This window comes from Pseudomonas sp. NFACC08-1, assembly GCF_900106735.1.
Classification (GTDB): domain Bacteria; phylum Pseudomonadota; class Gammaproteobacteria; order Pseudomonadales; family Pseudomonadaceae; genus Aquipseudomonas; species Aquipseudomonas fluorescens_Q.
In genome coordinates, this window is the sequence record NZ_FNNL01000004.1 from 227,442 (window position 1) to 283,631 (window position 56,190).

The window sequence follows — 56,190 nt, forward strand, 5'->3', positions numbered from 1 at the left end:
ATAGAGCAGCGCCTGGTTACCGCTGGCGAACGCTTCCCAGAGGATCTCGTCCTTGGAGTAGAAACCGGCGGTGACCAGTGGCAGGGCGGCCAGGGCCGCGCCGCCGACGATGAAGCTGGTGTAGGCCAGCGGCAGTTTTTTCCACAAGCCGCCCATCTTGAAAATGTTCTGCTCGTGGTGGCAGGCAACGATCACCGCACCGGAGGCCAGGAACAGCAGGGCCTTGAAGAACGCGTGGGTCATCAGGTGGAAAATCGCGCCTTCCCAGGCACCGACGCCCAGGGCCAGGAACATGTAGCCGATCTGGCTCATGGTCGAGTAGGCGAGGATGCGCTTGATGTCGGTCTGCACCAGGGCGGCAAAACCGGCCAGTACCAGGGTCACGCCACCAACGATGCCGACCAGGTGCAGGATGTCCGGCGCCAGGGCGAACAGGCCGTGGGTACGGGCGATCAGGTAGACGCCAGCGGTCACCATGGTCGCGGCGTGGATCAGTGCCGAGACCGGGGTAGGGCCGGCCATCGCGTCCGCCAACCAGGTTTGCAGCGGCAGTTGCGCGGATTTACCGACGGCGCCACCGAGCAGCATCAGGGTCGCCAGGACGATCCAGAAGTCGCCGACCTTGAAGTGCTCCGGCGCCTTGACCAGCAGTTCCTGGATGTTCAGCGTGCCCAGTTGCTGGAACAGGATGAACAGGCCGATGGCCATGAACACGTCGCCGATCCGGGTGACGATGAACGCCTTGAGCGCCGCGTTACCGTTGTTGCGGTTGCTGTAGTAGAAACCGATCAACAGGTACGAGCACAGGCCCACGCCTTCCCAGCCGAAGTACAGGAACAACAGGTTATCGCCGAGCACCAGGAACAGCATGCTGGCGATGAACAGGTTGGTGTAGGCGAAGAAGCGCGAGTAACCGGCTTCACCGCGCATGTACCAGGAGGCGAACAGGTGGATCAGGAAGCCCACGCCGACCACCACGCCAAGCATGGTGATGGACAGGCCGTCCAGGTAGAGGGCGAAGTTCGGCGTGAAGCCTTCCACCGCCATCCAGCGCCACAGCACCTGCACATACACACCGCCTTCGGGCGGGGCGACGTTGAACTGCCAGATCACGTAGGCCGTGACGATGGCAGACAGGCCGATGGAACCCACGCCAACCAGCGCCGAAAGGTTTTCCGACCAGCGTCCACGAGAGAACGACAGCAGCAGGAAACCAATGAGGGGGAATACGAAAGTCAGAAAGATTAGGTTCATCCGCGCATCTCGCTGGCAGCGTCGATATCGAGAGTGTGGAAGCGGCGGTACAGCTGCAACAGGATCGCCAGGCCGATACTGGCCTCGGCGGCTGCCAGGCTGATCACCAGGATGAACATGATCTGTCCATCCGGCTGCGCCCAGCGAGCGCCCGCGACGATGAAGGCCAGGGCGGAGGCATTCATCATGACCTCCAGGCTCATCAGCACGAACAGAATGTTGCGGCGGACCATCAGGCCAACCAGACCGAGGCAGAACAGGATGCCGGCAACCGCCAGACCATGCTCGAGAGGGATAGCAGGCATGTGATTACTCCTTCGCCTCGTTACGGCCCAAATGGAACGCCGTGACGGCTGCGGCAAGCAGCAGCATCGAGGCGAGTTCAACCACCAGCAGGTACGGACCGAACAGGCTGATGCCCACGGCCTTGGCACCTACGGTGGTGTGGCCGATGGCCTGGCCGCTCTGGTGAGCGAACAGCACATACAGCAGTTCACCCAGCAGCAGGGCGGACAGGATCACCGGCCCCGCCCAGATGCCGGGCTTGAGCCAGGAGCGTTCCTGCTGGACCGCGGCCGGGCCGAGGTTGAGCATCATCACCACGAACACGAACAGCACCATGATGGCGCCGGCATAGGCGATCACTTCCAGCGCACCGGCGAACGGTGCACCGAGGGCGAAGAAGGTCATGGCCACGGCGATCAGCGAAATGATCAGGTAGAGCAGGGCATGGATGGGATTGGTGTTGGTGACCACACGAAGCGTGGACACCACCGCGATACCCGATGCGAAATAGAAAGCGAATTCCATCTTTCTTCCTTAAGGCAGCAAGCTCTTCACGTTGATCGGTTCGGCTTCGTTCTGCGCGGCGCCTTTTGGCTTACCGGCAATGGCCATACCTGCAACACGATAGAAGTTGTAATCAGGGTTTTTACCGGGACCGGAAATCAGCAGATCTTCTTTCTCGTACACCAGGTCCTGACGTTTGAACTCGGCCATTTCGAAATCCGGCGTGAGCTGGATCGCGGTGGTCGGGCACGCTTCCTCGCAGAGGCCGCAGAAAATGCAGCGCGAGAAGTTGATGCGGAAGAAGTCCGGGTACCAGCGACCGTCTTCGGTTTCAGCTTTCTGTAGCGAGATGCAACCTACCGGGCACGCCACGGCGCACAGGTTGCAGGCCACGCAGCGTTCCTCGCCGTCGGGGTCGCGGGTCAGGACGATACGGCCGCGATAGCGGGGGGCCAGGTAGACCGGCTCTTCCGGGTATTGCAGGGTGTCGCGCTTGCGGAAGCCATGGCCGAAGATCATGACCAGGCTTCGCAGTTGGGTACCAGTACCCTTAACGATGTCGCCAATATATTTGAACATGGGTCAAATCCTCACTGAACCGCGGCCGCAGGCGCGTTCATCAAAACGATCGCAGCGGTCACCAGCATGTTGATCAGGGTCAGCGGCAGGCAGAATTTCCAACTGAAGTCCATCACCTGGTCGTAGCGTGGGCGCGGGATCGAGGCGCGCAGCAGGACGAACAGCATGATGAAGAACGCGGTCTTCAGCGCAAACCAGACGAAGGACAGTTGCGGCAGGATGCCGAACGGGCCGTGCCAGCCACCGAAGAACAGCGTCACCAGCAGCGCCGAGATCAGGATGATGCCGATGTATTCACCAACGAAGAACATGCCCCATTTCATGCCGGCATATTCAATGTGGTAACCGTCGGCGAGTTCCTGCTCCGCTTCCGGCTGGTCGAAGGGGTGACGGTGAGTCACGGCCACGCCAGCGATGAAGAAAGTACAGAAACCGAAGAACTGCGGAATGATGAACCACAGGTTCTGGGCCTGGTACTCGACGATGTCGCGCATGTTGAACGAGCCGGCCTGGATCACGATGCCCATGAGCGACAGGCCCATGAACACTTCGTAGGACACGGTCTGGGCCGAGGCCCGCAGGCTGCCCAGCAGGGCGAACTTGTTGTTGCTCGACCAACCGGCGAACAGCACCGCATACACCGACAGGCCAGCCATGGCGAAGAAGAACAGCAGGCCGATGTTCAGGTCCGCCACGCCCCAGGTCGGGGTGATCGGGATGATCGCGAAGGCGATCAGCAAGGCGCTCATGGCCACGACCGGTGCCAGGGTGAAGATCACCTTGTCGGCGAACGGCGGCGTCCAGTCTTCCTTGAAGAACATCTTGATCATGTCGGCGGCGATCTGGAACATGCCGAACGGGCCGACACGGTTCGGACCGTAACGGTCCTGCCACCAGCCCAGCAGGCGACGCTCGACGAAGCTCAGCAGCGCGCCGCAGACCACCACGGCCAGCAGGATCACGATGGCCTTGAGAACCGTCAGGATCACGGCGATCACTTCGGGGGTGAACCAGCTCATTGCGCTGCCTCCTGCAGACCGTCGACGGTTTTGCCGAAAATCGCTGGCGGGATGCCTGCCAGGCCGGCCGGCAGGGCCACCAGGCCGGCGCCCAGTTCTTCATTGATGCGCAGCGGCAGACGCAGGGTCTGGCCGGCCACGTTCAGGCTCAACAGGGCCCCGTCGTTGACGCCCAGGCGATCGGCTTCGGACTTGGCCAGCGCCACGTAGGCGGCCGGGATGCGCTCCTGCACCGGAGCGGCCTTGGAAGAGTTCTCTTCGCTGCCGAACAGGTGATGGAACGGCACGACCTGCCAGGTGCCCGGCGCCGGGTTGAAGGCGCGCGGCACGCTGGCGAACCAGCTCAGGCCATCGCCCTGACTTTCGATCAGGCGGGTGCCCGGGTCGCCGGCACGCAGGTGACCGCCGACTTCGTCCTGGAACTTGTTCCACGCTTGTGGCGAGTTCCAGCCCGGCGACCAGGCGAACGGCACCTGGGAGCGCGGTTCGGTCGAGCCCGAGTAGCCTTCCATGGAGAACGAGAACGCAGTGTCGTTGTCCTGGGAAGTGCGCGGTTCGTGAACGCTGATGTCGGCGCGCATGGCGGTGCGACCGGAGTAGCGCAGCGGTTCGCGCGCCAGCTTCAGGCCTTTGATGCGGAACGAGGCGGACGGTGCGGCGTCGACAATGGCGGCCAGTTGCGGGCTGCTCGAAGCGACGGCGGCGGTGACGTGGTCCAGTTGCGTCCAGTCGATCGGCTGGTCCAGCAGGGTGGCGCGCAGGGCATGCAGCCAACGCCAGCCTTCGTGAACCAGGATGCTGGCGTCCAGGTATTGCGGGTCGAAAACCTGGAAGAAGCGCTGGGCGCGACCTTCCTGGCTGACCAGTGTACCGTCGCCTTCGGCGAAGCTCGCCGCCGGCAGCACCAGGTTGGCGCGGTCGATGGTGGCGGTTTTCTGATGGTCGGCGACGATCAGCACTTTCGCGGCGTTCAGGGCGGCGTCTACGCGGGCCTTGTCGGTGCGGGTGTAGAGGTCGTTTTCCAGCACTACGATGGCGTCGGCGCTGCCGTCGATCACCGCTTGCAGGGCGGCGTCCACCGATTCGCCACCGAGCATGGCCAGGCCGAGGCTGTTGGCCTCCGGCACGATCAGGCTGATGGAACCGTTCTTCTCGCGCAGCTTCAGGGCCTTGGCGATGTTGGCGGCGGCTTCGATCAGCGCCTTGGAGCCCAACGAGGTGCCGGCGATGATCAGTGGGCGCTTGGCGGCCAGCAGGGCGTCGGCGATGCGCTGGGCCAGGGCGGCCGCTTCGCTGTCCAGGCCTTCGACGGCCGGGGCGCTGGCGTCCAGGGCGTGGGCCACGGCAAAGCCGATACGGGCCAGGTCGTCAGGGGCGGCGTGGACGCATTCTTCGGCGACGTCGTCGAGCTTGGTTTCAGCGAGGCTGGCGATGAACAGCGGGTTCAGCGCGTGCTGGCCGATGTTCTTCACGGCGGCGTCGAGCCATGGCTGGACGCGCATGGCGTCGGCCATGTCTTCGGCCTTGCCCTTGACCGACTGGCGCAGGGCCAGGGCCATGCGGGCGGCGGTCTGGGTCAGGTCTTCGCCAAGCACGAACACCGCGTCGTGGTCTTCGATGTCACGCATCGTCGGCACGGGCAGCGGGCTGTCCTTGAGCACTTGCAGCACCAGGCGGATGCGTTCCAGCTCACCGGCTTCGATGCCGCTGTAGAAGTGCTCGGCACCGACCAGTTCACGCAGGGCGTAGTTGCTTTCCAGGCTGGCCCGTGGCGAACCGATGCCGACGATGTTGCGACCGCGCAGCAGCTCGGCGGCCTTGTCCAGCGCTTCGTCCAGGCTCAGCTTGGCACCGCCCGCCAGCTGCGGTTGGCGTGGGCGATCCTTGCGGTTGACGTAGCCATAGCCGAAACGGCCACGGTCACACAGGAAGTATTGGTTAACCGAACCGTTGAAGCGGTTTTCGATGCGCCGCAGTTCACCGTAGCGCTCGCCCGGAGAGATGTTGCAACCGCTGGAGCAGCCATGGCAGATGCTCGGCGAGAACTGCATGTCCCACTTGCGGTTGTAGCGTTCGGAGTGAGTCTTGTCGGTGAACACGCCGGTCGGGCAGACCTCGGTGAGGTTGCCGGAAAACTCGCTTTCCAGGGTGCCGTCTTCAACGCGACCGAAATACACGTTGTCGTGGGCGCCGAATACGCCCAGGTCGGTGCCGCCGGCGTAGTCCTTGTAGAAACGCACGCAACGGTAGCAGGCGATGCAGCGGTTCATCTCGTGGGAGATGAACGGACCGAGGTCCTGGTTCTGGTGGGTGCGCTTGGTGAAGCGATAACGGCGCTCGTTGTGGCCGGTCATCACGGTCATGTCTTGCAGATGGCAGTGGCCGCCTTCCTCACAGACCGGGCAGTCGTGAGGGTGGTTGGTCATCAGCCATTCGACGACGCTGGCGCGAAACACTTTCGCTTCTTCGTCGTCGATGGAGATCCAGCTGCCGTCGGTGGCGGGGGTCATGCAGGACATGACGATCCGACCACGCTTGTCGTTCTCGTCGGTGTACTGCTTGACCGCGCACTGGCGACAAGCGCCAACGCTGCCAAGGGCGGGGTGCCAGCAGAAATAAGGAATGTCGAGGCCCAGGGACAGACATGCCTGTAACAGGTTGTCTGCGCCATCGACTTCGAGCTCTTTGCCGTCTACGTGGATAGTGGCCATGGTTCAAAGTTCTTCGTTGGCCCGGTGTCAGCGGGCGTGGCTAATGGAATCTTGTTATTCGCGTGAATCAACACAGCCGTTTACGGCGTCATCACGCGAGAAGGCGAAGGGTACGGACCCTTCGCCTTTTTAAGCGTTTACGCGCCGACTACGATCGGCTTTGCCAGAGGCGGGACGACGGCGCTGGTGGGCGCGATGCCGGCTTCGAACTCTGGACGGAAGTATTTGATCGCGCTGCCCAACGGCTCCACGGCACCCGGTGCGTGAGCACAGAAGGTCTTGCCTGGGCCGAGGAAACCCACCAGACCCAGCAGGGTCTCGATGTCGCCGGCCTGGCCCTCGCCGTTTTCAAGGGCCCGCAGCAGCTTGACGCTCCAAGGCAGGCCATCGCGGCAAGGGGTGCAGAAACCGCACGACTCGCGGGAGAAGAACTCTTCCATGTTGCGCAGCAGCGACACCATGTTGACGCTGTCGTCCACCGCCATCGCCAGGCCGGTACCCATGCGGGTGCCGACCTTGGCGATGCCGCCGGCGTACATTTGGGCGTCCAGGTGTTCGGGCAACAGGAACCCGGTACCGGCGCCGCCAGGCTGCCAGCACTTGAGCGTGTAGCCGTCGCGCATGCCGCCGGCGTAGTCTTCGAACAGTTCGCGGCCGGTGACGCCGAACGGCAGTTCCCACAGGCCAGGGTTCTTGACCTTGCCGGAGAAGCCCATGAGCTTGGTGCCCATGTCTTCGCTGCCGTCACGGGCCAGGGATTTGTACCAGTCCACGCCGTCGGCGATGATCGCCGGCACGTTGCACAGGGTCTCGACGTTGTTCACGCAGGTCGGCTTGCCCCACACGCCTACAGCGGCGGGGAAGGGCGGCTTGGAACGTGGGTTGGCGCGACGGCCTTCGAGGGAGTTGATCAGTGCGGTTTCTTCACCGCAGATATAGCGCCCGGCACCGGTGTGGACGAACAGCTCGAAATCGAAGCCGCTGCCCAGGATGTTCTTGCCCAGCAGGCCGGCGGCCTTGGCTTCCTCCACGGCACGGTTCAGGTGCTTGGCGGCGGTGGTGTATTCGCCCCGCAGGAAGATATAGCCACGGTAGGTTTTCAGCGCGCGGGCGCTGATCAGCATGCCTTCGATCAGCAGATGGGGCAGTTGCTCCATCAGCATGCGGTCTTTCCAGGTGTTGGGCTCCATTTCATCCGCGTTGCACAGCAGGTAGCGGATGTTGATGGATTCGTCCTTGGGCATCAGGCCCCACTTCACGCCGGTGGGGAAGCCCGCACCGCCACGGCCCTTGAGGCCGGAATCCTTCACGGTCTGGACGATGTCGTCGCCGGCCATGTCGGCGAACGCCTTGCGCGCGGCAGCGTAGCCGTTCTTGGCCTGGTATTCGTCCAGCCATACCGCTTCGCCGTCGTCACGCAGACGCCAGGTCAGGGGATGGGTTTCGGCCGAACGCTGGATGCGGTTGGCGGGCCCGAAGGAAGTCAGGGTCATACGTAGCCCTCCAGCAGTTTGGCGACGCCATCTGGCTTGACGTCACCGAAGGTGTCGTCATCGATCATCAGCGCCGGGGCCTTGTCGCAGTTACCCAGGCAGCACACTGGCAGCAGGGTGAAGCGACCGTCGGCGGTGGTCTGGCCGAGGCCAATGCCCAGCTTGCTCTGGATCTCGCTGACCACCGATTCGTGGCCGCCGATGTAGCAGACCATGCTGTCGCAGACGCGAATGATGTGACGACCGACTGGTTGGCGGAAAATCTGGCTGTAGAAGGTGGCGACGCCTTCGACGTCGCTGGCCGGGATACCGAGGATCTCGCCGATGGCGTAGAGCGCGCCATCGGGCACCCAGCCACGTTCCTTCTGGACGATCTTCAGGGCTTCGATCGACGCCGCGCGCGGGTCTTCGTAGTGATGCAGCTCGTGCTCGATGGCCGAGCGCTCGGTTTCGCTCAGGGCGAAACGGTCTGTCTGGATAAGCGTGCTGTTCATGCTTAGCGGTCCACGTCGGCCATAACGAAATCGATACTACCCAGGTACGCGATCAAGTCCGCGACCATGCTGCCTTTGATCACGGAAGGGATCTGCTGCAGGTGCGGGTAGCTTGGGGTGCGAATCCGGGTGCGGTAGCTCATGGTGCCGCCGTCGCTCGTCAGGTAATAACTGTTGATGCCCTTGGTCGCTTCGATCATCTGGAAGGACTCGTTGGCCGGCATGACCGGGCCCCACGAAACCTGCAGGAAGTGCGTGATCAGGGTCTCGATGTGTTGCAGCGTGCGCTCTTTTGGCGGCGGCGTGGTCAGCGGGTGATCCGCCTTGTACGGGCCTTCCGGCATGTTGCGCAGGCATTGGTCGATGATCTTGATGCTCTGGCGCATTTCCTCGACGCGAACCATGCAGCGGTCGTAGGCATCGCCGTTGGCGGCCAGCGGTACTTCGAATTCGAAGTTTTCGTAGCCGGAGTAAGGGCGCGCCTTGCGCAGGTCGAAGTCGCAACCGGTGGAGCGCAGGCCGGCACCAGTGACGCCCCATTCCAGGGCCTCTTTGGTGTTGTAGGCAGCGACCCCGATGGTACGACCCTTGAGGATGCTGTTCTGCAGGGCGGCCTTGGTGTATTCGTCCAGGCGCTTGGGCATCCACTCGACGAAGTCCTTGACCAGCTTTTCCCAGCCGCGTGGCAGGTCGTGGGCCACGCCACCGATGCGGTACCAGGCCGGGTGCAGGCGGAAACCGGTGATGGCTTCGATCACCGTGTAGGCCTTCTGGCGGTCGGTGAAGGTGAAGAACACCGGGGTCATCGCCCCCACGTCCTGGATATAGGTCCCCAGGAACAGCAGGTGGCTGGTGATACGGAAGAACTCGGCCATCATGATGCGGATGACGTCGACCTTTTCCGGTACCTTGATCCCGGCCAGTTTTTCGACCGACAGCACGTACGGCAGGTTGTTCATCACGCCGCCGAGGTAGTCGATGCGGTCGGTGTACGGGATGAAGCTGTGCCAGGACTGGCGCTCGGCCATTTTCTCGGCGCCACGGTGGTGGTAGCCGATGTCAGGGACGCAGTCGACGATCTCTTCGCCGTCCAGCTGCAGGATGATGCGGAACGCACCGTGGGCCGAAGGGTGGTTCGGGCCGAGGTTGAGGAACATGTAGTCCTCGTTGGCGCCCGAACGCTTCATGCCCCAGTCTTCAGGCTTGAAGCGCGCGGCTTCTTCCTCGAGCTGTTGCTTGGCCAGGGACAGGCTGAACGGGTCGAACTCGGTGGCACGGGCCGGGAAGTCCTTGCGCAGCGGGTGACCTTCCCAGGTCGGTGGCATCATGATGCGCGACAGGTGCGGGTGGCCGGGGAAGTCGATCCCGAACATGTCCCACACTTCACGTTCGTACCAGTTGGCGTTCGGCCAGATACCGGTCACGGTCGGCACGCTGAGGTCGCTCTCGGACAAGGCGACCTTGATCATTACGTCACTATTACGCTCGATCGACAGCAAGTGATAGAACACGGTGAAGTCGACGCCGTCGGGCAGCCCTTGACGCTTGGTGCGCAGACGCTCGTCCACGCCGTGCAGGTCATAGAGCATGACGTACGGCTTGGGCAGGTTGCGCAGGAAAGTCAGGACTTCGACGAGTTTGGCGCGGGCAACCCAAAGTACCGGCATGCCGGTGCGGGTCGGCTGGGCGGTGAACGCCTCGGGGCCAAAACGGTTGTTCAGTTCGACGACCACATCCTGGTCGTCTGCCTTGTAAGGCGGGATGTACAGAGCACTGCCTGTAGTCATGGTTATTTATCGCTTTCGGTCAACGTAAAGAATGAAGCCAGGTTCTCGTTTCTTGTAGGGAACAGAGCTGGATCAGACTTCGTCGGGGCTGCGCAAGTTGGTGACTGCGATACGCTGTTCGCGGCGCTGTTCCTTTTGCGATGGCATGTCGGCGCGATAGACGCCTTGATCGCCAACGACCCAGGACAGCGGGCGACGCTCCTGGCCAATCGACTCCTGCAACAGCATCAGGCCTTGCAGGAAAGCTTCAGGGCGAGGCGGGCAGCCGGGCACGTAGACGTCCACGGGCAGGAACTTGTCCACCCCTTGAACGACGGAATAGATGTCGTACATGCCACCGGAGTTGGCGCACGAACCCATGGAGATAACCCACTTCGGCTCGAGCATTTGCTCGTAGAGACGCTGGATGATCGGCGCCATCTTGATGAAGCAGGTACCGGCGATAACCATGAAATCCGCCTGGCGTGGCGATGCCCGGATCACTTCGGCGCCAAAGCGCGCGATGTCGTGGGGCGCCGTGAAGGCGGTGGTCATTTCCACGTAGCAGCACGAAAGACCGAAGTTGTACGGCCACAGGGAGTTCTTGCGACCCCAGTTGACCGTGCTGTTCAGCACGTCTTCGAGCTTGCCCATGAAGATGTTTTTGTGGACTTGATCTTCTAACGGATCGGCGACGGTTTCCCGTTCGCCAATCGGATACTGCTCGTTAGGAGCATCGGGGTCGATCCTGGTGAGATTGTATTGCATTGCCAAAGCCTCATTGTTTCAGCTTCGCTTGCCGCTTGCGCCGAGCTTCCGGAGCCCAATCAAGCGCCCCCACTCGGTAAAGGTAGACAAGACCTGCCAACAGAATTGCTATGAAAACGAGAGCTTCGACGAATCCGGTCCAGCCGCTTTCGCGGACGGACACAGACCAGGCAAAGAGAAAGAGGGCTTCGATATCGAAGATCACGAAGAGCATCGCGACCAGATAGAATTTGGCTGAGAGCCGCAAGCGGGCGCCACCGGTAGGTAGCATGCCGGACTCGAACGGTTCATTTTTGCTGCGGCCCCAGGCTTTTGACCCGAGCAGGCTCGACACGCCGAGCATGAAGGCGCACAGGCCGACGACACCCAGAAGGAAAATGGCAAAGCCCCAGTTGTGGGCCATGAGTCCTGTCGCTTCGGGCATGCTGGAAATCCTTAACAGAGAGCAAAGGTCTCTGAGCTTGAATAGAAATAACGCAGTGACGATATGTCGCAGCAATCAATCGCGGTGATTTTATGGCTAAACACCGGGCAAGTAAAATTCCTATGGCGAAATTATTTATTGGAATAAGGACATAGCGCACCTCCAGAGCCCTGCGGCCCCGGCCCCGTGGGCGTTGGCCGGCTGTTCAGCAATAATATTTCGTGCGGAATGTAACAATGATAACGACTTCCAAATGATAATTATTATTATCTAGCCAGCGTTTTCTACAGTGCACTTAGTGTCGTGTCCGAGAGGCTGTCTTACATCGTCGCTACTGCAATTGTCAGCGTCGGACGTTTTACTCCTTTTCCGACTGCCCAATACTGCGTTCGATCAATTTTCCTAGCACTGCGTAGGAGTTTTTTGTGGGGGCGGTGTCCGGCGAAGGTTGGGTCTGCATGAGGGACTGCTCCGTGGAAGCCAAGCTTGCTTGCAATGTCGGCAACGCGGTCCCGAGGCAGACAGCCTTATCGTGCATCGCAGCCAAGCCTGGCTTCCACAGTGCAGGCTTGCTCTTACAGCGTAGGTGGCTTCAAGGAAAACGGGTGAAAAAACCTCCGTCATCAGATCGAGGCCGCCCAGCCGAGCCAACCAAGAACCCTACGCCCCAGGCATTGGCGCGTTAGGCGAACCCGCTTTGCCTGCAAATATCGGCATGAGGCCGGCCCTAGAGCCTTGAAGAGTTGATGGCAAATGGCTATCTTTGCCGCTCACTCATCTAATCATCTATATCAATGTTGATTAGACAATTGCCCCTTCATAGATAGCTGCGTCAGTTTTCATCGTTCGCGGCGGATTACCAAAGGACTGTCATGAACTCTTGGATCGCGAACATGAGCGTTATGCTCAAGCTGGCTCTGGGTTTTGCTGTTGTGCTGTTTCTGACCGCGATCCTCGCCGCGACCGGCTGGACCAGTCTGGGCAAAATGATCCAGCGTGCGGATCGAATGACCAGCATTACCGAGCTCGGCAACCGTCTTGATCACCTGCGCAGGGCTCGCTTGCAATACCAGGTGGACAAGGGCGATGAAGAAAAGGGTGAATTGATCCAGGCGTCGCTGGAACAATTTGTCGCCAAGCAAAAAAGCCTTGCAAATGAGTTGAAAAAACCCGAAAACCTGAAAAAACTTGCGCTGATCGAGCAGGCCAGCACCGAGTATCAAGTGGCGCTGAATACAATGCGCGAGGCTTATCGCACTGACGCAGCCATGCGCAAGGAGATGGGCGTCAATGCGGTCAAGGGCGCCGCGCTGATTGCCAAGGTCATCGATGACGTGGAAGCAATGCCTGCCACGGACGAGCGCCGTTTTGAGTTGTACAGGATTATCCTCAAAGCCAAAGAGGACGTCGCGCTGGTGCGTTATGAAGTGCGTGGCTACACGGGCAACCCCAACAGCGCCACCGAACAGGCCGCCACCCGCCAGCTCGAAAATGCGCTCAAGAGCATCGAAACCCTTAACGGTGCTTTCGGCCCGAGCTATGCCGACACCATCAAGCAGCTGGAAACCGCGCTGATTGCTTACCGCCGTTCGGTGCAGAACTTCACCGCCAGTAATCAGGCCATTGGCAAGGCCGTGCAGGACACCATCGATCTGGGTGAAACCATTACCCGTCTGACTGACGAAATGTATGCCAGCCAGTTGGTCTCCCTGGGTGACGAAAGCGCCCAGTCCCGTATCCTGCAGTTGAGCTGCACTGCCTTGGCGATGCTGTTGGGGATTCTTGCGGCCATGATCATCACCCGCCAGATTACCCGGCCGTTGCAGGACACATTGGCGGTGGTCGATCGCATTGCGGCAGGCGACCTCACGCAAGGCACGGTCGTGACCCGTGGTGATGAACTGGGTGTTTTGCAGCAAGGTATCCAGCGCATGGGCACCACGTTGCGCGACTTGATCGGTGGTATCCGCGATGGCGTCACCCAAATCGCCAGTGCCGCCGAAGAGTTGTCGGCCGTCACCGAGCAGACCAGTGCCGGGGTCAATAGCCAGAAGACCGAGACCGACCAGGTGGCTACCGCCATGCAGGAAATGTCGGCCACCGTGCACGAAGTCGCGCGTAATGCCGAACAGGCTTGCACGGTCGCGTCAGAGGCTGATGCACAGGCCCGTATCGGCGACCAGGTGGTTGCGCAAGCCATCGTTCAGATCGAACGCTTGGCCAGCGAAGTCGGGCGTTCCGTCGACGCCATGGATGAGCTGGAACAAGAAAGCGCGCGCATCGGCAAGATCATGGACGTGATCAGGGCGGTGGCGGAGCAGACCAACTTGCTGGCCCTTAACGCCGCCATCGAGGCCGCCCGCGCGGGTGACGCCGGGCGCGGTTTTGCCGTGGTCGCCGACGAAGTGCGTGGGCTGGCCCAGCGTACCCAGCATTCCACCGAAGAGATCGAAAGCCTGGTGGCGGGCTTGCAGAACGGCACGCGCCAGGTGTCGAGTATCATGCGCAATAGCCGCGAACTGACCGACAGCAGCGTGGAATTGGCCGGCAAGGCCGGCATTTCCCTGGGCAACATCACCCAGGCGGTTTCGGGCATCCAGGCCATGAACCAGCAGATTGCCGCTGCTGCGGTGCAACAAAGCTCGGTGGCCGAAGAAATCAGCCGCAGTATCCTGAGTGTGCGCGATGTATCCGAACAGACCGCCTCGGCCAGCGAAGAAACCGCAGCCTCCAGCATCGAGCTGGCGCGCCTGGGTAACCAGTTGCAGCAACTGGTCAGTCACTTCAAAGTGTAAAAAACCGGTAAAAAAAAGCCCCGAACCAGTCGGGGCTTCAGATCGTCGGCTTTGCGGTTAGTTTTTATCCGGTCCGCAAGGGCCGCTTACTCGAGGCAAGCGTGTGAATCAGTGGAACTGTTCTTCTTCGGTGGAGCCGGTCAGTGCGGTCACCGACGAAGTGCCGCCCTGGATCACGGTGGTCATGTCGTCGAAGTAGCCGGTGCCCACTTCCTGCTGGTGAGCCACGAAGGTGTAACCCTTGGCTGCGTCAGCGAACTCTTGCTCTTGCAGCTTCACGTAGGCGGTCATGTCGTTGCGGGCGTAGTCGTGCGCCAGGTTGAACATGCTGTGCCACATGTTGTGGATGCCTGCCAGGGTAATGAACTGGTGCTTGTAGCCCATGGCGGACAGTTCGCGCTGGAACTTGGCGATGGTCGCGTCGTCCAGGTTCTTCTTCCAGTTGAAGGAAGGCGAGCAGTTGTACGACAGGATCTGGTCCGGGTATTCCTTCTTGATCGCTTCGGCGAAGCGACGGGCTTCGTCCAGGTCCGGCTTGGCGGTTTCGCACCAGATCAGGTCGGCGTACGGCGCATAGGCCAGGCCACGGGCGATGGCCTGGTCGAGGCCGGCGCGCACCTTGTAGAAGCCTTCCTGGGTGCGGGTACCGGTTACGAACGGCTGGTCGTACGGGTCGCAGTCGGAGGTCAGCAGGTCAGCGGCGTTGGCGTCGGTACGGGCCAGGATGATGGTCGGTACCCCGGCAACGTCGGCAGCCAGGCGGGCAGCGGTCAGCTTCTGCACGGCTTCCTGGGTTGGAACCAGCACCTTGCCGCCCATGTGGCCGCATTTCTTCACCGAGGCCAGTTGGTCTTCGAAGTGAACGCCGGCGGCGCCTGCCTCGATCATGCTCTTCATCAGCTCGTAGGCGTTCAGGACGCCACCGAAACCGGCTTCAGCGTCAGCCACGATCGGCGCGAAGTAGTCGATGTAGCCTTCGTCGCCCGGGTTCTTGCCGGCTTTCCACTGGATCTGGTCGGCGCGACGGAACGAGTTGTTGATGCGCTTGACCACGGTTGGAACCGAATCCACCGGGTACAGCGACTGGTCGGGGTACATCGACTCGGCGGAGTTGTTGTCCGCGGCCACTTGCCAGCCCGACAGGTAGATCGCCTGGATGCCGGCCTTGACTTGCTGCACAGCCTGGCCGCCGGTCAGGGCGCCCATGCAGTTGACGAAATCTTTCTCGGGACGGAAGGCTGGCTTGGCGCCCTGGGTCACCAGGTTCCAGAGCTTCTCGGCGCCCATTTTCGCAAGGGTGTGCTCAGGTTGAACCGAGCCACGCAGACGGACGACGTCAGCAGCGGAATAATTGCGCTTCACGCCTTTCCAGCGCGGGTTTTCAGCCCAGTCTTTTTCAAGGGCTGCAATTTGCTGTTCGCGTGTCAGTGCCATGGAGATAAACCTCGTCGCATAGGTCTTGGTGGAAAATTCCTGCTCCTGCCGACCAGGGGTTGGCGTACAAGTCGGTTCAGGCGGGGAGGCGACGGGATGAACGATGGGCTCGAGGGGAAAGTGAGCAGGTAGGGGCGAACTGCGGGCGCATTCGGGCGTCGTGGGCCTCCATACGAACTCAGAGTGATGCCGGGTTACCTAGTTACGCTTCCGTCCCTCGGGACAACTTCGTTCCAGTCGCAACCTCGTCAAACACACCTTGTGGGCGGTACAGACACGAATCGGCTCGCAGGGTAGTTGCAAGCGTCGACCCGAAGGCCCTTGCCAGGGCCCCTGATTAGCGGGAGCGAGGCCATCATGCCTTCGGTTTTTTTGCTCGTCAAACGTTTTGTAGTGCTTTTTTTATGGCACTACATCTTTGGTCTAATACGACTCATCAGTCAGTTTTTGGTGCTTCAGTTCAGGGTATCGACCTTGACCCGCAAAATCATGTCGTCGCGGCCCTGGGTCGAGTAGCTGCGGGTCAGGCCCTGTTTGTCGGCTTGAGTCTGGCGATTGACGCCGGCCAGGGTGATCCATTCGCCCAGGCGGCCACTGACGGTTGTGTCGGTACTCTGAACGTTCACTACATCGGGACGCTCCTGGCTCATGCGGTCACGATTGGTGCTGATGCTCAGATGAACGGTCTCGCCGGTGACGCTGGCCGTGACATAAAAACCCTGGGTGACGTTGCGGTATTCAGTCTGGCTCTGCATGCGGCCGTAGTTGTCGGTCTGGTTGCTAGTGAATGGCACGCTCTGGCCTACCTGGATCAGCGCCGGCTGGCCTTCACTGGCCTGCACCTGCTGTACGCCGCCGTCACGGCTGGCGGTGCTGCGGTTGATGATGCGGGTCTGGCTGGGGGCGGCGCCGTTGATCGAGTAACCCTGGTCGCCCTGCAGGTTGTTTTCGTTGGTGTCGACCGTAATCAGCAGGCGCTTGGGGGCGGTGTCCAATTGGGCGAGGAATTGCCGCAGTTCTTCGATCTTGCCGGGCTCGGCGTTGACGATTAGTTGGTTGCCGTAGGCGCTGACCTGGCCGTCCTTGCCGATGAAGTTCTGTGCCACCGGCAGCAGGTCGGCGCTGGTGCGGTAGTTCAGCGGCACGATTTGCGTGTCGGCCATGACCGACAGGCTGCAACCGAGCAGCAGGGTAACCAGGAAGGTGCGTAGAGGCATGTCCATTTCTCCGCGAGACAAAGGCTTGATATTGCCAGTTTGTCGGCCTGGGGTGGGGCAAGTTGAATGGTAGACGGCAAAACGCCCCGGCATCGGGGGATGGCGGGGCGTTTTGGATGTTGTGTGATGCCCTTGTGTGGCGAGGGAGCTTGCTCCCGCTGGGCTGCGCAGCAGCCCTGTTTTTTAGGGCCGCTTCGCGACCCAGCGGGAGCAAGCTCCCTCGCCACAAAGGCCATCATCTTGCTGGTAGGCGGGGGTTCAAGCCGAATGCCGCACCATGTCCACATGGGGAATCCCGGCTTCCAGGAACTCCTCGCTGACCACCGCAAACCCCAGCCGCTCATAGAACGGCGTGGCGTGCACCTGGGCGCTGAGCATCTGTTGCTGGAGCCCACGCTTCTCGGCTTCGGCGATCACGGCGTGCATCAGCGCATCGCCCACCTTCAGGCCGCGCCAGTCCTTGAGGACCGAGACACGACCGATATGGCCATCGGTCAACAGGCGGGCGGTGCCGATGGGAAAGTCACCTTCAAACGCCAGAAAATGCACCGCGCCCTGGTCGTCGGCATCCCATTCCAACTCAGGAGGAACGGACTGCTCGGCAATGAACACGGTCTCACGAATGCGCCGGATCTCGGCGTTATCCTTTTGCCAGTCTGCGACACGAACGTGAATTTTATTCATCGGCGAACCCCAGGCTGCCTTGCTTGACCAGCTCGCAAACCAGGCCGCGACCGTCTTCGTCGGCCAACCACGGACCGAGGTTCTCGATGTGCAGGGCGTCGGCGGCGCAGATCATTTTCAGCAGCTCGCGCAGCTTGCCTGGCAGGTAACGGCTCTGGCCGCTGGCGAACAGCAGCAGGTCGTCATCGACTTCCGACCAGGCCAGGCGCGCGCTCGGGTTGCGAATGATCACAGCGCCTTGTTCCAGGCTGGCCAGCAGGTCGTCTTCTTCCAGTTCCGGGCCTACCACCAGTTCCGGGTAACGCGGCTCGGTCATGAACTGGCCGAACCAGGTCAGCAGCAGGCGTTCGTCGCTCATGTGCTCGGCCAGCAAGCCCTTGAGGCGGTCGAGGGCGTCCTGCTGGATCTGATGCGGGTCGGCCACCGGGCGCGCATCGGCGTCGGTGTAGCGCTCTTCGTCCGGCAGGAACTGGCTGAGGAAGTCGGTGAAGTGGGTCAGCACTTCGGCGGCGCTCGGTGCGCGGAAACCCACCGAGTAGGTCATGCAGTCGTCCACGGCCACGCCACAGTGCGCCAGGCGCGGCGGCAGGTAGAGCATGTCGCCTGGTTCCAGGGTCCACTCATCAGTGGCTTCGAATTCAGCGAGGATGCGCAGGTCGGCATGCTGCAGCAGCGGGCTTTCGGAGTCGCACATCTGGCCGATCTTCCAGTTGCGCTGGCCATGGCCCTGCAGCAGGAACACGTCATAGTTATCGAAATGCGGACCCACGCTGCCACCCGGTGCGGCGAAGCTGATCATCACATCGTCGATGCGCCAGCTCGGCAGGAAGCGGAAGTTCTCCAGCAGCTCGCTGACTTCCGGTACGAACTGATCGACCGCCTGTACCAGCAGGGTCCACTCGCGCTCTGGCAGCTTGCTGAATTCGTCTTCGGCGAACGGGCCGCGACGCAATTCCCAGGGGCGCTCGCCGTGTTCGATCACCAGGCGCGATTCGACTTCTTCTTCCAGGGCCAGGCCGGCCAGTTCATCGGCATCGATCGGGCTTTGGAAGTCAGGAATTGCCTGACGGATCAGCAGGGGTTTTTTCTGCCAGTAGTCGCGCAGGAACTCCCGTGCCGTGATGCCGCCCAGGAGTTGCAGAGGAATATCAGGATTCATGTGTAACCTATTGAAAAAATATACTTTTCAGACGCGAATAAAAACGCCCGGCGCGGCCGGGCGTCTCAAAGGTAAAGCCGTGGATCAGATGCGCTTGGCTTGTGCCGCCGCGTTGCCGATGTAGCTGGCCGGCGTGAGCTTCTTCAGCTCCGCCTTGGCCTCGGCAGGCATGTCCAGGCCATCGATGAAAGTCTGCAACGCTTCAGGGCTGATGCCCTTGCCACGGGTCAGCTCTTTCAGCTTTTCATACGGGTTTTCGATGTTGTAGCGACGCATGACGGTCTGGATCGGCTCGGCGAGAACTTCCCAGCAGGCGTCCAGGTCGGCAGCGATTTTCTGCTCGTTCAGTTCCAGCTTGCTGATGCCCTTGAGGCTGGCTTCGTAGGCAATGACGCTGTGGGCAAAACCCACGCCCAGGTTGCGCAGCACGGTGGAGTCGGTCAGGTCGCGCTGCCAGCGGGAGATCGGCAGTTTGCTCGCCAGGTGCTGGAACAGCGCGTTGGCGATGCCCAGGTTGCCTTCGGAGTTTTCGAAGTCGATCGGGTTGACCTTGTGCGGCATGGTCGAAGAGCCGATTTCGCCGGCGATGGTGCGCTGCTTGAAGTAACCCAGGGAGATGTAGCCCCAGATGTCACGGTCGAAGTCGATCAGGATGGTGTTGAAGCGCGCGATGGCATCGAACAGTTCGGCGATGTAGTCGTGCGGTTCGATCTGGGTGGTGTAGGGGTTGAAGCTCAGGCCTAGTTCGTCTTCGATGAAGGCGCGGGCGTTGGCTTCCCAGTCGATGTCCGGGTAGGCCGACAGGTGGGCGTTGTAGTTGCCCACGGCGCCGTTGATCTTGCCCAGCAACGGCACGGCGGCCACCTGGGCGATCTGGCGCTCCAGGCGGTAGACCACGTTCGCCAGTTCCTTGCCCAGGGTGGTCGGCGAAGCCGGTTGACCGTGGGTGCGCGACAGCATCGGCACGTCGGCGAAGCGGATCGCCAGTTCGCGGATGGCCTGGGCGGTCTGGCGCATCAGGGGCAGCATCACCTCATCACGGCCTTCGCGCAGCATCAGGGCGTGGGACAGGTTGTTGATGTCCTCGCTGGTGCAGGCGAAGTGGATGAACTCGCTGACGTTGGCCAGTTCCGGCAGCTTGGCCGCTTGCTCCTTGAGCAGGTATTCGATGGCCTTGACGTCGTGGTTGGTGGTGCGCTCGATCTCTTTGACGCGCTCGGCGTGCTCCAGCACAAAATTTTCTGCCAGGGTGTTCAGCACCGCGTTGGCTTCGGCGGAAAACGCCGGGACTTCGCTGATGGCAGGGTGGGCGGCCAGGCGCTGGAGCCAGCGCACTTCAACCAGGACGCGGGCACGGATCAGGCCGTACTCGCTGAAAATCGGGCGCAGGGCCTGGGTTTTGCCGGCGTAGCGGCCGTCAACAGGGGAAACCGCAGTGAGCGAAGAGAGCTGCATGGGGTGTTCTCGGACAGTCGGGCAACGAAATGGGGCGCGTATCATACATGAAATCTTGCGCCGGTCCGTCGCCAACTGACCGGCGTATTACGCGTAACGAGACACTATTTATTACTTGTGGCGAGGGAGCTTGCTCCCGCTGGGCTGCGTAGCAGCCCCTCTTGAGTCCGGGTTGCCCGGATTCAGGGCCGCTTCGCGCCCCAGCGGGAGCAAGCTCCCTCGCCACAAAAAAACGGGCTGAGGCGACTTATTCGTTGCGCATCAACGGGTAAAGCTCTTTAAGCAATTTGCGCCGGCTGACCACCAGTTGCCAGCGATGGCCGCCCAGCTGCCGCCACAACCGTGCCGAGCGGATACCGGCCAGCAACAGGGCGCGGATTTTCGAGGCATTGCTCGGTTGCTGCAGGTTGCGCATGTCGCCATGCACCTGGATGCGTTGGCGCAGGGTACTCAGGGTGTCCTGGTACAGCGCGCCGCAGGCCGCGACGACGTTTTCGTGGGACGGGCCGAAGTGCTCGACCTGGGACTGGATCTGCGGCAAGCGTTTGCCGATGGTCTCCAGTAGGTCGTCGCGCTTGGCCAGCTGGCGCTCAAGGCCCAGCATCGACAGGGCATAACGCAGCGGTTCGCGTTGCAGGGCGCTGGGATCGCGCTCCAGGGCGCCGATCAGTGCACGATAGCCTTCGCGCAGGTTCAAGTCGTCGCCGCCGTAGACTTCCAGGGTGTCCTTGGGGTCGCGAACCAGCAGGCTGCCGAGCATGCAGGCCACGCCCGCTTCGGTGGCCTGGCCGGTCTTGGCGATCCTGTCCACCAGCACGGCGGCAAGAAACACACCGCCCAATGCCGTCAGTTGTTCCTGGATGGGGCTCATGCCTTGCTGCTCCAGGGTTCTGCGACTTCGATCACGCCGCCGCCCAGGCAGATTTCGCCGTCATAGAACACCACGGACTGGCCGGGCGTGACCGCCCGCTGCGGGTCATCGAAGGTGGCTCGGTAGCCCGTGGCGGTTTTTTCCAGGGTGCAGGGCTGGTCGCTCTGGCGGTAGCGAACCTTGGCCGTCAGGCGGCGTGGTTCGCTGAGGTCGATCGGGTTGACCCAATAGATGTCGGAGGCGAGCAGGGCGCGGGAAAACAACCAGGGATGGTCGTTGCCTTGGCCGACGATCAGCTCATTGTGCTCCAGGTCCTTGACCAGCACGTACCACGGCTCTTCCCCGGCGTCCTTCAGGCCGCCGATGCCCAGGCCCTGGCGCTGGCCGATGGTGTGGTACATCAGGCCATGGTGGCGGCCGATGACTTCGCCTTCGGTCGTCTTGATCTCGCCCGGTTGGGCCGGCAGGTATTGCTTGAGGAAGTCGCTGAAACGGCGCTCACCGATAAAGCAGATCCCGGTGGAGTCTTTTTTCTTGGCGGTGGCGAGCTGGTGTTTTTCGGCGATCGCGCGCACTTCGGGCTTTTCCAGTTCGCCTACCGGGAACAGGGTCTTGGCGATCTGCTCGCCGCCGACGGCATGCAGGAAGTAACTCTGGTCCTTGTTCGGGTCCAGGCCCTTGAGCAATTCGGTGCGGCCGTCGATGTCGCGGCGGCGCACGTAGTGGCCGGTGGCAATCAGGTCGGCGCCGAGCATCATGGCGTAGTCGAGGAACGCCTTGAACTTGATTTCGCGGTTGCAGAGGATGTCCGGGTTCGGCGTGCGACCGGCCTTGTATTCGGCCAGGAAGTGCTCGAACACGTTGTCCCAGTACTCGGCGGCGAAGTTGGCGGTGTGCAGCTTGATGCCGATCTTGTCGCACACCGCCTGGGCGTCCGCCAGGTCGTCCATGGCGGTGCAGTACTCGGTGCCGTCGTCTTCTTCCCAGTTCTTCATGAACAGGCCTTCCACCTCATAACCCTGCTCGATCAGCAGAAGGGCGGAAACGGAAGAGTCCACGCCGCCGGACATGCCGACAATGACGCGCTTCTTGGATGTGTCAGAAGGAGCTGGATCACGCATAGGAGTTCAATGAGTGTCTTGAAAAAGGACGCGATTCTATCAGGCCCGGGCGCACAAGGCTAAAGAGAAGGACGGATCAGCGTCAGACTGTGGCAGTGGCCGGCCAGATAATCGTCGATGCAGCGGATGATCAGCTCGCTGCGCCAGCGGTCGCGTTGCTCCAGCAGTTCGTCCCGGCTTAGCCATTTGGCGCCGAGGATACCGTCGTCCAGTTGATAGTCAGGGCGATGATTCAAGGCCTTGGCGGCGAAACAGACTCGCTGGTAGGTCACGCCGTTGCTGGGGGCGGTGTACAGGTAAATGCCCACCACGCTCGTGGGTTCGACGTCCCAGCCGGTTTCTTCCAGGGTTTCGCGCACGGCGGCTTCGATCAGTGTTTCGTCCGGGTCCAGGTGGCCGGCGGGCTGGTTGAGCACCGCGCGTCCACCCTTGGATTCTTCCACCATGAGGAAGCGACCGTTGTCTTCGACGATGGTGGCGACGGTGATGTGGGGTTGCCAGTTCATGGGAGTCCTTATCTTGAAATTGGAATGCAGGCCGCTGTGGGGCAGAGCTTGCTCGCAATAGCAACGGGTTGCTCGATACTAAACGAATGATGAATCGCCGTCCCGAGCAAACTCCCATGCAGGTGATTGAGTCCTCCTGTCAGTGGCTGGGATGTAAGTTCAATTGCCCTTCGGGGTTCTAAGCAAAGTATGTCTATCCTCACAGGGCGATGCATATTGCATTCGGATAGTATTTGTCGAGGTAAGGGAAGTCCCGTATGTCACAAAGTTTGCCTGCGCCTGTAAATGATTTTATTGTAATGGTCACCTGTTTTTTTGAAGTGTCGTGGTTGAATTCGATGACGGCAGTTGCGTCCGAAAACCCGTCTTCTATCGTCAGGTTCGTTACGCCAGGCGGATAGCTTTTGTCCGGTGTCAGGTAGAGGTCGGTAGACATCGTCCCTACGAGTTTGTCGATTTTGTGCATTTCTCCCGGTGGGTACTCTTGGTATACATCGCAGCCTGAAAGATAGAGCGTGACGTTACCTAAAGATGAAAATCTGTCCGTGGGGTTGATAACGACTTGTAAGACCTTTTCTTTCGGGGTAGTAAGCGCGGGGCTGGTTGAGGAATGTTTGATGACCTGGTCGTTGATTTGCACATCGGGCCATTCGGCCTTATCTGTCTGTTGGTCGAATTTTTTACCGGGTATGTGCATTTCGAGCTGAATTAACCCTGGAAAGTCCTCGAAGACAATAGAGGGGGCTCTGACGCTTGCGCCAGGTGAGTTGGTTGAGTAGATAACTTGATTTCCGAATTTGTTTAAATTGAATGTGTATGTGGCATCTGGGCTTGTAAAGGTTAGTTGTTGTGTGGTGGGGGTGTAGTTGTATATCTGTCCAAAGCGATTGGGGCGGATGTCTGTAGAGCAGCGTATGGCGTAACGGTCGGGAAATTCCTCTATTTTAGGGTATTCAAAAGGCTCATCAGCGCCCTCTCTCCTAAATAGGGTGGGGGAGCCTCGCAGTTGTTGAAAGTCTAAATTTCCAATTGTGAAGGGTATTTGAGCGTTCATAATTGCTTGCGCAGTCTTTTTCATGGTGTATTTCCTCAGTTTATGAGTCTGGTAGTGAGTTTATAAGTGCGTATTTTTCGCTGAAAACTCAAACTATCCAAAAGGGTTGTTATCGCTACGTAGCCGATTTCAGCAATCCAGTTTTCGCTCACTTGAGGTCGATACACCTGCTGGCAATCAGAATGACGCCTGATCTGACTCTCTCTCGTTCTCTTGCCGAGACATCTCGCATCCACGAAGGTTGAAAAGGTGTAGGGGTCACACCGGTCGTTCAGCGCTCGCGGTTTACTTCATGCACCTTCAGTGAAGAGGGCGTACTTAGAACGATGCTTTTAAGGCTAGGCTGTCTGATTGTACTGTCAAGGTAAGCCTGGGCAGCCAATGGGGTGGGGCAAGATAGGTTGGGGAGCGCTTGGTATGCCTGGAAACACAAACCCCGGCACAAGGCCGGGGTTCGTGGTGTTCCCTTACAACCTTACACCAGCGCGGCAATCGCTGCGTTGAAGGTGTTGCTCGGGCGCATGGCCTTGCTGGTCAGCTCCGGGTTGGCGAAGTAGTAGCCGCCGATGTCCACGGGCTTGCCCTGGACGGCGTTGAGCTCGGCAACGATTTTTTCTTCGTTGTCGGTCAATGTCTTGGCCAGGGAAGCGAACTGAGCCTTGAGGGCTGCGTCGTCATCCTGGGCGGCCAGAGCCTGGGCCCAGAACAGGGTCAGGTAGAAGTGGCTGCCACGGTTGTCGATGCCGCCGACCTTGCGCGAAGGCGACTTGTTGCGGTCCAGGAACTCACCGGTAGCCTGGTCCAGGGTCTTGGCCAGCACCAGTGCTTTCGGGTTGTTGTAGGTCACGCCCAGGTGCTCGAGGGAGGCGGCCAGGGCCAGGAACTCGCCCAGGGAATCCCAGCGCAGGAAGTTTTCTTCCAGCAATTGCTGCACGTGCTTGGGGGCCGAGCCGCCAGCGCCGGTTTCGAACAGGCCACCGCCGTTCATCAGCGGCACGATCGACAGCATCTTGGCGCTGGTGCCCAGTTCCATGATCGGGAACAGGTCGGTCAGGTAGTCGCGCAGTACGTTGCCAGTCACCGAGATGGTGTCCTTGCCTTCGCGGGTGCGGGCCAGGGTGAACTTCATCGCGTCGACCGGCGCCATGATGCGGATGTCCAGGCCGGCAGTGTCGTAGTCCTTCAGGTAGGTCTGGACTTTCTCGATCACGACGCCGTCATGGGCGCGCATCGGGTCCAGCCAGAAGATTGCCGGCGTGTCGCTGGCGCGGGCACGGTTGACGGCCAGCTTGACCCAATCCTGGATCGGCGCGTCCTTGGTCTGGCACATGCGGAAGATGTCACCAGCTTCGACGCTTTGCTCCAGCAGGGTGCGGCCGTTGCTGTCCGAAACACGGACCACGCCGTCGACCTTGATCTGGAAGGTCTTGTCGTGGGAGCCGTACTCTTCGGCTTTCTTGGCCATCAGGCCAACGTTCGGCACGCTGCCCATGGTGGTTGGGTCGAAGGCGCCGTGTTGCTTGCAGTCTTCGATCACCGCCTGGTAGATGGTGGCGTAGCAGCGATCCGGGATCACGGCCTTGGTGTCGTGCAGTTGGCCGTCGGTGCCCCACATCTTGCCGGAGTCACGGATCATGGCCGGCATCGAGGCGTCGACGATGACGTCGCTCGGCACGTGCAGGTTGGTGATGCCTTTATCGGAGTTGACCATCGCCAGGGATGGGCGCGCCGCGTAGACCGCCTGGATGTCGGCTTCGATCTGCGCCTGTTGCTCGGCCGGCAGGGCCTTGATGCGGGCGTACAGGTCGCCGATGCCGTTGTTCAGGTTGAAGCCGATCTGCTCCAGCACTTGTGCGTGCTTGGCCAGGGCATCTTTATAGAACTCGGCAACGATCTGGCCGAACATGATCGGGTCGGAGACCTTCATCATGGTGGCCTTGAGGTGAACCGACAGCAGGACGCCTTTTTGCTTGGCGTCTTCGATTTCAGCGGCGATGAAGTCGCGCAGGGCGTTTTTGCTCATCACGGCGCAGTCGAGGATCTCACCGGCTTGTACGGTGGTTTTTTCTTTCAGGACAGTGGCAGTGCCGTCCTGGGCGATCAGCTCGATTTTCACGCTGCCCGCGGCGTCGATCAGGGCGGCTTTTTCGCTGCCGTAGAAATCGCCGGTGCTCATGTGGGCCACGTGGGATTTGGAGTCGGCTGCCCAGGCGCCCATCTTGTGCGGGTGCTTGCGGGCGTAGTTCTTGACCGACAGCGGTGCGCGGCGGTCGGAGTTGCCTTCGCGCAGGACCGGGTTCACGGCGCTGCCCTTGACCTTGTCGTAGCGGGCGCGAGCGTCTTTCTCGGCATCGGTGGTCACGGTTTCCGGATAGTCCGGCAGTGCGTAGCCCTGGGCCTGCAATTCCTTGATCGCGGCCTGCAGTTGCGGCACCGAGGCGCTGATGTTCGGCAGCTTGATGATGTTGGCTTCAGGCGTGACGGCCAGGTCGCCCAATTCGGCGAGGTGGTCGGCTACGGCTTTGTCACCCAGTTGCTCGGGGAAGCTGGCCAGGATGCGCCCTGCGAGGGAGATATCGCGGGTTTCCACGGCGATATCGGCCGAAGCGGTAAAGGCTTCGACGATCGGCAGCAGCGAATAGGTGGCGAGGGCGGGCGCTTCGTCGGTGAAGGTATAGATGATCTTCGAGCGGGTGGGCATATTCGGATTAACTCTCTTCTTTGCTAAAGCATGCGCAGAAACTCGAGGGCGCCGGGTAAGCGCGTTCGTTCAAAGTCATCCGTGAACCGAATGTCGAGGTTTCTTCGCGGTGATGTTGGGTGCATCAGTCGAGCGTCAAGCGGTTGGGCCGCGGTAACGGTCCGGCTTTTAAACTGGCGGAAAAGTCCTGTGATAGAGCGCTCAGCCAGCGTGACCCTGTGGTCAGCGGCGGCATTATACATAGGTAGCTGGCAATCTGCCGATGGTTCATAGACTTCCGTACACGTCCATTGGTCTAAACGTCGCAGTACCCAAGGAGCGGGCTATGCTCATGTTTGGCGCTTTTCCCTTGGTTTTCAGGGTTGTACACCGCGAACTGCAACGCTTTACCCCGGATGAGCCTAACGTAGGGTTTGCGTGCCGATTCAAGTGGGGTACGCTCGAACGCAGCCAGATGTTCAATCCAAGCAATGGAGTTCAGCATGGGGTATCAAAAGATTCAGGTTCCAGCCGTCGGTGACAAAATCACCGTCAATGCAGACCATTCTCTTAATGTTCCCGACAACCCGATCATCCCCTTCATCGAAGGCGACGGCATTGGCGTCGATATCAGTCCGGTCATGATCAAGGTTGTGGACGCTGCGGTTCAGAAGGCCTATGGCGGCAAGCGCAAGATTTCCTGGATGGAAGTCTATGCCGGTGAGAAAGCGACTCAAGTCTACGACCAGGACACCTGGCTGCCCCAGGAAACCCTGGACGCGGTCAAGGATTACGTGGTTTCCATCAAGGGTCCGCTGACCACGCCGGTGGGTGGTGGTATCCGTTCGCTGAACGTGGCCCTGCGCCAGCAGCTCGACCTGTACGTGTGCCTGCGTCCGGTGCGTTGGTTCGAAGGCGTGCCAAGCCCTGTCAAGAAGCCTGGCGACGTGGACATGACGATCTTCCGCGAGAACTCCGAGGACATCTACGCTGGCATCGAGTGGAAGGCCGGTTCGGCCGAAGCGACCAAGGTCATCAAGTTCCTGAAAGAAGAAATGGGTGTGACCAAGATCCGTTTCGACGAGGACTGCGGCATCGGCGTCAAGCCGGTTTCCAAGCAGGGCACCAAGCGCCTGGCCCGCAAGGCCTTGCAGTATGTTGTCGACAATGACCGCGACTCGCTGACCATCGTGCATAAAGGCAACATCATGAAGTTCACCGAAGGTGCCTTCAAGGAATGGGCCTACGAAGTGGCGGCCGAGGAGTTTGGCGCGACCTTGCTCGACGGCGGGCCGTGGATGCAGTTCAAGAACCCGAAGACCGGCAAGAATGTCATCGTCAAGGACGCCATCGCCGATGCGATGTTGCAGCAGATCCTGCTGCGTCCGGCCGAATATGACGTAATTGCGACCTTGAACCTGAACGGTGACTACCTGTCCGACGCCCTGGCGGCGGAAGTGGGCGGTATCGGTATTGCGCCGGGCGCCAACCTGTCCGACACCGTGGCCATGTTCGAAGCCACCCACGGTACCGCGCCCAAGTATGCCGGAAAGGACCAGGTCAACCCGGGGTCGTTGATCCTGTCGGCGGAAATGATGCTGCGCCACATGGGTTGGACCGAAGCGGCCGACCTGATCATCAAGGGCACCAATGGCGCGATTTCGGCCAAGACCGTGACCTATGACTTCGAACGTCTGATGGAGGGCGCCAAGCTGGTGTCGTCCTCGGGCTTCGGCGATGCCCTGATCTCGCACATGTAAGCGGATCGGCGCTCAGCGCGAATGCCCGGCTCGAGTGATCGAGCCGGGCATTTTCACTTGTCCGGTGCAGCGACCGGTCAATGGGTCTCGGTGACCCTGACCTGGACAGGGGCGGGCTTTTCTTCGGTGGTGACAACCTTGATGTTGACCGCGTGCAGGCCCTTGGGTCCCTGGATGACGTCGAACGTCACAGGCTGTCCGGCCTTCAGGGTTTTATAGCCTTCCATGTTGATGGCCGAGTAATGGGCGAAAAGGTCTTCATCATCCCTGCCGGCCGCGATAATGAAACCGTAGCCCTTGGCATTGTTGAACCATTTCACCTTGCCATTCATCTTGACGACCGACATAACCCATTTCCCTCTGCAACGCACTCCATCACTGGAGTATCATCCAGTCCATCCGCAGGCTAATCTTGAAGTAAGGATAGATTCCACGGACCTTTTTAACCCACGATGGGCTCTATTGGTTGTAACACCGTTTTGCCGATAGTCAAGGTGGCCGGGTGGTCGTGGTTGAAATCGCCCACAAGCGCCCCCATCACTGTATTCGCCAACTAAACGAACCTTTCTTTCCATGCATGCAGTCAGCCAGATTCGACTAACATTCAATCAGGATCGCCCGGATCTACACGACGACGATTCCGCAGGCATTGCTGTTCAGGAGGCAAAGCCTGCATTACAGGCGCCACCGATGTACAAGGTGGTTTTGTTCAACGATGACTACACACCGATGGATTTCGTCGTCGAAGTGCTCGAGGTGTTTTTTAACCTGAATCGCGAGCTGGCGACCAAGGTCATGCTGGCCGTCCATACAGAGGGACGGGCAGTATGTGGAGTGTTTACCCGCGACATCGCCGAGACGAAGGCCATGCAGGTCAACCAATACGCCCGGGAAAGCCAGCATCCGCTACTCTGTGAAATCGAGAAGGACGGTTAACGCCGACCACTTGGGTATGAGGTGAAGCTATGTTAAACCGCGAGCTCGAAGTCACCCTCAATCTTGCCTTCAAGGAGGCTCGTTCGAAGCGTCATGAATTCATGACCGTCGAACACCTGCTGCTGGCCCTATTGGATAACGAGGCTGCCGCCACCGTTTTGCGTGCCTGCGGCGCGAACCTCGATAAACTCAAGCATGATCTGCAGGAGTTCATCGACTCCACCACGCCACTGATCCCCGTTCATGACGAGGATCGCGAAACCCAGCCAACCCTGGGCTTCCAGCGTGTCCTGCAGCGTGCTGTCTTCCATGTACAGAGCTCGGGCAAGCGTGAAGTCACCGGCGCCAACGTGCTGGTTGCCATCTTCAGCGAGCAGGAAAGCCAGGCGGTGTTCCTGCTCAAGCAGCAGAGCGTTGCGCGTATCGATGTCGTCAACTACATCGCCCATGGCATCTCCAAGGTGCCGGGGCATGGCGATCATTCCGAGGGTGAGCAGGATATGCAGGACGACGAGGGCGGTGAGTCTTCTTCTTCAGGCAACCCATTGGATGCCTATGCCAGCAACCTGAACGAACTGGCACGCCAGGGGCGCATTGACCCGCTGGTCGGGCGCGAAGCGGAAGTCGAGCGTGTTGCCCAGATCCTGGCTCGGCGTCGCAAGAACAACCCATTGCTGGTGGGCGAGGCGGGCGTGGGCAAGACCGCCATCGCCGAAGGCCTGGCCAAGCGCATCGTTGACGACCAGGTGCCGGACCTGCTGGCCAACAGCGTGGTGTATTCCCTCGACCTGGGTGCCTTGCTGGCCGGTACCAAGTACCGCGGTGACTTCGAGAAACGCTTCAAGGCGTTGCTCGGCGAGTTGAAAAAACGTCCGCAAGCGATCCTGTTCATCGACGAAATCCACACCATTATTGGTGCCGGGGCGGCGTCGGGTGGGGTCATGGATGCGTCGAACCTGCTCAAGCCATTGCTGTCGTCGGGTGATATTCGTTGCATCGGCTCGACCACGTTCCAGGAATTTCGCGGGATCTTCGAGAAAGACCGTGCCCTGGCCCGGCGTTTCCAGAAGGTCGATGTGTCGGAGCCTTCGGTGGAGGACACCATTGGTATCCTGCGCGGCCTGAAAGGGCGTTTCGAGCTGCACCACAACATCGAATACAGCGATGAAGCCCTGCGCGCGGCGGCTGAGCTGGCCTCGCGTTACATCAACGACCGGCACATGCCGGACAAGGCCATCGACGTCATCGACGAGGCGGGTGCCTACCAGCGCCTGCAACCGTTGGAGAAGCGCGTCAAGCGCATCGAAGTGCCTCAGGTCGAGGATATCGTGGCGAAAATCGCGCGTATTCCGCCTAAGCACGTCACCAGTTCCGACAAGGAGTTGCTGCGTAACCTGGAGCGTGACCTGAAGCTGACGGTGTTCGGCCAGGATGCGGCCATCGACTCGCTGTCGACCGCCATCAAGCTGTCCCGCGCCGGTCTCAAATCGCCGGACAAGCCCGTGGGTTCGTTCCTGTTCGCCGGTCCTACCGGCGTCGGCAAGACTGAGGCCGCGCGGCAACTGGCCAAGGCAATGGGTATCGAGCTGGTTCGCTTCGACATGTCCGAGTACATGGAGCGCCACACCGTATCGCGTCTGATCGGTGCGCCTCCAGGCTATGTCGGTTTCGACCAGGGCGGCCTGCTGACCGAAGCCATCACCAAGCAGCCACACTGCGTATTGTTGCTCGACGAAATCGAGAAGGCGCATCCGGAAGTCTTCAACCTGCTCCTGCAGGTCATGGACCACGGCACGCTGACCGATAACAACGGGCGCAAGGCGGACTTCCGCAACGTGATCATCATCATGACCACGAACGCCGGGGCCGAAACTGCGGCTCGCGCTTCGATCGGTTTCACCCATCAGGACCACTCGTCCGATGCGATGGAAGTGATCAAGAAGAGCTTTACGCCTGAATTCCGCAACCGCCTGGATACCATTATCCAGTTTGGTCGCCTCAGCCATGAAGTCATCAAGAGCGTGGTGGACAAGTTCCTTACCGAACTTCAGGCGCAACTCGAAGACAAGCGTGTCTTGTTGGAAGTCACCGATGCGGCCCGCAGTTGGCTGGCAGAAGGTGGTTACGATGTGACGATGGGCGCGCGGCCGATGGCTCGCTTGATCCAGGACAAGATCAAGCGTCCGCTGGCCGAGGAAATCCTCTTTGGCGAACTGGCCGAGCATGGCGGTGTGGTGCACATCGACATCAAGGACGGCGAACTGACCTTCGACTTCGAAACCACGGCCGAAATGGCCTGATCGACCCGCAACAAAGCAAAAGGCGCCGAAAGGCGCCTTTTTGCTGTGTATGGGATCATTCCCACGCTCCGCGTGGGAATGCCTCAACGGACGCTCCGCGTTCGGCTTTTGGGACGCAGAGCGTCCCTGGCTGCATTCCCACGCAGAGCGTGGGAATGATCCGCGTTGCGCGCAAACAAAAACGCCCGGCATCAGCCGGGCGTTTTGTATTGACTTGTTAGCGAGCGCGGTAAGTGATGCGCCCTTTGCTCAAGTCATAGGGCGTCAGCTCGACGCGCACTTTGTCACCGGTAAGAATACGAATGTAGTTCTTGCGCATCTTGCCGGAGATATGCGCGGTTACGACGTGCCCATTTTCCAACTCCACACGAAACATGGTGTTGGGCAGGGTGTCGACGACAGTGCCTTCCATTTCGAAGCTGTCTTCTTTCGACATGCAGTAAAGCCCTCGGTATCCAGTGAATGGCCCGGTGCAACTGCGCCAGGCAAAAGCGGCGTGCATTGTGCCCGAAAAAGGGGGGGCAAGCCAAGGGGTTCTAGCTTTATAAGCCGAAGGGGTTTAACTCAGGACAACCCACCGCTGGTTAATCAGCAGTTCAATGGGGCGATATTGGGTCTTGTAGTTCATTTTCTTGCAGTTCTTGATCCAGTAGCCCAGGTACACCGCTTCCAGGCCCAGGCGCCGGGCTTCGTTGATTTGCCAGAGGATGGCAAACCGTCCCAGGCTGCGCCGTTCTTCGTCCGGCTCGTAGAAGGTGTACACCGCCGAAAGTCCATTGGGCAGCAGGTCCGTGACGGCGATGGCGACCAGGCGCCCGTCCAGTCGGAACTCGTAGAAGCGGGAAAACGGCAGGTCGCGCACCAGGAAGGTCGAGAACTGATCCCGACTGGGTGGGTACATGTCGCCATCGGCATGGCGTTGTTCAATGTAGCGCTGGTACAGGTCGAAATATTCTTCGGTGAACTGCGGCTTGGCCGGGCGGACCTGAAGATCGGCGTTGCGCTTGAAAATGCGTTTCTGCTGACGGTTGGGCAAAAATTGCGTCACAGGGATGCGCGCCGGGACGCAGGCGTTGCAATGCTGGCAATGGGGCCGGTAGAGGTGGTCGCCGCTACGACGAAAGCCCATTTCCGACAGGTCTGCGTAGACATGCACATCCATGGGCTGGCTGGGGTCGAGGAACAGCGTCGTGGCCTGCTCCTCCGGCAGATAACTGCAAGAGTGGGGCTGAGTGGCATAGAACTTCAAGCGCGCCAACTCGGTCATGATCAACCCTCGGATAAGCTTTTAGATTTAAGTGTAAGCCACGCGCGCGAATGTCGCTCAGCAAACCCAGGTTGCGTGGTTGGGTTGATCCAGATGGGCCTTGAGATAGCCAGCAAACTCAGTCCGTGGAATCGAGCGGGCGCCCAGGCTGTGCAGATGCTCGGTGGGCATCTGGCAGTCGATCAGCACGAAACCGGCGGCCTTGAGGTGTTGGACCAGCCTCGCGAAGCCGAATTTCGACGCATTGTCGGCTCGGCTGAACATCGACTCGCCAAAAAACAGCTGGCCCATGGCCAAGCCATACAGGCCGCCCACCAGCGCCCCTTTGTCCCACACTTCCACCGAATGGGCGAAACCGCGTCGGTGCAGTTCCAGATAGGCGGTTTGCATGGCGTCGGTGATCCAGGTGCCCTCGGCATAGTCCCGCGGCGCCGCGCAGGCCTGGATGACTGCGGCAAAATCCCGATCGAACGTCACTTCATAGCGCTGCTTGCGCAGCAGTTTGCCCAGGCTGCGGGATATGTGCAGTTCGTCGGGAAACAGCACCGTGCGCGGGTCTGGCGACCACCAGAGGATCGGCTGCCCCTCGGAAAACCATGGGAAGCAACCATGGCGATACGCCTGGACCAACCTGTCGGCGGATAGATCGCCGCCGGCGGCCAATAACCCGTTGGGGTCGTGCATGGCTTTTGCCAGGGGCGGGAACTCGAAGCTGTTGCGTTGTAACCAGGTCAGCATTGGTATCCGGCTTAGTAGAAGGGGAGGGCGGCTGGTGGCGGGCTTCGCCCATCCGCGAGCGCCCGCCTGGAAGGTTAACCGTCAAACGGCAGGGATGTCATCGAGATACTTCTCAGCGTCGAGTGCGGCCATGCAGCCGGCACCGGCTGAGGTAATTGCCTGGCGATAGACGTGGTCGGCCACATCGCCGGCGGCGAACACGCCCTCGATATCGGTTGCGGTGGCGTTGCCTTCGCTGCCGCCGCGTACGAACAGGTAGCCGTCACGCATCTTCAACTGGCCCTGGAATAGCTCGGTATTGGGTTTATGGCCGATAGCAATGAATACGCCGGCCAGGGGCAAGGTGCTGGTTGCGCCGGTCTCGCTGTGGCGCAGGCGCGCGCCAGTCACGCCGCTGGCGTCGCCCAGGACTTCATTCAGGTTCTGGTTCCAATGCAGCTTGATATTGCCGCAGGCGGCCTTTTCGAAGAGTTTGTCCTGCAGGATTTTCTCTGAGCGCAGCTTGTCGCGACGGTGGATCAGGTGCACTTCCCTGGCGATGTTCGACAGGTACAAGGCTTCCTCGACCGCCGTGTTACCGCCGCCAACCACGGCCACCACCTGGTTTCGATAGAAAAAACCATCGCAGGTTGCACAGGCCGAAACGCCTTTGCCGGCGAAGGTCTCTTCCGAGGGCAGGCCCAGGTATTGCGCGGAAGCGCCGGTGGCAATGATCAGTGCATCGCAGGTGTAGGTGCCGCTGTCGCCGATCAGCTCGAAGGGGCGCTGTTGCAACTTGGCGGTGTGAATATGGTCGTAGACGATCTGCGTGTCGAAGCGCTCGGCGTGCCGTTGCATGCGTTCCATCAGTACCGGGCCCGTCAGGCCTTCGACGTCGCCGGGCCAGTTGTCGACTTCCACCGTGGTGGTGAGCTGGCCACCGGCCTGCAGGCCGGTAATGACAACGGGTTTGAGGTTGGCGCGGGCAGCATAGACGGCAGCGCTGTACCCCGCAGGGCCCGAACCGAGAATGATCAGGCGTGAATGCTTCACTTCGCTCATAAAAAACACCTCATAAGCCTTTGTCACAAAAGAGAATGCATGGTCCAATTGGCGCGTGTATACCCTGTATTCGGCTATGCTGTCAGGCAATGCCTTGGCGCGGACAAAACCGTACAATGCTTGAGTTTTGAACGCAGGATGGGCTAAAGATCAAAATCTTCGGCAACGCCTGCGGTTTTCTGGATGCACCCCACAGTGGTAAAAGTAGTACCGGTTGTGCACATTCACTTTTTTACCTGCTCGTCGTGGGCAGTTTTTTATAGTCATTCAACAGATGGACGCGCCGTTGGCGCAGGAAAAGAAGCGTTTTGAAGAAATCCACCGCAGCACCCAAACCAGTCGTTCCGCTCTGGCGCCAGCAACTGCACTACCGGCTCAAGGAAGGTGCGTTGATCGCCATCGGCGCCCTGTGCTTGTTCCTGATGATGGCCCTGCTGACCTACGGCAAGGACGATCCGGGCTGGAGCCATAACAGCAAGATCGACGACGTGCAGAATTTCGGCGGTCCGGCCGGTTCCTACAGCGCCGATATCCTGTTCATGGTGCTGGGCTATTTCGCCTACATCTTCCCGTTGCTGCTGGCGATCAAGGCCTACCAGATCTTCCGCCAGCGCCACGAGCCGTGGCAGTGGAGCGGCTGGCTGTTCTCCTGGCGGCTGATCGGCCTGGTGTTCCTGGTGTTGTCGGGGGCCGCACTGGCCCATATCCATTTCCACGCGCCCACCGGCTTGCCGGCCGGGGCGGGCGGGGCGCTGGGGGAAAGCCTCGGCGACCTGGCCAGGAACGCCCTGAACATCCAGGGCAGTACGCTGCTGTTCATCGCCCTGTTCCTGTTCGGCCTGACGGTGTTCACCGACCTGTCGTGGTTCAAGGTCATGGACGTCACCGGCAAGATCACCCTCGACCTGATCGAGCTGATCCAGGGCGCCATGAACCGCTGGTGGGCGGCGCGCACCGAGCGCAAGCAACTGGTGGCGCAACTGCGTGAAGTCGACGACCGCGTCCACGACGTGGTAGCCCCGACGACGCCGGACAAACGCGAGCAGGCCAAGGTCAAGGAGCGCCTGATCGAGCGTGAGCAGGCGTTGAGCAAGCACATGTCCGAGCGCGAGAAACAGGTGCCGCCGGTCATCACCATGGCCCCGGCCAAGCCGCCCGAGCAAAGCAAGCGTGTCCAGAAGGAGAAGCAGGCGCCGCTGTTCGTCGACAGCGCGGTGGAAGGCACCTTGCCGCCGATCTCGATCCTGGACCCGGCCGAGAAGAAACAACTCAACTATTCCCCGGAATCCCTGGCGGCCGTCGGTCATTTGCTGGAGATCAAGCTCAAGGAGTTCGGCGTCGAGGTCTCGGTGGACTCGATCCACCCGGGGCCGGTCATCACCCGCTACGAAATCCAGCCGGCCGCCGGCGTGAAGGTCAGCCGCATCGCCAACCTCGCGAAGGACCTGGCGCGTTCCCTGGCCGTGACCAGCGTGCGGGTGGTGGAAGTGATTCCCGGCAAGACCACCGTGGGTATCGAGATTCCCAACGAAGACCGGCAGATCGTGCGCTTCTCTGAAGTGTTGTCGACGCCTGAGTACGACAACCACAAGTCGCCGGTCACCCTGGCCCTGGGTCACGACATCGGCGGCAAGCCGGTCATCACCGACCTGGCGAAAATGCCCCACCTGCTGGTGGCCGGTACCACCGGTTCCGGTAAGTCGGTGGGTGTGAACGCGATGATCCTGTCGATTCTGTTCAAATCCGGCCCCGAAGACGCCAAGCTGATCATGATCGACCCGAAAATGCTCGAGCTGTCCATCTATGAGGGCATCCCGCACTTGCTGTGCCCGGTGGTCACCGACATGAAGGACGCCGCCAACGCGCTGCGCTGGAGCGTCGCCGAGATGGAGCGCCGCTACAAGCTGATGGCGAAGATGGGCGTGCGCAACCTGTCGGGCTTCAACGCCAAGGTCAAGGAAGCCGAAGAGGCCGGCACGCCGTTGAGCGACCCGCTGTACCATCGCGAAAATATCCACGACGAAGCCCCGCTGCTGCACAAGCTGCCGACCATCGTGGTGGTGGTGGACGAATTCGCCGACATGATGATGATCGTCGGCAAGAAGGTCGAAGAGCTGATCGCCCGTATTGCCCAGAAGGCCCGTGCGGCCGGTATCCACTTGATTCTCGCCACCCAGCGGCCGTCGGTGGACGTGATCACCGGCTTGATCAAGGCCAACATCCCGACTCGCATGGCGTTCCAGGTGTCGAGCAAGATCGACTCACGGACCATCATCGACCAGGGCGGCGCCGAGCAGTTGCTTGGTCACGGTGACATGCTCTACATGCCGCCGGGCACCAGCCTGCCGATTCGCGTGCATGGCGCGTTCGTCTCCGACGACGAAGTGCACCGCGTGGTGGAGGCCTGGAAACTGCGCGGTGCTCCTGAATACAACGACGACATTCTCAACGGTGTCGAAGAAGCCGGCAGCGGTTTCGAGGGCAGCAGCGGTGGCGGTGACGACGATGCTGAAACCGATGCGCTCTATGACGAAGCGGTGCAGTTCGTCCTGGAGAGCCGCCGGGCCTCGATTTCTGCCGTTCAGCGCAAGCTGAAGATTGGCTACAACCGCGCCGCCCGCATGATCGAAGCCATGGAAATGGCCGGGGTGGTGACGGCCATGAACACCAACGGCTCGCGCGAAGTACTGGCGCCGGGCCCGATGCGCGACTAATGACCCGGGCGGCCTGCTGACACGCCGCTCGCCCCCCACGACTTCATGAGGACTCCCATGCGCCTGATTCGCATGTTGCTGTTGCCCGTACTGGCCCTGACCACCTTGTCGGCCCACGCCGGCGAAAAGGATGTGGCCCGCCTGACCCAATTGCTGGGGGGCTCCCAGACCCTGACGGCACGTTTCTCCCAGTTGACCCTCGATGGCAGTGGTACCCAATTGCAGGAAACCGCCGGCGACATGGCCCTGCAGCGTCCAGGCCTGTTCTACTGGCACACCGATGCGCCAGCCGAACAACTGATGGTCTCCGATGGCAAGAAAGTCTCCCTGTGGGACCCGGACCTGGAACAGGTGACCATCAAGACCCTCGACCAGCGCCTGACCCAGACGCCGGCGTTGCTGCTCTCCGGCGACATCTCCGAGATCAGCCAGAGCTTCGAGATCACCTCCAAGGAGGCCGGTGGCGTGATTGATTTCACCCTCAAGCCCAAGACCAAGGACAGCCTGTTCGACAGCCTGCGCCTGTCGTTCCGTAACGGCCTGGTCAACGATATGCAACTGATCGACAGTGTCGGCCAGCGCACCAACATCCTGTTCACCGGGGTCAAGGCCAACGAGCCGATCGCCGCGTCCAAGTTCAAGTTCGACATCCCCAAGGGTGCCGATGTAATCCAGGAATAAACACTGGCCCCCTGTTGGAAATGGCCTGTGGGAAAAGGTCTGTGGGGGCCGATCTGCTCCGGCAGAGAGGATTGGCAACAGGACCCAGCGGAGGTTGTGTAAGTAGTGATGGACCTGTTTCGAAGCGCCCCGATTGCCCAGCCCTTGGCCGCCCGCCTGCGTGCGACCAACCTGGATGAGTACGTCGGCCAGGAACATGTGCTCGCCCGCGGCAAGCCTCTGCGCGAGGCCTTGGAGCAGGGTGCGTTGCACTCGATGATCTTCTGGGGCCCGCCGGGCGTGGGCAAGACCACCCTGGCGCGACTGCTGGCGGAAGTCTCGGATGCCCACTTCGAAACGGTGTCGGCGGTACTGGCCGGGGTCAAGGAAATCCGCCAGGCGGTGGAAGTGGCCAAGCAGCAGGCCGGGCAATACGGCAAGCGCACCATCCTGTTCGTCGACGAAGTCCACCGCTTCAACAAGTCTCAACAGGACGCGTTCCTGCCCTACGTCGAAGACGGCACGCTGATTTTCATCGGTGCGACCACCGAAAACCCTTCGTTCGAACTCAACAATGCCTTGCTGTCCCGGGCGCGGGTCTATGTGCTCAAGAGCCTCGACGAGGTGGCGATGCGCAAGCTGGTGCATCGGGCGCTGACCGAGGAGCGCGGCCTGGGCAAGCGGCATTTGAGCCTCAGCGATGAAGGCTTCCAGATCCTGTTTTCAGCCGCCGATGGCGATGGCCGACGCTTGCTCAACCTGCTGGAAAACGCCTCGGACCTGGCCGAAGACGACAGCGAGATTGGCGTCGAGCTGCTGCAAAGCCTGCTGGGCGATACCCGGCGTCGCTTCGACAAGGGCGGCGAGGCGTTCTACGACCAGATTTCGGCGCTGCACAAATCCATCCGTGGTTCCAACCCCGATGCGGCCTTGTACTGGTTTGCGCGCATGATCGACGGCGGCTGCGATCCGCTGTACCTGGCGCGGCGCGTGGTGCGCATGGCCAGCGAAGACATCGGCAATGCCGACCCGCGGGCCCTGAGCCTGTGCCTGGCAGCCTGGGATGTGCAGGAGCGCCTCGGCAGCCCGGAAGGCGAGCTCGCCGTGGCCCAGGCCATTACCTACCTGGCCTGCGCGCCGAAAAGCAACGCCGTCTACATGGGCTTCAAGGCCGCGATGCGCAGCGCTACCGAGCACGGCTCCCTCGAGGTGCCGCTGCACCTGCGCAACGCGCCGACCAAGCTCATGAAGCAGTTGGGCTACGGCGAAGAATACCGTTACGCCCACGATGAGCCGGACGCCTATGCTGCCGGTGAAGACTATTTTCCCGACGAACTCGAACCCCAGCGGTTCTACCAGCCGGTGCCCCGGGGCCTGGAGCTGAAGATCGGCGAGAAGCTCAACCACTTGGCCCAACTGGACCGCTTGAGTCCACGGCAGCGGAGAAAACCTTGATTCCCTTGATCCTTGCAGTCTCCGCTGGCGGTGTTGCCGGCACCTTGGCACGGTTCGCCACCAGCAATTGGGTCAGCGCAAATTGGCCGCGGCACTTCTATACCGCGACGCTGGCCGTTAATATCGTGGGCTGTCTGCTGATCGGCGTCCTGTACGGCCTGTTTTTGATTCGCCCGGAAGTGCCTGTCGAAGTGCGTGCCGGGCTCATCGTCGGCTTCCTTGGCGGCCTGACGACCTTTTCATCCTTTTCACTGGATACGGTGCGCCTGCTGGAAAGCGGGCAGGTGCCGCTGGCCCTGGGCTACGCGGCCATCAGCGTATTCGGCGGGCTGCTCGCCACCTGGGCCGGCCTGTCCCTGACCAAACTTATCTAACGAGAGACCGACATGCTCGATTCCAAACTGTTACGTAGCAACCTTCAGGACGTAGCGGACCGCCTGGCATCCCGTGGCTTTGCCCTGGACGTCGCGCGCATCGAAGCGCTGGAAGAACAGCGCAAGACCGTCCAGACCCGCACCGAAGCCCTGCAGGCTGAACGTAACGCGCGCTCCAAATCCATCGGTCAGGCCAAGCAACGCGGTGAAGACATCGCGCCGCTGATGGCCGATGTCGAGCGCATGGCGGGCGAGTTGAGTGCCGGCAAGGTCGAACTGGACGCAATCCAGACCGAGCTGGATTCGATCCTGCTGGGCATCCCCAACCTGCCTCACGAATCGGTGCCGGTCGGGGAAGACGAAGACGGCAACGTCGAAGTGCGCCGTTGGGGCACGCCGACAACCTTCGATTTCCCGGTGCAGGACCATGTCGCCCTGGGCGAGAAATTCGGCTGGCTGGATTTCGAAACCGCCGCCAAGCTGTCGGGCGCCCGTTTTGCCTTGCTGCGTGGGCCGATTGCCCGTCTGCACCGGGCCCTGGCGCAGTTCATGATCAACCTGCACGTCACCGAGCACGGCTACGAAGAAGCCTACACGCCGTACCTGGTCCAGGCCCCGGCCCTGCAAGGCACTGGCCAGTTGCCGAAATTCGAGGAAGACCTGTTCAAGATCAGCCGCGAAGGCGAGGCCGACCTGTACCTGATCCCGACCGCCGAAGTGTCGCTGACCAACATCGTGGCCGGCGAAATCGTCGACGCCAAGCAACTGCCGATCAAGTTCGTCGCCCACACGCCATGCTTCCGCAGTGAAGCCGGGGCGTCGGGCCGTGATACCCGCGGCATGATCCGCCAGCACCAGTTCGACAAGGTCGAGATGGTCCAGATTGTCGAACCGTCGAAATCCATGGAAGCGCTGGAAAGCCTGACCGCCAACGCCGAGAAGGTCCTGCAACTGTTGGAACTGCCGTATCGCACCCTGGCCCTGTGCACCGGTGACATGGGCTTCAGTGCGGTCAAGACCTACGACCTGGAAGTCTGGATCCCGAGCCAGGACAAGTACCGCGAGATTTCTTCGTGCTCCAACTGCGGTGACTTCCAGGCCCGCCGCATGCAGGCGCGTTTCCGCAATCCGGAAACCGGCAAGCCGGAACTGGTCCATACCCTCAATGGCTCCGGCCTGGCGGTGGGTCGTACCCTGGTGGCGGTGCTGGAAAACTACCAGCAGGCCGACGGTTCGATCCGCGTGCCTGAAGTGTTGAAGCCCTACATGGGCGGCATCGAGGTCATCGGCTAAATGGACTATTTGCCACTGTTCCACAACCTGCGCGGCAGCCGCGTGCTGGTGGTCGGCGGCGGCGAGATTGCCTTGCGCAAGTCTCGCTTGCTGGCCGATGCCGGTGCGCTGCTACGGGTAGTCGCACCCGAGATCGAGCCGCAGTTGCGGGAGCTGGTTAGAGGCAGCGGTGGCGAATGCGTCCTGCGTGGTTATCAGGAAGCCGACCTGGACGGCTGCGGCTTGATCATTGCCGCCACCGACGACGAGCCGCTTAACGCCCAGGTGTCGGCCGACGCCCATAAGCGCTGCGTGCCGGTCAACGTGGTAGACGCGCCGGCCCTGTGCAGTGTGATCTTCCCGGCGATTGTCGACCGTTCACCCTTGGTGATCGCGGTGTCCAGTGGCGGCGATGCGCCGGTGCTGGCGCGGTTGATCCGGGCCAAGCTGGAAACCTGGATTCCGTCGACCTACGGGCAGTTGGCTGGGTTGGCGGCGCGTTTTCGCAGCCAGGTCAAAGGCTTGTTTCCCGATGTGCAGCAACGACGGGCGTTCTGGGAAGACGTGTTCCAGGGCCCTATCGCCGACCGGCAACTGGCCGGGCAGGGCGCGGAAGCCGAGCGTCTACTGCGGGAAAAGATCGATGGCCAGGCGCCGAACGCGCCGGGCGAAGTTTATCTGGTGGGCGCCGGGCCGGGTGATCCGGACCTGCTGACCTTCCGCGCCTTGCGCCTGATGCAGCAGGCCGACGTGGTGCTGTACGACCGCCTGGTGGCGCCGGCGATCCTGGAACTGTGCCGGCGCGACGCCGAGCGCATCTACGTCGGCAAGCGCCGTTCCGAACACGCCGTGCCCCAGGACCAGATCAACCAGCAATTGGTCGACCTGGCCCGCCAGGGCAAGCGCGTGGTGCGGTTGAAGGGGGGCGATCCGTTCATCTTCGGGCGCGGCGGCGAAGAGATCGAAGAACTGGCAGCCCATGGCATTCCGTTCCAGGTCGTCCCGGGCATCACCGCGGCCAGTGGTTGCGCGGCCTACGCCGGGATCCCGCTGACCCATCGCGACTATGCCCAATCGGTGCGTTTCATCACCGGCCATCTCAAGGATGGCACCAGCGACTTGCCGTGGGCGGACCTGGTTTCGCCTGCCCAGACCCTGGTGTTCTACATGGGCTTGGTGGGGCTGCCAGTGATCTGCGACGAGCTGATCAAGCATGGCCGTGCGGCGGATACGCCAGCGGCACTGATCCAGCAGGGCACGACGTCCAACCAGCGGGTATTTACCGGCACTTTGGCGGACTTGCCACGGCTGGTGGCCGAGCACGAAGTTCATGCGCCGACCCTGGTGATCGTCGGGGAAGTGGTGCAACTGCGCGAGAAGCTGGCGTGGTTCGAAGGGGCTCAGGGGCAGGTCTGAAGCCGTGTAGCTGATCGTTCCCACTCCCGTGGGAACGCCGCCCGGGACGCTCCGCGTTCCGCCTTGGAGTGACGCAGAGCGTCACCGGATGCATTCCCACGCGGAGCGTGGGAACGATCTTAATCGCGCTGCCAAATCCCTTTCCCACTCAACCTTCCCCGATCATGGGCAACCCTGAAATCCTGCTTCGGCCCCTTGGGCACGATTCCATTGGGGTTGATGGTCTTGTGGCTGCCATAGTAATGGCCCTGGATATGCGTGAAATCCACGGTCTCGGCAATGCCCGGCCACTGGTACAGCTCCCGCAGCCAGTTCGACAGGTTCGGATAATCGGCGATGCGCCGCAGGTTGCATTTGAAGTGCCCGAAGTACACCGCGTCGAAGCGGATCATCGTGGTGAACAGGCGGATGTCGGCCTCGGTCAGGTATTCGCCAGCCAGGTAGCGGCGGGTTTCCAGTAACGCTTCCAGCCAATCCAGTTCGGCGAATAGCCGGTCGAAGGCTTCTTCATACGCGGCTTGGGTCGTGGCGAACCCGGCGCGATACACCCCATTGTTCACCGCCGGATAAATCCGCTCGTTCAACGCGTCGATCTCGCCGCGCAGGTGTTCGGGATAGAGGTCCAGGCCGTTGCCGGTCAAGCCGTCGAAGGCGCTGTTGAACATGCGGATGATTTCCGCCGATTCGTTGTTGACGATGCGCTGTTGGCGTTTGTCCCAAAGGGCCGGAACCGTGACGCGGCCAGTGTAGTCCGGCGTGTCGGCGGTGTAGCGCTGATGCAGGAATTGCAGATGGTCGAGCTTGTCGCCGGTGGAGCCGTGGGCCTTGTCGAAGGTCCAGCCGTTTTCCAGCATCAGGTAGCTGACCACCGACACATCGATCAAGTCTTCAAGGCCCTTGAGCTTGCGCAAGATCAGCGTGCGGTGGGCCCAGGGGCAAGCCAGGGAGACATACAAATGGTAGCGTCCGGCCTCGGCGGCAAAGCCGCTCTCGCCCGAGGGGCCAGCGCTGCCGTCGGCGGTGACCCAATGACGGCGCTGCGCCTGTTCGCGCTGGAAGGTGCCGTCCTTGCTTTCATACCACTGATCCTGCCAGCGGCCCTCGACTAACAAACCCATCTCGATCTCCTCGGCCAATAAACGTTGGAGGCGAGTCTATTCCGATAGGTTCGAAGTAAAAGCGCAAAGGTTGGGCGCTAATGATCGGTTAAATCGAACGATCCCGGGCGCCCCAATACTGCCGGGCTTTGTCGAACGCTTCTTCGCGAGCCAGGCCCAGGCCACGCAAGGCCAGGGCCATGGTGGCGATGAGCGCCAGTTGCGGGTAGCTGTCTTCGACGTCACCGCGCCAGATCGCTTTCAAGTGTTCGGGATCGAGGTTTTCCGGTTTGACGTGGCGCTGCTCGGCCAGTCGCGGCCATTCTTCATCCCAACTGACGCCGCCGGTGGTGGCGTACAGGTGGCTATCGGCGTCCGGGTTGATTTCGATCTCGCCGCCGTCGCCCTTGATCACGATGGCGGTATCACCGAGCAAACCGCTGGCGTCGCGATGCACGGCTTGGTAGCCCGGGTGGAAAATGCTTTGCAAGCCGCAACGGGCGGCCAGCGGGTTGAGGATGCGTGCCAGTGAGTGGATCGGCGAGCGCAGGCCCAGGGTGTTGCGCAGGTCGATCATCCGCTGCATCTGCGGCGCCCAGTCCACCAGCGGCATGAAGGCCAGGCCGCCGTTGTCCAGCGCACTGCCGACCTGTTGCCAGTCACGGCATAGCGGGATCTGCAAAAACGCCAACAGTTGTTCGGTGTAGAGCCGGCCCGCCGTATGAGCGCCGCCGCCGTGCATGAAGATCCTCACGCCGTTCTGCCCAAGGCACTTGGCCGCCAGCAGGTACCACGGCAAATGGCGCTTCTTGCCGGCGTAGGTCGGCCAGTCGAGGTCCACCGCCAACGCCGGGACCACCAGGCGTTCACGCAGGGCCTCGGTGAAACCGGCCATCTCCTCGGCACTTTCTTCCTTGTGCCGCAGCAACATCAGGAAGGCGCCAAGCTGGGTGTCCTCGACCTTTTCGTCGAGCACCAGGCCCATGGCTTCGCGGGCTTCTTCGCGGGTCAGGTTGCGGGCGCCGCGCTTGCCTTTGCCCAGGATGCGCACGAACTGGGCGAACGGGTGTTCGGCCGGGGTCTCAAGGGTCAGCGATGGAACGTCGGTCATAAGCAATTCGTCGGTTTGGGCAGGCCCGCCAGCTTGGCGGCGAGTTTGGCGGGAGTGCCTTTGAACAATCGGTTCAGGTGCAGGCTGTTGCCTTTGTTCGCGCCCAGTTTCAGTGCCGTGTACTTGATCAGCGGCCGGGTCGCGGGGGAGAGCTGGAATTCGTTATAGAAGCCGCGCAGCAGTTCGAGGATCTCCCAGTGTTCGGGGCCCAGCTCGATGTCTTCGGCAGTGGCCAGGGCCGTGGCGACCTCGGCCGACCAGTCGTCAAGGTCGGCCAGGTAGCCGTCCTTGTCCAGCGCGATGGTGCGGTCGCCCACGTTCAGCGTCTTCATAGCCAGGTGTTGACCTTGTCGTGCTCGATCGACAGCTCGACGAAACCCGAATAGTTGATGGCTTCGGCCCAGTCTGGCGTGTCCAGGGCGCGGGCCTGGAGGTCTTCGGCGAGCACGAACAGGTTCACGCCAGCGGCCTGCAGCACTGCAAACGGTGGGCTGCCCGGTTGCAACGCGTACGTCGCGTCGCCGCACAGCAGCAGCGCATCCTGATTACCCAGCACCCGCAGGCAACTGGCGAGGCGGTTATCGCCGAAGGGCGAATGAGACAACACATGCAAAGTCGACATCAGAGGGTGATCACCTGGTCGTAACGGTCAATGAGCGCGGCGATTTGCGGCGCGGTCAGTGCTTTCATGTCGGCCAGCGCCAGGGTGTCGAGGGCGACACCGCGTTCGGCGGCGCTGTCGGCACAGACAAACAGGTCGTCGACGCCAAACATCGGCAATGCCTGCAAGTTCGCGCTCAGGTCCTTTTGCTGGACGGCCTTGGCGTTTTGGCCGCTTGTCAGTTGGAATACCCCGTCATCGAGAAACAGCAGGCCGATGGGCAGGTCGAAGGCGCCGCCGGCCAGGACGATGTCCAGCGCTTCACGGGCGCCGGGGCCGGACCAGGGGGCCTGGCGGCTGATCAACAACAAAGACTTGGCCATCACGCGCCTCCAAAGCAGATCAAACGGTCGGCGCCCTGGATCGCATCGTGCAACTGGCCCAGCCCGGACAAGGTCCAGGGTGCCTCGACGCTAACCGCCGAGCGCTGGTAGCGCTGGGCCTCTTCCTCGTTCAACACCCCACGGCGCAACGCCGCCGCGATGCAGACCACACCATCGAGCTGGTTGTCGCTGACAAAGGTTCGCCACTGCTGGGGCAGGTCCTGTTCATCCTGGGGCGTGACGACACTGGCGCAGGCGTTATAGACACCGTCCTGATAGAAAAACAGCCGCACGATCTCATGCCCGCCCGCCAGCGCAGCCTGGGCAAACAGCAAGGCACGGCGCGAGGAGGGCGCATGGGCGGCGGAAAACAGCGCAATGGCGAACTTCATGACAGACCCGATCAGCAAAACTGCGGCCATGATAAAGCTTTATGGGCGGGGGGGCGATTGGCAGAAAGCGGTGAGACCGTGTGGCGAGGGAGCTTGCTCCCGCTGGGCTGCGCAGCGGCCCCAACTCATCCGCTGTGGTTTGGCTGACACACCGCGTTGGGAGGTTTTGGGGGCGCTACGCACCCCAGCGGGAGCAAGCTCCCTCGCCACAGGAGCTGTGCTAGACCTTGAGGCCATGCAACTCGCAATACTCTGCCCACGCCATTCCCGCCATCTCCGCCACTTCCTTGTGCACTTCCAGGCGCTGGGCTTGGTAGTCCTGGGGCGAGGTGGCGGTCAGTTGCAGGGTCAGTTCCCAGGCAAACAGGCCCAGGCGCTCGGCCTCGGCTTCGAAGGCTTCATGCAAGCGCTCGGCGCGGTACTGCGCGGCGGTCTCGCCCTTGGCCTGGGCCAGCAGCGGGTTGAGGTGGTCCAGTTCGTGGCGCAGTTCGGGGCGCTCATCGAGAAACTTTGCCAGGGCCCGTTCGTGTTGCTGTTCGGTTGCCGCCATGGTCACTCCTTGGGGGATGCAGACTGCTTCTTGCTGGCCTTGGCCGCAGCCGCCAGGCATTCGAGGGCGAACTGTTCGGTGTAGGTCATCTGGATCGGCGTGGTTTCGCCCTTGACGGTCCGTTCGCCGTCGAGGATGTAGCGAACCCGCTTGTCGGTGACGCCGATGCGCTTGGCGATCCAGGACGGTGTCTGGCCGATCTGGCTGATCAGTTTGTCGGCGTATTCGGCAGTGGGTTTGTAGAATTCGGCGTTGGGAGTCATGGGGCGTGTTCCGTTGTGGCTGGTGGCAATGGCGCGACAGGGTGCGCGAATCGCAGGCCGATGTCCCGTGTAAATTTCAGTAAAGCAGCACGAAGGCCCGGGCCGCAGTGCTACAGTCCGTTTTTTTCTTGATGAGTGAACGCAATGCGAATGTTGACCGTGGCCCTGGCCGCGACCTTGCTGGCCGGCTGCGCGGGTTCTGCGATGAACGAGGCCCGGACCCAGGCCCCTTACAAGACCCTGACCTCGGACAAACCCGAACAGGTCGTGGCCCAGTGCGTGCAGTTCTCCTGGCAGGACGAAGCGGTGTTCGGTGTCGATGCTGGCGCCTACCTGCAACCGGGCAAGAAGGGGGGCTCGACGGTCTACACCCGCTCCGCTGAATCGTTTGTCGATTTGCACGCCGGTGCGACGGGCACCGAGTTGAGTTATTACGCCAAGCATGACGACTTCGTGGCCAAGCGTCGGTTGGCGGCGTTGGCGACGTGTCTTTGAACAGATAGACCGATCGCGAGCAGGCTCGCCCCCACGGGTTTGAGGCTTAACTGATCGGCATTACCCACAGGGACTGGTTTTTAGTCAGAGGGCGTCAGGCGCTTCTGGAAGAAGAAGTGCTGGTGGCCCGGGGGGTAGTCGTCGATCTGGCCGATTTCCGTGAAGCCGTGCCTGCGGTAGAAATCCGGCGCCTGGAAGTCGAAGGTGTCCAGCCAGATGCCCACGCAGTTTTTCTCCCGGGCCAGTGCTTCGGCCATCTGCATCAGGGTCGAGCCGGTGCCCTGGCCCCGGGCCTGTTCCGGCACCACCAGCAGCTCGATATACAACCAGCGGAAAAACACTCGGCCATAGAGCCCCCCGACGATTTCGTCGTGTTCATCGCGCACCAGCCAGGCCACCAGTTCAGGCACCGTCCCGCTGGTCTTGGCCGTGTTATAGGCGCGCAGCGGAGCGAGGATGGCTTGGCGTTCTTCGTCAGTGGGCGCGTCCGTGCGTTCGATTCGTAGCGTCATCGGCAATGTCCTTATTCAGTCAAGATTAACCGCAGGAGCCTATCCCAAAGGCTACCGTGGCGTCACCCGGTCGGCTTGGAAACAGGCGCATTACGCAAACCGGGCCATACTAGCTAGTTGCTTGATGCGATCGCCGACTGTTTAAAACAAGAAGAGGCCGAGTCATGAAGTTCGAATCCTTAGCCCGAACCCTCATTGCCATATCCCTGACCCTCAGCTGTTTGTATGCCCAGGCCGCCTCCCAGGCACCGGTGGCCGCCGAGAACGGCATGGTGGTCACCGCCCAGCACCTGGCGACCCACGTGGGTGTCGACGTGCTCAAGAACGGCGGCAATGCCGTGGATGCGGCGGTGGCGGTGGGGTATGCCTTGGCGGTGGTGTATCCGGCGGCGGGCAATCTGGGCGGGGGTGGGTTCATGACCCTTCAAATGGCCGATGGCCGCAAGACGTTCCTGGATTTCCGCGAAAAGGCCCCCCTGGCCGCCACGGCCAACATGTATCTGGACAAGGACGGCAACGTCATCCCCGACCTCAGCACCCGCGGACACCTGGCCGTGGGCGTGCCCGGCACCGTCTCCGGCATGGAGTTGGCGTTGAAGAAGTACGGCAGTAAACCGCGGGCGGAGCTGATCGCCCCGGCCATCAAGTTCGCCGAGGAAGGCTTCGCCCTGGAGCAGGGAGATGTCGATCTGCTGGAAACAGCCACCGATGTGTTCAAGAAGGACATGCGCGACTCCGGGGCGATCTTCCTGCACAGCGGCGAGCCCATGCAGGTCGGCCAGAAGCTGGTGCAAAAGGATCTCGCCAAGACCCTGCGGGAAATCTCCGCCAAGGGTGCCGACGGCTTCTACAAGGGCTGGGTCGCCGATGCGCTGGTCACCTCCAGCCAGGCCAACAAAGGCATCATCACCCAGGCCGACCTGGACAAGTACAAGACCCGCGAGCTGGCCCCGGTGGAGTGCGACTACCGCGGCTACCACATCATCTCGGCGCCGCCGCCCAGTTCCGGCGGGGTGGTGCTGTGCCAGATCATGAACATCCTCGACGGTTATCCGATGAAGGACCTGGGGTTCCATTCGGCCCAGGGCATGCACTATCAGATCGAAGCCATGCGCCACGCCTACGTGGACCGCAACAGTTACCTGGGTGACCCGGACTTCGTGAAGAACCCCATCGACCATCTGCTGGATAAAAACTACGCCGCCAAGCTGCGGGCCGCGATCGAACCGCAAAAGGCCGGCGACTCGCAGAAGATCAAGCCCGGCGTGGCGCCCCATGAGGGCAGCAACACCACCCATTACTCCATTGTCGACAAGTGGGGCAACGCCGTCTCGGTCACCTACACCCTGAACGACTGGTTCGGTGCCGGTGTCATGGCGAGCAAGACCGGGGTGATCCTCAACGATGAAATGGACGATTTCACCGCCAAGGTCGGCGTGCCCAACATGTACGGCCTGGTGCAGGGCGAAGCCAACGCCATCGCGCCGGGCAAGGCGCCGCTGTCATCCATGAGCCCGACCATTGTCACCAAGGACGGCAAGACGGTCATGGTGGTGGGCACCCCGGGCGGTAGCCGGATCATCACCGCGACGTTGCTGACTATCCTCAATGTGATCGACTACGGCATGAACCTCCAGGAGGCGGTCGACGCGCCGCGTTTCCACCAGCAGTGGATGCCGGAGGAAACCAACCTGGAGGCGTTCGCGGCCAGCCCCGATACCCGGAAGCTGCTGGAGAGCTGGGGGCACAAGTTTGCCGGCCCGCAGGACCCCAACCACATCGCCGCGATCCTGGTCGGCGCGCCGTCATTGGGTGGCAAGCCGGTGGGCAAGAACCGCTTCTATGGCGCCAACGACCCCCGTCGCAACACTGGGTTGTCGCTGGGGTATTGAGTCATCGCGCGGCTCCGATAATGTTTGAAGAGGGAAGGTCATGAACACCGCATTGCTGATCATCGATGTCCAGAACGCGCTGTGCTCAGGCGAAGAGGAATGCTTCGACAGCCAGCGCATCATCCGGACCATCAACGACCTGGCGGCCAAAACCCGGGCCCTCGGCTTGACGGTGATCCTGATCCAGCACGAAGAGTTGGAAGGTTCGCTGACCTATGGTTCTGCCGCCTGGCAACTGGCCGACGACCTGTTGACCGCAGCCGATGACCTGCGGGTGCGCAAGACCACCCCCGATGCCTTCTACCAGACCGACCTGCAACCGTTGTTGCAGGCCCGAGGCATCGACCGCCTGGTGATCTGTGGGCTGCAAACCGACTATTGCGTCAACGCCACCGTGCGCCAGGCCCATGCCCTGGGGTACGACGTGGTTTTGGTGGCCGATGCCCACTCCACGGTGGACAACGGCAGCATGGCGGCCGAGCAGATCATTGCCAATCACAACAACCGATTGGGGCGGCTGAGCAGTGCTGTATCGCGGATCGATGTGGTGCCGGCTGCTGAAATCCGCCTGTAGCCGATACTCACTGTCGGTACTGCGACGCAGGTTTGACTTGGGGGCACACTTGTGGCGAGGGAGCTTGCTCCCGCTGGGTTGCGAAGCGACCCTAAAATTTTTACGACCGCTTCGCGCTGGAGCGCCAGCCCGGTCGAGCGGGAGCAAGCTCCCTCGCCACAACAGCGGATGGCTCAGCATCGACGATGGTTTTTCACGGCGCGCCAAGCACCATCGTCCAGTACACCCCCGCATCACTGCGCGAATCGCTGGCGGAAGCGGCGCCCATCTGGGTGAACATCGGGTTCATCAGGTTGGCGCAGTGCCCCGGGCTGGCCAGCCAGTCGTGCATGGCCTGGGTCGGTGAGCGTTGTCCGGCGGCGATGTTCTCGCCCAATTTATGTCCGCGAAAGCCGGCGCTCTTGGCCCGATCGGAAGAGGAGCGACCGTCCGGGTCGCGATGGGCGAAATAATTCTCGCGGGCCATCGACCGGCTGTGGCCTTGGGCGGCGGTTCCCAGCGCGGCGTTCCAGCTCAGCGGCCGGGCCGCGGCGAAGCGCTGGCGCCCGCACATCCGCGGCTTGGCCCTGGCGGCGTTGACCTGGGCCAGCAGCGACTTGTCCGTCGCACCCGCGTCGCTCATCCGTGTGCCTCCCATGGGCTGCGCCAGCACCACGCGCCACTCATCACCGACCCGATTGACGCCAATGTCGGCGTATTGGTTGTCCAGCAGTGCTGCGCAATGTTCGTCAGCCAACATGTCGAACGCTTCTTCGGCGTCCCGCGCATCGGTCAGGCGGATGCTGCGCACGGCCCGGGCCTGGTAGCCGGCGTCTTTCAAGGTCTCCCGCAGACCACCGCGAAAGCCCATCGGCAAGCCCAGGTTCGAGCGCAGCGCCAGCGGCGGCGTGGCACGCACCGTGCGCCATTCACAGCGGCGTGATTGGCTACGGAAATCGTTGATGGCGTCCACCAATTGCCTTTCGCCACGGGCGTGGACGGGGCTGGCAAATAAGGGAAACAGGGCAAGCAAGCACAGCGAAACGAAACGGCTAGAGCGAACAGGGTGGCGCATGGGGCGAACGGCTCAAGAAGGGGGAGGTGCTTAGCGCCGGGCTTGGCGCCGATCAGCTGGAAAACCCGGCGCTGCAGATCGGCGGGTTTTCACGGCTGGGGTAGGACTGTGGGTTTTGGAACAAGTTTCTGAGGACGAAGACTTTCTACGAGCTGGCACAACACCATTGTGGCGAGGGAGCTTGCTCCCGCTGGCCTGCGAAGCAGGCCCAACGCATTTGCGACCGTTTCGCGCTGGAGCGCCAGCCCGGTCGAGCGGGAGCAAGCTCCCTCGCCACAACGGTGTTCAGTCAGTTCAATTCGCTGTTCCAGCCACAGGCACCTTGGCCTGCTCAACCTTGCGATAGGTCAGCAATACGATGCCCGTCACCACAATCGCGCCACCCATCACCTGGCCCGGGTTGAGCATCTGGTCCAGTACCAGCCAGCCGATCAGCAGCGTGGCCAGCGGTTCGATGTTCATCACCGGGGCGTTGCGCGGCATGTCCAGGCGGGGCACGGAAATGAACAGCACAGTGAAGCCGGTGCCGTAGAGCACCACCAGGGTCGCCAGGGCGAACCAACCGGTGCTGCTGGCTGGCAGGTCGAAACCGCCGGGCAGGGCACCGGTCAGGCCGGCGAGGTTGACGCTGCTGAAGACGATGAAAATCGTCAGCAGGCTGCGCACCGAACCACGGACCTGGGACAGCTTGTGGTCGGTGATCCACAGCGCACAAGCGAACACGCAAGCGGCACAGAAGGCCAGGCCCACCCCCAGTAGCCATTGCGGGCCAACGCTCTGTTCAGACGATAACCGCGCCGGCACCTCCAGCACGAATACCAGGCCCACCAGGATCATCCCCATCAACGTGGCGGTGCGTGCAGTGGGCCGTGGCCCGCCCAGCGCCCAGGTCAGCAAGGCCAGCAGAATCGGAAAGACGTTGCCCACCAACAGCGCCAATGCCACCGGCACCCGGGCCACGGCCGAGTACAGGCACAGGCTCTGCGCAGCGATGAGCAACCCCAGCAGCACCTGCCAACGCCATGCGCCCGGCGGCAAACGCAGGCTCTGACGTTGCCACAGTACCATCGCGGCCAACACCAGCAGCGTCCCGCCTGAGCGCAGCAGGATCGCCAGCAATACCCCGGCACCGTCATCGAACGCCGCTCGGGCGGCGACATGATTGCCGGCAAAGGCACAGCCCATGCACAGCAGAACGAGCACCGCGAGGTGACGGGGCAATGGAGGTGGGGCGTCAGGTGCAGCGGCGGGGCGAGTCATGGCAGGGTGTCTCAATAGTGGGCCGCCCAGGCAAATCGCCTTGGATCAGCTGTTTTTAGTTATAAGTCGTCGTACAACTTTGAGGGCTGTTTTTACCCTATAGGATTACAAGAGACAAGGTCGGGGTTGCGGGGGAGCTCTACCTTCTTAAGTGAACGACCGCGTGCACATTGTCCTGCGCTTTGCTGTACAACAACCTGACCGTTGTGTCGTTTACAGCATTGCCCTTTGCGGAGCCGCCCCATGCGCCTGGCCGATTTCATTCTCGACAATATCGAGCCGATTCTTCAGGCGTGGGAAGACTTCGCCAAAACCATCACCCCCGCATCCATTGGCATGGATTCCGTGGCCCTGCGCGACCATGCCGAGCAGATGCTGCGCACTATCGCCGCTGACCTGCGCACCTCGCAAACGCGCAATGAGGCGATTGCCAAGTCCCACGGCGAGGCCCCGCCGGTTGATGCCGAAACCGCCGCCGAAACCCATGCGGTCATCCGCCAGTCCTCGGGTTTTACCGTGGAGCAAATGGTTTCCGAGTACCGGGCCCTGCGCACCAGCGTGCTTATGCTCTGGATGCCGCACACGCAGTTGGATCACAAACAGGTCATGGACGATCTGATTCGATTCAACGAGGCCGTGGACCAGGCCTTGGCCGAGTCCGTCGTCAGTTACTCGGGGGCGGTGGATGCGTCGCGCAATATCTTTCTCGGGATTCTGGGGCATGACTTGCGCAGCCCCTTGGGCGCGATCCTGCTGAGTTCCGAAGTGCTGCTGCGGGCGGGGGACCTGCCCGCCAAGGCGACCAAGATCACTTCGCGCATCTACACCAGCGTCAAGCGGGCCAACAAAATCGTCGGCGATCTGCTGGATTTCACCCGCACCCAACTCGGCTCGGGCATTCCAGTGCAGCGCTTCAAGGGTGATCTGGTGGCCGCCTGCGAAGGTATGGTGGAGGAGGCGCGGGCCTATCACCCGGAAAGCAAAATTGTCTTTAAAACGAGCGGCGCCCTGGAGGCGCTGTTTGATCCGGCCCGCATGGAGCAGGTATTTGCCAACCTGATTGGCAATGCCGTCCAGCATGGTGCCGAAGGCTCGCCGGTGACTGTTTCATTGAGCGTGGAAAAGGATATGGCCGTGATCGCGATCAACAACCAGGGCAAGCCTATCGAGAAAGAGGCCATTGCCAACATATTCAACCCAATGGTCCGAAATCTGTGCAGCAGTGAAATGCAGTACGGTTCCACGGCTGGACTCGGACTTGGCCTGCACATCGCTTCGGCGATCGTATCGGCCCATCAGGGCACCATCAAGGTCCACTCGGAGGCGCAAGTCGGCACGACCTTTACTGTTCGTATACCGCTGAACCTGGCCTGATCGACTGTGCGCAGAGCAGATTCACATACTTGTACGATGTCTTATCACGTAGTAGAACTGTCGTCCCGTCCAATAATAATTAACGGAGACGCACCGATGGATGCTTCGCAATCTGCAACCGCCGCCGATCAGGGCCGCCGGGTATTCCTGAAAAAATCCCTGGTGGTCTCGGCTGCTGCGGCCGCCCTTGGCAACCTGCCCGGGCTCGCTCAGGCCGAGCCCTTGAGTCAGCGTTACCCGGACCCGCTGATCAATATCCTTGACCCCAGCTTCATGGACTTGCGCATCTTCAACGCCAGCGTGGAGAAACTCGCCACCGGTTTGCGTTGGGCAGAAGGGCCGGTGTGGGTTGGTGACGGTCGTTACCTGCTGGTCAGCGACATTCCCAACAACCGCATCGTGCGCTGGGATGAAATTACCGGTGGCCTGTCGGTCTACCGCGAGAATTCCAACTTCTCCAACGGCATGTGCCGCGATCGCCAGGGCCGGCTGCTGGTGTGCGAAGGCTCCACCACCGCCAGCGAAGGCCGACGCATCACCCGCACCGAGCACAACGGCACTATCACCGTGCTGGCGGACAGTTTCGAAGGCAAGCCGCTGAACTCGCCCAACGACATCGTGTGCAAGCGCGATGGCTCGGTGTGGTTCACCGACCCACCGTTCCAGACCGGCAACAATTACGAGGGACACAAAGTCACCCCCGCCCAGCCTCACGCGGTGTATCGCATCGATGGCGAAACCGGCAAGGTCACGCGGGTCATCGACGACCTGGCGGGGCCGAACGGGCTGTGTTTTTCCCCGGATGAGAAAATCCTCTACGTGGTCGAAGGCCGGGCCAAGCCCAACCGCTTGATCTGGGCGATCACCGTCAAGGATGACGGCACGCTGGGTGAGCGGCGCAAGCACATCGAAGGCCTGGATTACGCGGCGATCGACGGAATCAAATGTGATGAAAGCGGCAACCTCTGGTGCGGTTGGGGCGGCAATGGCGACCCCAAGGCCGACCTGGAAAAACTCGACGGCGTGCGGGTGTTCAACCCTGAAGGCAAGGCCATCGGGCACATCTCCCTGCCGGAGCGCTGTCCCAACGTCTGCTTCGGCGGGCGGGAAGGCAATCGGTTGTTCATGGCCGGCAGCCACTCGCTGTATTCGCTGTTCGTGAATACCCGAGGGGCGACGTTTGCCTGAGTGACACATTCACCCTCGGAGTTGATGGACTTTGTGGCGAGGGAGCTTGCTCCCGCTGGGCTGCGTAGCAGCCCTAAAACCATTCACCTGGGTGTGCCTGGTTGGTCGCATTCAACATTCGGTCTCTTTGGGGTTGCTGCGCAACCCAGCGGGAGCAATCCCTGGCCACAGGATGTCCGCTGTGCCTGCGGTGTTTTCTGATGGGTTCAGGATTGTCCGCAGCTCCATAGCTCCACGGTCGGCTGGCCCTCTGTCGGCGGCCCCAGCCAATGACTCATCGCCCGACAACCGCCACCAAAACATAACTGATAGTCGCCAGCCTGCGGCGTGCGGCCCAGTTTCAGCGGTTGCAGGGGCGGCACCTGGCGTTGGTAGTGCCAGCTGCCGTTTTCAAGCCTTGCATCGTCGGGAATCTCCATGCCCGCGCCATTGCCTTTGACCCTGGCCTCGCCCAGGATCAGGCCCTGTTCGCTGACGCGATAATCTTCCTCCCAGCGAATCTTCTCGATGGTGTGGTTCCATGCCAACGTGAAATCGGCCACGGCGAGCTGGGCCCAGACCACGCCGGACAAGCCCAGGCACAGACCGATCACGCCAAGGCCCGCCCACTGCGTCGTGCGCGCCAGACGTGTTGGAGAATCAGCAGCCCACCCAGCACGAAGCCGATCTCATCGGTCACGGGCAGGGCAACCACCAGCAACGCGCCGGCGGCAAAACACAGCAAGCGTTCCCAAATCGGCATTTTCTGTTGCAGGTAGCCGGTGGACGCCATGCCCCAGAGCCCGACGGCCAACAACGTCTTGATCAGCATGTACGCCGTCATCCACAGGTTGTCGCCCTGGAGCATCAGGGCCGGGTTATAGACGGTCATGAATGGAATGACGAACCCAGCCAGGGCAATGCGCACCGCCCAGAAGCTGATCTTCAGGCCACTTTCCCGGGCAATGGGCGCGGCGGCGAAACAAGCCAGCGCCACCGGCGGCGTCAGGTCGGCCAAGATACCGAAATAGAACACGAACATGTGCGACACGATCAGCGGCACGCCCAGTTCCAGCAGGGCCGGTGCGGCGATCGAGCTGGTGATGATGTAGTTGGGGATGGTCGGTATACCCATGCCCAGCACCAGGCAGGTGAGCATGGTGAGGATCAGCGACAGCAACAGGTTGTCCCGGCCGATGGCGAGGATGTAGCCGGCAAAGGTGGAGGCCACGCCAGTCAGCGAGACCACCGCGATGATG

54 protein-coding genes and 1 pseudogene (2 of these 55 running past the window's edge) are annotated in these 56,190 nt (G+C 61.3%); 16 read left to right on the forward strand and 39 right to left on the reverse strand.

The window, feature by feature from the left end:
- From nuoL to BLU76_RS10805, 11 genes are all read right to left on the reverse strand, one after another.
- Positions 1-1,254, reverse strand: the 5' portion of a protein-coding gene (nuoL, locus tag BLU76_RS10755) for an NADH-quinone oxidoreductase subunit L (RefSeq protein WP_063320470.1). Its footprint begins 600 nt before the window's first position; 1,254 of the gene's 1,854 nt are visible here — the first part of the coding sequence; it begins with the start codon at positions 1,252-1,254; its stop codon lies beyond the left edge, outside the window.
- On the reverse strand, positions 1,251-1,559 hold the full coding sequence (gene nuoK, locus BLU76_RS10760; protein ID WP_003180046.1) for an NADH-quinone oxidoreductase subunit NuoK: 309 nt from the start codon (positions 1,557-1,559) through the stop codon (positions 1,251-1,253). Before nuoK ends, nuoL begins: the two co-directional genes overlap by 4 nt.
- A gap of 4 nt (positions 1,560-1,563) precedes the next feature.
- Complete coding sequence (nuoJ, locus tag BLU76_RS10765; protein WP_063320471.1) at positions 1,564-2,064, reverse strand: NADH-quinone oxidoreductase subunit J; 501 nt, start codon at positions 2,062-2,064, stop codon at positions 1,564-1,566.
- A 9-nt stretch (positions 2,065-2,073) separates the two neighbouring features.
- Complete coding sequence (gene nuoI / locus BLU76_RS10770) at positions 2,074-2,622, reverse strand: NADH-quinone oxidoreductase subunit NuoI (RefSeq protein ID WP_003180051.1); 549 nt, start codon at positions 2,620-2,622, stop codon at positions 2,074-2,076.
- 11 nt (positions 2,623-2,633) lie between these two features.
- Complete coding sequence (gene nuoH, locus BLU76_RS10775; RefSeq protein WP_030141318.1) at positions 2,634-3,641, reverse strand: NADH-quinone oxidoreductase subunit NuoH; 1,008 nt, start codon at positions 3,639-3,641, stop codon at positions 2,634-2,636.
- Positions 3,638-6,352 carry an NADH-quinone oxidoreductase subunit NuoG gene (nuoG, locus tag BLU76_RS10780; RefSeq protein ID WP_092222677.1) on the reverse strand — a complete coding sequence of 905 codons (2,715 nt, stop codon included), beginning with the start codon at positions 6,350-6,352 and terminating at the stop codon, positions 3,638-3,640. Before nuoG ends, nuoH begins: the two co-directional genes overlap by 4 nt.
- A gap of 137 nt (positions 6,353-6,489) precedes the next feature.
- On the reverse strand, positions 6,490-7,845 hold the full coding sequence (gene nuoF, locus BLU76_RS10785) for an NADH-quinone oxidoreductase subunit NuoF (protein WP_092144466.1): 1,356 nt from the start codon (positions 7,843-7,845) through the stop codon (positions 6,490-6,492).
- A complete protein-coding gene (gene nuoE, locus BLU76_RS10790) occupies positions 7,842-8,339 on the reverse strand; it encodes an NADH-quinone oxidoreductase subunit NuoE (RefSeq protein ID WP_053157826.1) in 498 nt (165 codons plus the stop codon). The genes nuoF and nuoE overlap by 4 nt, the downstream gene beginning before the upstream one ends.
- Before the next feature lie 2 nt (positions 8,340-8,341).
- Positions 8,342-10,126 (reverse strand): NADH-quinone oxidoreductase subunit C/D, encoded by a 1,785-nt coding sequence (nuoC, locus tag BLU76_RS10795; RefSeq protein WP_063320475.1) that lies wholly within the window; start codon positions 10,124-10,126, stop codon positions 8,342-8,344.
- Between the two features lie 72 nt (positions 10,127-10,198).
- A complete protein-coding gene (locus BLU76_RS10800; RefSeq protein ID WP_013693708.1) occupies positions 10,199-10,873 on the reverse strand; it encodes a NuoB/complex I 20 kDa subunit family protein in 675 nt (224 codons plus the stop codon).
- 10 nt (positions 10,874-10,883) lie between these two features.
- Positions 10,884-11,297, reverse strand: coding sequence for an NADH-quinone oxidoreductase subunit A (locus BLU76_RS10805; RefSeq protein ID WP_030141323.1), 414 nt, complete (start codon positions 11,295-11,297; stop codon positions 10,884-10,886).
- Between the two features lie 1,007 nt (positions 11,298-12,304).
- Between BLU76_RS10805 and BLU76_RS32290 the strand changes: the two are divergent.
- A pseudogene (locus BLU76_RS32290) lies at positions 12,305-13,189 on the forward strand (methyl-accepting chemotaxis protein); the annotation flags it as partial.
- Positions 13,190-13,387: 198 nt separating this feature from the next.
- Positions 13,388-14,092, forward strand: coding sequence for a methyl-accepting chemotaxis protein (locus tag BLU76_RS32295; protein ID WP_371914898.1), 705 nt, complete (start codon positions 13,388-13,390; stop codon positions 14,090-14,092).
- A gap of 108 nt (positions 14,093-14,200) precedes the next feature.
- Here the strand turns inward: BLU76_RS32295 and aceA are convergent, their stop codons facing one another.
- The 10 genes from aceA to BLU76_RS10865 all read right to left on the reverse strand — a co-directional run bounded on the left by aceA (position 14,201) and on the right by BLU76_RS10865 (position 26,294).
- Positions 14,201-15,526 (reverse strand): isocitrate lyase, encoded by a 1,326-nt coding sequence (gene aceA, locus BLU76_RS10820; protein ID WP_063320477.1) that lies wholly within the window; start codon positions 15,524-15,526, stop codon positions 14,201-14,203.
- 455 nt (positions 15,527-15,981) lie between these two features.
- Positions 15,982-16,743 (reverse strand): secretin N-terminal domain-containing protein, encoded by a 762-nt coding sequence (locus BLU76_RS10825; protein ID WP_063320478.1) that lies wholly within the window; start codon positions 16,741-16,743, stop codon positions 15,982-15,984.
- 258 nt (positions 16,744-17,001) lie between these two features.
- Positions 17,002-17,427, reverse strand: a complete 426-nt coding sequence (locus BLU76_RS10830) for a GNAT family N-acetyltransferase (protein ID WP_092144474.1) — start codon at positions 17,425-17,427, stop codon at positions 17,002-17,004.
- Positions 17,420-18,586 (reverse strand): ribosomal protein uL16 3-hydroxylase, encoded by a 1,167-nt coding sequence (locus BLU76_RS10835; RefSeq protein ID WP_003203358.1) that lies wholly within the window; start codon positions 18,584-18,586, stop codon positions 17,420-17,422. The genes BLU76_RS10830 and BLU76_RS10835 overlap by 8 nt, the downstream gene beginning before the upstream one ends.
- Before the next feature lie 84 nt (positions 18,587-18,670).
- Complete coding sequence (purB, locus tag BLU76_RS10840; protein WP_092144476.1) at positions 18,671-20,041, reverse strand: adenylosuccinate lyase; 1,371 nt, start codon at positions 20,039-20,041, stop codon at positions 18,671-18,673.
- Between the two features lie 247 nt (positions 20,042-20,288).
- On the reverse strand, positions 20,289-20,912 hold the full coding sequence (hflD, locus tag BLU76_RS10845) for a high frequency lysogenization protein HflD (RefSeq protein ID WP_072339625.1): 624 nt from the start codon (positions 20,910-20,912) through the stop codon (positions 20,289-20,291).
- On the reverse strand, positions 20,909-22,033 hold the full coding sequence (gene mnmA, locus BLU76_RS10850; protein WP_057450008.1) for a tRNA 2-thiouridine(34) synthase MnmA: 1,125 nt from the start codon (positions 22,031-22,033) through the stop codon (positions 20,909-20,911). Before mnmA ends, hflD begins: the two co-directional genes overlap by 4 nt.
- Before the next feature lie 59 nt (positions 22,034-22,092).
- On the reverse strand, positions 22,093-22,539 hold the full coding sequence (locus BLU76_RS10855) for an NUDIX hydrolase (RefSeq protein WP_092222683.1): 447 nt from the start codon (positions 22,537-22,539) through the stop codon (positions 22,093-22,095).
- 199 nt (positions 22,540-22,738) lie between these two features.
- Positions 22,739-23,617, reverse strand: a complete 879-nt coding sequence (locus BLU76_RS10860) for a hypothetical protein (protein WP_092222685.1) — start codon at positions 23,615-23,617, stop codon at positions 22,739-22,741.
- 451 nt (positions 23,618-24,068) lie between these two features.
- On the reverse strand, positions 24,069-26,294 hold the full coding sequence (locus BLU76_RS10865) for an NADP-dependent isocitrate dehydrogenase (RefSeq protein ID WP_072339621.1): 2,226 nt from the start codon (positions 26,292-26,294) through the stop codon (positions 24,069-24,071).
- Positions 26,295-26,776: 482 nt separating this feature from the next.
- On the opposite strand from BLU76_RS10865, the gene icd reads away from it, so the two are divergent.
- The gene (gene icd / locus BLU76_RS10875) at positions 26,777-28,033 is read left to right on the forward strand and encodes an NADP-dependent isocitrate dehydrogenase (RefSeq protein ID WP_063320485.1); all 1,257 of its coding nucleotides are present in this window, start codon (positions 26,777-26,779) and stop codon (positions 28,031-28,033) included.
- Positions 28,034-28,110: 77 nt separating this feature from the next.
- Here icd and BLU76_RS10880 read toward each other — a convergent pair whose 3' ends face one another.
- The gene (locus tag BLU76_RS10880; protein WP_092222687.1) at positions 28,111-28,380 is read right to left on the reverse strand and encodes a cold shock domain-containing protein; all 270 of its coding nucleotides are present in this window, start codon (positions 28,378-28,380) and stop codon (positions 28,111-28,113) included.
- 226 nt (positions 28,381-28,606) lie between these two features.
- On the opposite strand from BLU76_RS10880, the gene clpS reads away from it, so the two are divergent.
- The gene (clpS, locus tag BLU76_RS10885) at positions 28,607-28,969 is read left to right on the forward strand and encodes an ATP-dependent Clp protease adapter ClpS (RefSeq protein WP_003180089.1); all 363 of its coding nucleotides are present in this window, start codon (positions 28,607-28,609) and stop codon (positions 28,967-28,969) included.
- Positions 28,970-28,998: 29 nt separating this feature from the next.
- Complete coding sequence (gene clpA / locus BLU76_RS10890; protein ID WP_063320487.1) at positions 28,999-31,269, forward strand: ATP-dependent Clp protease ATP-binding subunit ClpA; 2,271 nt, start codon at positions 28,999-29,001, stop codon at positions 31,267-31,269.
- Positions 31,270-31,486: 217 nt separating this feature from the next.
- Here clpA and infA read toward each other — a convergent pair whose 3' ends face one another.
- From infA to trxB, 4 genes are all read right to left on the reverse strand, one after another.
- A complete protein-coding gene (gene infA / locus BLU76_RS10895) occupies positions 31,487-31,705 on the reverse strand; it encodes a translation initiation factor IF-1 (RefSeq protein ID WP_002553999.1) in 219 nt (72 codons plus the stop codon).
- 123 nt (positions 31,706-31,828) lie between these two features.
- Positions 31,829-32,536 carry an arginyltransferase gene (locus tag BLU76_RS10900; RefSeq protein WP_063320488.1) on the reverse strand — a complete coding sequence of 236 codons (708 nt, stop codon included), beginning with the start codon at positions 32,534-32,536 and terminating at the stop codon, positions 31,829-31,831.
- Between the two features lie 57 nt (positions 32,537-32,593).
- Positions 32,594-33,274, reverse strand: a complete 681-nt coding sequence (gene aat / locus BLU76_RS10905; RefSeq protein WP_092222689.1) for a leucyl/phenylalanyl-tRNA--protein transferase — start codon at positions 33,272-33,274, stop codon at positions 32,594-32,596.
- A gap of 81 nt (positions 33,275-33,355) precedes the next feature.
- A complete protein-coding gene (gene trxB / locus BLU76_RS10910) occupies positions 33,356-34,315 on the reverse strand; it encodes a thioredoxin-disulfide reductase (RefSeq protein ID WP_092222691.1) in 960 nt (319 codons plus the stop codon).
- 308 nt (positions 34,316-34,623) lie between these two features.
- Between trxB and BLU76_RS10915 the strand changes: the two genes are divergently transcribed.
- The 6 genes from BLU76_RS10915 (at position 34,624) to cysG (ending at position 42,206) form a co-directional block, all read left to right on the forward strand.
- The gene (locus BLU76_RS10915; RefSeq protein WP_063320491.1) at positions 34,624-37,029 is read left to right on the forward strand and encodes a DNA translocase FtsK; all 2,406 of its coding nucleotides are present in this window, start codon (positions 34,624-34,626) and stop codon (positions 37,027-37,029) included.
- Between the two features lie 57 nt (positions 37,030-37,086).
- Entirely contained in the window at positions 37,087-37,710 is a 624-nt protein-coding gene (lolA, locus tag BLU76_RS10920) for an outer membrane lipoprotein periplasmic chaperone LolA (protein WP_063320492.1), read from the forward strand.
- 108 nt (positions 37,711-37,818) lie between these two features.
- Entirely contained in the window at positions 37,819-39,144 is a 1,326-nt protein-coding gene (locus BLU76_RS10925) for a replication-associated recombination protein A (RefSeq protein ID WP_092222693.1), read from the forward strand.
- Positions 39,141-39,518 (forward strand): fluoride efflux transporter CrcB, encoded by a 378-nt coding sequence (gene crcB / locus BLU76_RS10930; protein ID WP_063320494.1) that lies wholly within the window; start codon positions 39,141-39,143, stop codon positions 39,516-39,518. The genes BLU76_RS10925 and crcB overlap by 4 nt, the downstream gene beginning before the upstream one ends.
- A 12-nt stretch (positions 39,519-39,530) precedes the next feature.
- Positions 39,531-40,811, forward strand: coding sequence for a serine--tRNA ligase (serS, locus tag BLU76_RS10935; protein ID WP_063320495.1), 1,281 nt, complete (start codon positions 39,531-39,533; stop codon positions 40,809-40,811).
- Complete coding sequence (cysG, locus tag BLU76_RS10940) at positions 40,812-42,206, forward strand: siroheme synthase CysG (protein WP_092222695.1); 1,395 nt, start codon at positions 40,812-40,814, stop codon at positions 42,204-42,206. It begins immediately after the preceding gene.
- Between the two features lie 119 nt (positions 42,207-42,325).
- On the opposite strand, the gene BLU76_RS10945 is transcribed toward cysG, so the two are convergent.
- From BLU76_RS10945 to BLU76_RS10980, 8 genes are all read right to left on the reverse strand, one after another.
- Positions 42,326-43,324 carry a glutathione S-transferase family protein gene (locus BLU76_RS10945; protein WP_092222697.1) on the reverse strand — a complete coding sequence of 333 codons (999 nt, stop codon included), beginning with the start codon at positions 43,322-43,324 and terminating at the stop codon, positions 42,326-42,328.
- A gap of 88 nt (positions 43,325-43,412) precedes the next feature.
- A complete protein-coding gene (locus BLU76_RS10950; RefSeq protein ID WP_092222699.1) occupies positions 43,413-44,414 on the reverse strand; it encodes a glycosyl transferase family protein in 1,002 nt (333 codons plus the stop codon).
- Positions 44,411-44,746 carry a TusE/DsrC/DsvC family sulfur relay protein gene (locus tag BLU76_RS10955; protein WP_092222701.1) on the reverse strand — a complete coding sequence of 112 codons (336 nt, stop codon included), beginning with the start codon at positions 44,744-44,746 and terminating at the stop codon, positions 44,411-44,413. Before BLU76_RS10955 ends, BLU76_RS10950 begins: the two co-directional genes overlap by 4 nt.
- On the reverse strand, positions 44,743-45,036 hold the full coding sequence (gene tusB, locus BLU76_RS10960) for a sulfurtransferase complex subunit TusB (RefSeq protein ID WP_063320500.1): 294 nt from the start codon (positions 45,034-45,036) through the stop codon (positions 44,743-44,745). Before tusB ends, BLU76_RS10955 begins: the two co-directional genes overlap by 4 nt.
- Positions 45,036-45,398: a sulfurtransferase complex subunit TusC gene (gene tusC / locus BLU76_RS10965; RefSeq protein WP_072339595.1), complete on the reverse strand. Its 363-nt coding sequence runs from the start codon at positions 45,396-45,398 to the stop codon at positions 45,036-45,038. Before tusC ends, tusB begins: the two co-directional genes overlap by 1 nt.
- Entirely contained in the window at positions 45,398-45,790 is a 393-nt protein-coding gene (tusD, locus tag BLU76_RS10970; RefSeq protein ID WP_092144722.1) for a sulfurtransferase complex subunit TusD, read from the reverse strand. Before tusD ends, tusC begins: the two co-directional genes overlap by 1 nt.
- Positions 45,791-46,010: 220 nt before the next feature.
- Positions 46,011-46,340 (reverse strand): DUF6388 family protein, encoded by a 330-nt coding sequence (locus BLU76_RS10975; RefSeq protein WP_092222703.1) that lies wholly within the window; start codon positions 46,338-46,340, stop codon positions 46,011-46,013.
- A gap of 2 nt (positions 46,341-46,342) precedes the next feature.
- Positions 46,343-46,603: a hypothetical protein gene (locus tag BLU76_RS10980; RefSeq protein WP_092222705.1), complete on the reverse strand. Its 261-nt coding sequence runs from the start codon at positions 46,601-46,603 to the stop codon at positions 46,343-46,345.
- A 144-nt stretch (positions 46,604-46,747) separates the two neighbouring features.
- Here BLU76_RS10980 and BLU76_RS10985 point away from each other — a divergent pair, with 144 nt between their 5' ends.
- Positions 46,748-47,098 carry a hypothetical protein gene (locus BLU76_RS10985; protein ID WP_013693699.1) on the forward strand — a complete coding sequence of 117 codons (351 nt, stop codon included), beginning with the start codon at positions 46,748-46,750 and terminating at the stop codon, positions 47,096-47,098.
- Between the two features lie 80 nt (positions 47,099-47,178).
- On the opposite strand, the gene BLU76_RS10990 is transcribed toward BLU76_RS10985, so the two are convergent.
- Positions 47,179-47,610 carry a GNAT family N-acetyltransferase gene (locus tag BLU76_RS10990; protein ID WP_092222707.1) on the reverse strand — a complete coding sequence of 144 codons (432 nt, stop codon included), beginning with the start codon at positions 47,608-47,610 and terminating at the stop codon, positions 47,179-47,181.
- 164 nt (positions 47,611-47,774) lie between these two features.
- Here BLU76_RS10990 and ggt point away from each other — a divergent pair, with 164 nt between their 5' ends.
- Positions 47,775-49,502, forward strand: a complete 1,728-nt coding sequence (gene ggt, locus BLU76_RS10995; RefSeq protein ID WP_092222709.1) for a gamma-glutamyltransferase — start codon at positions 47,775-47,777, stop codon at positions 49,500-49,502.
- A gap of 40 nt (positions 49,503-49,542) precedes the next feature.
- Positions 49,543-50,076: a cysteine hydrolase family protein gene (locus tag BLU76_RS11000; protein WP_063320506.1), complete on the forward strand. Its 534-nt coding sequence runs from the start codon at positions 49,543-49,545 to the stop codon at positions 50,074-50,076.
- A gap of 193 nt (positions 50,077-50,269) precedes the next feature.
- Here BLU76_RS11000 and BLU76_RS11005 read toward each other — a convergent pair whose 3' ends face one another.
- Positions 50,270-51,130 carry a CAP domain-containing protein gene (locus tag BLU76_RS11005; RefSeq protein WP_092222711.1) on the reverse strand — a complete coding sequence of 287 codons (861 nt, stop codon included), beginning with the start codon at positions 51,128-51,130 and terminating at the stop codon, positions 50,270-50,272.
- 294 nt (positions 51,131-51,424) lie between these two features.
- On the reverse strand, positions 51,425-52,390 hold the full coding sequence (locus BLU76_RS11010) for an EamA family transporter (protein WP_092222713.1): 966 nt from the start codon (positions 52,388-52,390) through the stop codon (positions 51,425-51,427).
- Positions 52,391-52,633: 243 nt separating this feature from the next.
- Here BLU76_RS11010 and BLU76_RS11015 point away from each other — a divergent pair, with 243 nt between their 5' ends.
- The gene (locus tag BLU76_RS11015) at positions 52,634-53,764 is read left to right on the forward strand and encodes a sensor histidine kinase (protein ID WP_092222715.1); all 1,131 of its coding nucleotides are present in this window, start codon (positions 52,634-52,636) and stop codon (positions 53,762-53,764) included.
- Positions 53,765-53,860: 96 nt separating this feature from the next.
- On the forward strand, positions 53,861-54,952 hold the full coding sequence (locus tag BLU76_RS11020; RefSeq protein ID WP_092222717.1) for an SMP-30/gluconolactonase/LRE family protein: 1,092 nt from the start codon (positions 53,861-53,863) through the stop codon (positions 54,950-54,952).
- Between the two features lie 206 nt (positions 54,953-55,158).
- Here BLU76_RS11020 and BLU76_RS11025 read toward each other — a convergent pair whose 3' ends face one another.
- Positions 55,159-55,545, reverse strand: a complete 387-nt coding sequence (locus BLU76_RS11025) for a DUF1850 domain-containing protein (RefSeq protein WP_063320511.1) — start codon at positions 55,543-55,545, stop codon at positions 55,159-55,161.
- Positions 55,542-56,190, reverse strand: partial view of a TRAP transporter permease gene (locus tag BLU76_RS11030; RefSeq protein ID WP_063320512.1) — the 3' portion only. Its footprint extends 1,379 nt past the window's final position; the window shows 649 of its 2,028 coding nt (coding positions 1,380-2,028); the start codon falls outside the window, past its right edge; it ends in the stop codon at positions 55,542-55,544. The genes BLU76_RS11025 and BLU76_RS11030 overlap by 4 nt, the downstream gene beginning before the upstream one ends.

Bases quoted from the DNA above. Each gene is read 5' to 3' on its own strand.
- nuoK (WP_003180046.1), bottom strand. From the start codon at position 1,559: ATGCCTGCTATCCCTCTCGAGCATGGTCTGGCGGTTGCCGGCATCCTG.
- nuoJ (WP_063320471.1), bottom strand. From the start codon at position 2,064: ATGGAATTCGCTTTCTATTTCGCATCGGGTATCGCGGTGGTGTCCACG.
- nuoI (WP_003180051.1), bottom strand. From the start codon at position 2,622: ATGTTCAAATATATTGGCGACATCGTTAAGGGTACTGGTACCCAACTG.
- nuoH (WP_030141318.1), bottom strand. From the start codon at position 3,641: ATGAGCTGGTTCACCCCCGAAGTGATCGCCGTGATCCTGACGGTTCTC.
- nuoG (WP_092222677.1), bottom strand. From the start codon at position 6,352: ATGGCCACTATCCACGTAGACGGCAAAGAGCTCGAAGTCGATGGCGCA.
- nuoF (WP_092144466.1), bottom strand. From the start codon at position 7,845: ATGACCCTGACTTCCTTCGGGCCCGCCAACCGCATCCAGCGTTCGGCC.
- nuoE (WP_053157826.1), bottom strand. From the start codon at position 8,339: ATGAACAGCACGCTTATCCAGACAGACCGTTTCGCCCTGAGCGAAACC.
- nuoC (WP_063320475.1), bottom strand. From the start codon at position 10,126: ATGACTACAGGCAGTGCTCTGTACATCCCGCCTTACAAGGCAGACGAC.
- BLU76_RS10800 (WP_013693708.1), bottom strand. From the start codon at position 10,873: ATGCAATACAATCTCACCAGGATCGACCCCGATGCTCCTAACGAGCAG.
- BLU76_RS10805 (WP_030141323.1), bottom strand. From the start codon at position 11,297: ATGCCCGAAGCGACAGGACTCATGGCCCACAACTGGGGCTTTGCCATT.
- BLU76_RS32295 (WP_371914898.1), top strand. From the start codon at position 13,388: ATGTCGGCCACCGTGCACGAAGTCGCGCGTAATGCCGAACAGGCTTGC.
- aceA (WP_063320477.1), bottom strand. From the start codon at position 15,526: ATGGCACTGACACGCGAACAGCAAATTGCAGCCCTTGAAAAAGACTGG.
- BLU76_RS10825 (WP_063320478.1), bottom strand. From the start codon at position 16,743: ATGCCTCTACGCACCTTCCTGGTTACCCTGCTGCTCGGTTGCAGCCTG.
- BLU76_RS10830 (WP_092144474.1), bottom strand. From the start codon at position 17,427: ATGAATAAAATTCACGTTCGTGTCGCAGACTGGCAAAAGGATAACGCC.
- BLU76_RS10835 (WP_003203358.1), bottom strand. From the start codon at position 18,586: ATGAATCCTGATATTCCTCTGCAACTCCTGGGCGGCATCACGGCACGG.
- purB (WP_092144476.1), bottom strand. From the start codon at position 20,041: ATGCAGCTCTCTTCGCTCACTGCGGTTTCCCCTGTTGACGGCCGCTAC.
- hflD (WP_072339625.1), bottom strand. From the start codon at position 20,912: ATGAGCCCCATCCAGGAACAACTGACGGCATTGGGCGGTGTGTTTCTT.
- mnmA (WP_057450008.1), bottom strand. From the start codon at position 22,033: ATGCGTGATCCAGCTCCTTCTGACACATCCAAGAAGCGCGTCATTGTC.
- BLU76_RS10855 (WP_092222683.1), bottom strand. From the start codon at position 22,539: ATGAACTGGCAACCCCACATCACCGTCGCCACCATCGTCGAAGACAAC.
- BLU76_RS10860 (WP_092222685.1), bottom strand. From the start codon at position 23,617: ATGAAAAAGACTGCGCAAGCAATTATGAACGCTCAAATACCCTTCACA.
- BLU76_RS10865 (WP_072339621.1), bottom strand. From the start codon at position 26,294: ATGCCCACCCGCTCGAAGATCATCTATACCTTCACCGACGAAGCGCCC.
- icd (WP_063320485.1), top strand. From the start codon at position 26,777: ATGGGGTATCAAAAGATTCAGGTTCCAGCCGTCGGTGACAAAATCACC.
- BLU76_RS10880 (WP_092222687.1), bottom strand. From the start codon at position 28,380: ATGTCGGTCGTCAAGATGAATGGCAAGGTGAAATGGTTCAACAATGCC.
- clpS (WP_003180089.1), top strand. From the start codon at position 28,607: ATGCATGCAGTCAGCCAGATTCGACTAACATTCAATCAGGATCGCCCG.
- clpA (WP_063320487.1), top strand. From the start codon at position 28,999: ATGTTAAACCGCGAGCTCGAAGTCACCCTCAATCTTGCCTTCAAGGAG.
- infA (WP_002553999.1), bottom strand. From the start codon at position 31,705: ATGTCGAAAGAAGACAGCTTCGAAATGGAAGGCACTGTCGTCGACACC.
- BLU76_RS10900 (WP_063320488.1), bottom strand. From the start codon at position 32,536: ATGACCGAGTTGGCGCGCTTGAAGTTCTATGCCACTCAGCCCCACTCT.
- aat (WP_092222689.1), bottom strand. From the start codon at position 33,274: ATGCTGACCTGGTTACAACGCAACAGCTTCGAGTTCCCGCCCCTGGCA.
- trxB (WP_092222691.1), bottom strand. From the start codon at position 34,315: ATGAGCGAAGTGAAGCATTCACGCCTGATCATTCTCGGTTCGGGCCCT.
- lolA (WP_063320492.1), top strand. From the start codon at position 37,087: ATGCGCCTGATTCGCATGTTGCTGTTGCCCGTACTGGCCCTGACCACC.
- BLU76_RS10925 (WP_092222693.1), top strand. From the start codon at position 37,819: ATGGACCTGTTTCGAAGCGCCCCGATTGCCCAGCCCTTGGCCGCCCGC.
- serS (WP_063320495.1), top strand. From the start codon at position 39,531: ATGCTCGATTCCAAACTGTTACGTAGCAACCTTCAGGACGTAGCGGAC.
- cysG (WP_092222695.1), top strand. From the start codon at position 40,812: ATGGACTATTTGCCACTGTTCCACAACCTGCGCGGCAGCCGCGTGCTG.
- BLU76_RS10945 (WP_092222697.1), bottom strand. From the start codon at position 43,324: ATGGGTTTGTTAGTCGAGGGCCGCTGGCAGGATCAGTGGTATGAAAGC.
- BLU76_RS10950 (WP_092222699.1), bottom strand. From the start codon at position 44,414: ATGACCGACGTTCCATCGCTGACCCTTGAGACCCCGGCCGAACACCCG.
- BLU76_RS10955 (WP_092222701.1), bottom strand. From the start codon at position 44,746: ATGAAGACGCTGAACGTGGGCGACCGCACCATCGCGCTGGACAAGGAC.
- tusB (WP_063320500.1), bottom strand. From the start codon at position 45,036: ATGTCGACTTTGCATGTGTTGTCTCATTCGCCCTTCGGCGATAACCGC.
- tusC (WP_072339595.1), bottom strand. From the start codon at position 45,398: ATGGCCAAGTCTTTGTTGTTGATCAGCCGCCAGGCCCCCTGGTCCGGC.
- tusD (WP_092144722.1), bottom strand. From the start codon at position 45,790: ATGAAGTTCGCCATTGCGCTGTTTTCCGCCGCCCATGCGCCCTCCTCG.
- BLU76_RS10975 (WP_092222703.1), bottom strand. From the start codon at position 46,340: ATGGCGGCAACCGAACAGCAACACGAACGGGCCCTGGCAAAGTTTCTC.
- BLU76_RS10980 (WP_092222705.1), bottom strand. From the start codon at position 46,603: ATGACTCCCAACGCCGAATTCTACAAACCCACTGCCGAATACGCCGAC.
- BLU76_RS10985 (WP_013693699.1), top strand. From the start codon at position 46,748: ATGCGAATGTTGACCGTGGCCCTGGCCGCGACCTTGCTGGCCGGCTGC.
- BLU76_RS10990 (WP_092222707.1), bottom strand. From the start codon at position 47,610: ATGACGCTACGAATCGAACGCACGGACGCGCCCACTGACGAAGAACGC.
- ggt (WP_092222709.1), top strand. From the start codon at position 47,775: ATGAAGTTCGAATCCTTAGCCCGAACCCTCATTGCCATATCCCTGACC.
- BLU76_RS11000 (WP_063320506.1), top strand. From the start codon at position 49,543: ATGAACACCGCATTGCTGATCATCGATGTCCAGAACGCGCTGTGCTCA.
- BLU76_RS11005 (WP_092222711.1), bottom strand. From the start codon at position 51,130: ATGCGCCACCCTGTTCGCTCTAGCCGTTTCGTTTCGCTGTGCTTGCTT.
- BLU76_RS11010 (WP_092222713.1), bottom strand. From the start codon at position 52,390: ATGACTCGCCCCGCCGCTGCACCTGACGCCCCACCTCCATTGCCCCGT.
- BLU76_RS11015 (WP_092222715.1), top strand. From the start codon at position 52,634: ATGCGCCTGGCCGATTTCATTCTCGACAATATCGAGCCGATTCTTCAG.
- BLU76_RS11020 (WP_092222717.1), top strand. From the start codon at position 53,861: ATGGATGCTTCGCAATCTGCAACCGCCGCCGATCAGGGCCGCCGGGTA.